Source organism: Commensalibacter intestini A911 (assembly GCF_000231445.1).
In the GTDB taxonomy this organism is placed as follows: Bacteria; Pseudomonadota; Alphaproteobacteria; order Acetobacterales; family Acetobacteraceae; genus Commensalibacter; species Commensalibacter intestini.
Genome location: NZ_AGFR01000010.1, coordinates 57,672 through 115,342 on the forward strand (window position 1 = coordinate 57,672; position 57,671 = coordinate 115,342).

51 protein-coding genes, 2 tRNA genes and 1 pseudogene (1 of these 54 only partly in view) are annotated in these 57,671 nt (G+C 36.8%); 32 read left to right on the forward strand and 22 right to left on the reverse strand.

Annotated elements, in window-relative coordinates; genetic code table 11:
- The 10 genes and pseudogenes from CIN_RS09545 to CIN_RS11750 form a co-directional block, all read left to right on the forward strand.
- Positions 1-1,021 carry the 3' portion of a deoxyguanosinetriphosphate triphosphohydrolase gene (locus tag CIN_RS09545; RefSeq protein WP_008854889.1) on the forward strand. The gene continues 158 nt to the left of window position 1, outside the view, so the window shows 1,021 of its 1,179 coding nt (coding positions 159-1,179); its start codon lies beyond the left edge, outside the window; the stop codon is at positions 1,019-1,021.
- Positions 1,022-1,123: 102 nt separating this feature from the next.
- Positions 1,124-2,926, forward strand: coding sequence for an arginine--tRNA ligase (gene argS, locus CIN_RS09550; RefSeq protein WP_040364353.1), 1,803 nt, complete (start codon positions 1,124-1,126; stop codon positions 2,924-2,926).
- Positions 2,923-3,942 carry an SPOR domain-containing protein gene (locus tag CIN_RS09555; RefSeq protein ID WP_008854891.1) on the forward strand — a complete coding sequence of 340 codons (1,020 nt, stop codon included), beginning with the start codon at positions 2,923-2,925 and terminating at the stop codon, positions 3,940-3,942. The genes argS and CIN_RS09555 overlap by 4 nt, the downstream gene beginning before the upstream one ends.
- Before the next feature lie 16 nt (positions 3,943-3,958).
- A complete protein-coding gene (locus tag CIN_RS09560; protein ID WP_008854892.1) occupies positions 3,959-4,819 on the forward strand; it encodes a segregation and condensation protein A in 861 nt (286 codons plus the stop codon).
- The gene (scpB, locus tag CIN_RS09565) at positions 4,794-5,366 is read left to right on the forward strand and encodes an SMC-Scp complex subunit ScpB (RefSeq protein WP_008854893.1); all 573 of its coding nucleotides are present in this window, start codon (positions 4,794-4,796) and stop codon (positions 5,364-5,366) included. Before CIN_RS09560 ends, scpB begins: the two co-directional genes overlap by 26 nt.
- Positions 5,367-5,468: 102 nt before the next feature.
- Complete coding sequence (gene tatB / locus CIN_RS09570) at positions 5,469-6,029, forward strand: Sec-independent protein translocase protein TatB (protein ID WP_008854894.1); 561 nt, start codon at positions 5,469-5,471, stop codon at positions 6,027-6,029.
- Positions 6,020-6,820 (forward strand): twin-arginine translocase subunit TatC, encoded by an 801-nt coding sequence (gene tatC / locus CIN_RS09575; protein WP_008854895.1) that lies wholly within the window; start codon positions 6,020-6,022, stop codon positions 6,818-6,820. The genes tatB and tatC overlap by 10 nt, the downstream gene beginning before the upstream one ends.
- Before the next feature lie 2 nt (positions 6,821-6,822).
- Entirely contained in the window at positions 6,823-8,103 is a 1,281-nt protein-coding gene (gene serS, locus CIN_RS09580; RefSeq protein WP_008854896.1) for a serine--tRNA ligase, read from the forward strand.
- Between the two features lie 34 nt (positions 8,104-8,137).
- A complete protein-coding gene (locus CIN_RS09585; protein ID WP_040364355.1) occupies positions 8,138-9,277 on the forward strand; it encodes an acyltransferase family protein in 1,140 nt (379 codons plus the stop codon).
- Between the two features lie 47 nt (positions 9,278-9,324).
- Positions 9,325-9,465 (forward strand): annotated as a pseudogene (locus CIN_RS11750) (serine--tRNA ligase); the annotation flags it as partial.
- A gap of 87 nt (positions 9,466-9,552) precedes the next feature.
- Here the strand turns inward: CIN_RS11750 and CIN_RS09590 are convergent.
- The 4 genes from CIN_RS09590 to CIN_RS09605 form a co-directional block, all read right to left on the reverse strand.
- A complete protein-coding gene (locus CIN_RS09590; RefSeq protein ID WP_008854899.1) occupies positions 9,553-10,125 on the reverse strand; it encodes a hypothetical protein in 573 nt (190 codons plus the stop codon).
- Between the two features lie 52 nt (positions 10,126-10,177).
- Complete coding sequence (locus CIN_RS09595) at positions 10,178-11,068, reverse strand: M10 family metallopeptidase domain-containing protein (protein ID WP_008854900.1); 891 nt, start codon at positions 11,066-11,068, stop codon at positions 10,178-10,180.
- Positions 11,069-11,079: 11 nt separating this feature from the next.
- A complete protein-coding gene (locus CIN_RS09600) occupies positions 11,080-11,670 on the reverse strand; it encodes a phage neck terminator protein (RefSeq protein ID WP_008854901.1) in 591 nt (196 codons plus the stop codon).
- 212 nt (positions 11,671-11,882) lie between these two features.
- Positions 11,883-12,737: an ATP-binding protein gene (locus CIN_RS09605; protein ID WP_008854902.1), complete on the reverse strand. Its 855-nt coding sequence runs from the start codon at positions 12,735-12,737 to the stop codon at positions 11,883-11,885.
- A 109-nt stretch (positions 12,738-12,846) separates the two neighbouring features.
- Between CIN_RS09605 and yajC the strand changes: the two genes are divergently transcribed.
- Entirely contained in the window at positions 12,847-13,332 is a 486-nt protein-coding gene (gene yajC / locus CIN_RS09610; protein ID WP_008854903.1) for a preprotein translocase subunit YajC, read from the forward strand.
- A 45-nt stretch (positions 13,333-13,377) separates the two neighbouring features.
- Here the strand turns inward: yajC and CIN_RS09615 are convergent, their stop codons facing one another.
- Positions 13,378-13,983 carry a superoxide dismutase gene (locus CIN_RS09615; protein WP_008854904.1) on the reverse strand — a complete coding sequence of 202 codons (606 nt, stop codon included), beginning with the start codon at positions 13,981-13,983 and terminating at the stop codon, positions 13,378-13,380.
- Between the two features lie 153 nt (positions 13,984-14,136).
- Between CIN_RS09615 and CIN_RS11570 the strand changes: the two genes are divergently transcribed.
- Entirely contained in the window at positions 14,137-14,979 is an 843-nt protein-coding gene (locus CIN_RS11570; protein WP_008854905.1) for a squalene/phytoene synthase family protein, read from the forward strand.
- A gap of 478 nt (positions 14,980-15,457) precedes the next feature.
- Entirely contained in the window at positions 15,458-18,070 is a 2,613-nt protein-coding gene (gene adhE, locus CIN_RS09625; protein WP_008854906.1) for a bifunctional acetaldehyde-CoA/alcohol dehydrogenase, read from the forward strand.
- A 112-nt stretch (positions 18,071-18,182) separates the two neighbouring features.
- Here adhE and CIN_RS09630 read toward each other — a convergent pair whose 3' ends face one another.
- The 3 genes from CIN_RS09630 to CIN_RS09640 all read right to left on the reverse strand — a co-directional run bounded on the left by CIN_RS09630 (position 18,183) and on the right by CIN_RS09640 (position 20,317).
- Positions 18,183-18,392 carry a TOBE domain-containing protein gene (locus CIN_RS09630; RefSeq protein WP_008854907.1) on the reverse strand — a complete coding sequence of 70 codons (210 nt, stop codon included), beginning with the start codon at positions 18,390-18,392 and terminating at the stop codon, positions 18,183-18,185.
- A 114-nt stretch (positions 18,393-18,506) separates the two neighbouring features.
- Positions 18,507-19,754 carry a tyrosine--tRNA ligase gene (gene tyrS, locus CIN_RS09635; protein ID WP_008854908.1) on the reverse strand — a complete coding sequence of 416 codons (1,248 nt, stop codon included), beginning with the start codon at positions 19,752-19,754 and terminating at the stop codon, positions 18,507-18,509.
- A 92-nt stretch (positions 19,755-19,846) separates the two neighbouring features.
- Positions 19,847-20,317, reverse strand: a complete 471-nt coding sequence (locus tag CIN_RS09640) for a hypothetical protein (RefSeq protein WP_008854909.1) — start codon at positions 20,315-20,317, stop codon at positions 19,847-19,849.
- 165 nt (positions 20,318-20,482) lie between these two features.
- On the opposite strand from CIN_RS09640, the gene CIN_RS09645 reads away from it, so the two are divergent.
- The 4 genes from CIN_RS09645 (at position 20,483) to CIN_RS09660 (ending at position 24,825) form a co-directional block, all read left to right on the forward strand.
- Complete coding sequence (locus CIN_RS09645) at positions 20,483-20,905, forward strand: 5-fold beta-flower protein (RefSeq protein ID WP_008854910.1); 423 nt, start codon at positions 20,483-20,485, stop codon at positions 20,903-20,905.
- Between the two features lie 140 nt (positions 20,906-21,045).
- Complete coding sequence (locus CIN_RS09650; RefSeq protein ID WP_040364356.1) at positions 21,046-21,519, forward strand: 5-fold beta-flower protein; 474 nt, start codon at positions 21,046-21,048, stop codon at positions 21,517-21,519.
- A gap of 87 nt (positions 21,520-21,606) precedes the next feature.
- A complete protein-coding gene (gene pabB / locus CIN_RS09655) occupies positions 21,607-23,322 on the forward strand; it encodes an aminodeoxychorismate synthase component I (RefSeq protein ID WP_008854912.1) in 1,716 nt (571 codons plus the stop codon).
- A gap of 186 nt (positions 23,323-23,508) precedes the next feature.
- A complete protein-coding gene (locus tag CIN_RS09660; protein WP_008854913.1) occupies positions 23,509-24,825 on the forward strand; it encodes a mechanosensitive ion channel family protein in 1,317 nt (438 codons plus the stop codon).
- Positions 24,826-24,925: 100 nt separating this feature from the next.
- On the opposite strand, the gene focA is transcribed toward CIN_RS09660, so the two are convergent.
- On the reverse strand, positions 24,926-25,801 hold the full coding sequence (gene focA / locus CIN_RS09665; RefSeq protein ID WP_008854914.1) for a formate transporter FocA: 876 nt from the start codon (positions 25,799-25,801) through the stop codon (positions 24,926-24,928).
- Between the two features lie 147 nt (positions 25,802-25,948).
- Positions 25,949-27,148, reverse strand: coding sequence for a XylR family transcriptional regulator (locus tag CIN_RS09670; protein ID WP_040364357.1), 1,200 nt, complete (start codon positions 27,146-27,148; stop codon positions 25,949-25,951).
- Between the two features lie 304 nt (positions 27,149-27,452).
- Between CIN_RS09670 and xylE the strand changes: the two genes are divergently transcribed.
- From xylE to CIN_RS11575, 3 genes are all read left to right on the forward strand, one after another.
- On the forward strand, positions 27,453-28,889 hold the full coding sequence (gene xylE, locus CIN_RS09675) for a D-xylose transporter XylE (RefSeq protein ID WP_040364358.1): 1,437 nt from the start codon (positions 27,453-27,455) through the stop codon (positions 28,887-28,889).
- A 93-nt stretch (positions 28,890-28,982) separates the two neighbouring features.
- The gene (xylA, locus tag CIN_RS09680; protein ID WP_008854917.1) at positions 28,983-30,302 is read left to right on the forward strand and encodes a xylose isomerase; all 1,320 of its coding nucleotides are present in this window, start codon (positions 28,983-28,985) and stop codon (positions 30,300-30,302) included.
- 603 nt (positions 30,303-30,905) lie between these two features.
- Positions 30,906-34,004: a Hint domain-containing protein gene (locus CIN_RS11575; RefSeq protein WP_008854918.1), complete on the forward strand. Its 3,099-nt coding sequence runs from the start codon at positions 30,906-30,908 to the stop codon at positions 34,002-34,004.
- 93 nt (positions 34,005-34,097) lie between these two features.
- Here CIN_RS11575 and CIN_RS09690 read toward each other — a convergent pair whose 3' ends face one another.
- On the reverse strand, positions 34,098-34,421 hold the full coding sequence (locus CIN_RS09690; protein WP_008854919.1) for a recombinase family protein: 324 nt from the start codon (positions 34,419-34,421) through the stop codon (positions 34,098-34,100).
- Positions 34,422-34,611: 190 nt separating this feature from the next.
- Between CIN_RS09690 and CIN_RS09695 the strand changes: the two genes are divergently transcribed.
- On the forward strand, positions 34,612-35,079 hold the full coding sequence (locus CIN_RS09695; protein WP_008854920.1) for a glycine zipper family protein: 468 nt from the start codon (positions 34,612-34,614) through the stop codon (positions 35,077-35,079).
- Between the two features lie 79 nt (positions 35,080-35,158).
- Here CIN_RS09695 and CIN_RS09700 read toward each other — a convergent pair whose 3' ends face one another.
- The 4 genes from CIN_RS09700 to CIN_RS09715 form a co-directional block, all read right to left on the reverse strand.
- Positions 35,159-36,025 carry an energy transducer TonB family protein gene (locus CIN_RS09700; protein ID WP_008854921.1) on the reverse strand — a complete coding sequence of 289 codons (867 nt, stop codon included), beginning with the start codon at positions 36,023-36,025 and terminating at the stop codon, positions 35,159-35,161.
- The gene (gene exbD, locus CIN_RS09705) at positions 36,022-36,447 is read right to left on the reverse strand and encodes a TonB system transport protein ExbD (protein WP_040364359.1); all 426 of its coding nucleotides are present in this window, start codon (positions 36,445-36,447) and stop codon (positions 36,022-36,024) included. The genes CIN_RS09700 and exbD overlap by 4 nt, the downstream gene beginning before the upstream one ends.
- A gap of 3 nt (positions 36,448-36,450) precedes the next feature.
- Positions 36,451-37,170, reverse strand: coding sequence for a tonB-system energizer ExbB (gene exbB / locus CIN_RS09710; protein WP_008854923.1), 720 nt, complete (start codon positions 37,168-37,170; stop codon positions 36,451-36,453).
- Positions 37,171-37,298: 128 nt separating this feature from the next.
- Complete coding sequence (locus tag CIN_RS09715; RefSeq protein ID WP_040364360.1) at positions 37,299-37,865, reverse strand: biliverdin-producing heme oxygenase; 567 nt, start codon at positions 37,863-37,865, stop codon at positions 37,299-37,301.
- 221 nt (positions 37,866-38,086) lie between these two features.
- Between CIN_RS09715 and CIN_RS09720 the strand changes: the two genes are divergently transcribed.
- Positions 38,087-40,414: a TonB-dependent hemoglobin/transferrin/lactoferrin family receptor gene (locus CIN_RS09720; RefSeq protein WP_050798419.1), complete on the forward strand. Its 2,328-nt coding sequence runs from the start codon at positions 38,087-38,089 to the stop codon at positions 40,412-40,414.
- 170 nt (positions 40,415-40,584) lie between these two features.
- Positions 40,585-40,660: transfer RNA gene (locus tag CIN_RS09725), tRNA-His, on the forward strand.
- Between the two features lie 26 nt (positions 40,661-40,686).
- On the opposite strand, the gene CIN_RS09730 is transcribed toward CIN_RS09725, so the two are convergent.
- A complete protein-coding gene (locus CIN_RS09730) occupies positions 40,687-41,553 on the reverse strand; it encodes an SDR family oxidoreductase (protein WP_008854926.1) in 867 nt (288 codons plus the stop codon).
- Between the two features lie 177 nt (positions 41,554-41,730).
- On the opposite strand from CIN_RS09730, the gene rplM reads away from it, so the two are divergent.
- The 3 genes from rplM (at position 41,731) to argC (ending at position 43,747) form a co-directional block, all read left to right on the forward strand.
- Positions 41,731-42,213 (forward strand): 50S ribosomal protein L13, encoded by a 483-nt coding sequence (rplM, locus tag CIN_RS09735; protein ID WP_008854927.1) that lies wholly within the window; start codon positions 41,731-41,733, stop codon positions 42,211-42,213.
- Between the two features lie 5 nt (positions 42,214-42,218).
- Positions 42,219-42,713 (forward strand): 30S ribosomal protein S9, encoded by a 495-nt coding sequence (gene rpsI / locus CIN_RS09740; protein ID WP_008854928.1) that lies wholly within the window; start codon positions 42,219-42,221, stop codon positions 42,711-42,713.
- Between the two features lie 116 nt (positions 42,714-42,829).
- Positions 42,830-43,747 (forward strand): N-acetyl-gamma-glutamyl-phosphate reductase, encoded by a 918-nt coding sequence (argC, locus tag CIN_RS09745; protein ID WP_008854929.1) that lies wholly within the window; start codon positions 42,830-42,832, stop codon positions 43,745-43,747.
- A 56-nt stretch (positions 43,748-43,803) separates the two neighbouring features.
- Here the strand turns inward: argC and CIN_RS09750 are convergent, their stop codons facing one another.
- From CIN_RS09750 to CIN_RS09760, 3 genes are all read right to left on the reverse strand, one after another.
- Positions 43,804-44,595 (reverse strand): hypothetical protein, encoded by a 792-nt coding sequence (locus tag CIN_RS09750; RefSeq protein ID WP_008854930.1) that lies wholly within the window; start codon positions 44,593-44,595, stop codon positions 43,804-43,806.
- A 103-nt stretch (positions 44,596-44,698) separates the two neighbouring features.
- Entirely contained in the window at positions 44,699-46,246 is a 1,548-nt protein-coding gene (locus CIN_RS09755; protein WP_008854931.1) for an alanine/glycine:cation symporter family protein, read from the reverse strand.
- A gap of 239 nt (positions 46,247-46,485) precedes the next feature.
- Positions 46,486-47,865, reverse strand: coding sequence for a hypothetical protein (locus tag CIN_RS09760; protein ID WP_008854932.1), 1,380 nt, complete (start codon positions 47,863-47,865; stop codon positions 46,486-46,488).
- Positions 47,866-48,310: 445 nt separating this feature from the next.
- Between CIN_RS09760 and CIN_RS09765 the strand changes: the two genes are divergently transcribed.
- On the forward strand, positions 48,311-49,066 hold the full coding sequence (locus CIN_RS09765; protein ID WP_008854933.1) for a tetratricopeptide repeat protein: 756 nt from the start codon (positions 48,311-48,313) through the stop codon (positions 49,064-49,066).
- An 87-nt stretch (positions 49,067-49,153) separates the two neighbouring features.
- Here the strand turns inward: CIN_RS09765 and CIN_RS12035 are convergent, their stop codons facing one another.
- A complete protein-coding gene (locus tag CIN_RS12035) occupies positions 49,154-49,468 on the reverse strand; it encodes an SDR family NAD(P)-dependent oxidoreductase (protein ID WP_211475722.1) in 315 nt (104 codons plus the stop codon).
- Positions 49,405-49,899 carry an SDR family NAD(P)-dependent oxidoreductase gene (locus CIN_RS09770; RefSeq protein ID WP_008854934.1) on the reverse strand — a complete coding sequence of 165 codons (495 nt, stop codon included), beginning with the start codon at positions 49,897-49,899 and terminating at the stop codon, positions 49,405-49,407. The genes CIN_RS12035 and CIN_RS09770 overlap by 64 nt, the downstream gene beginning before the upstream one ends.
- Before the next feature lie 306 nt (positions 49,900-50,205).
- Between CIN_RS09770 and CIN_RS09775 the strand changes: the two genes are divergently transcribed.
- Positions 50,206-51,834: a hypothetical protein gene (locus tag CIN_RS09775; protein ID WP_040364390.1), complete on the forward strand. Its 1,629-nt coding sequence runs from the start codon at positions 50,206-50,208 to the stop codon at positions 51,832-51,834.
- Between the two features lie 105 nt (positions 51,835-51,939).
- On the opposite strand, the gene CIN_RS09780 is transcribed toward CIN_RS09775, so the two are convergent.
- Complete coding sequence (locus CIN_RS09780; RefSeq protein WP_008854936.1) at positions 51,940-53,394, reverse strand: glycoside hydrolase family 32 protein; 1,455 nt, start codon at positions 53,392-53,394, stop codon at positions 51,940-51,942.
- 361 nt (positions 53,395-53,755) lie between these two features.
- On the opposite strand from CIN_RS09780, the gene CIN_RS09785 reads away from it, so the two are divergent.
- The 4 genes from CIN_RS09785 (at position 53,756) to CIN_RS09800 (ending at position 57,623) form a co-directional block, all read left to right on the forward strand.
- Positions 53,756-53,839: transfer RNA gene (locus tag CIN_RS09785), tRNA-Leu, on the forward strand.
- A gap of 58 nt (positions 53,840-53,897) precedes the next feature.
- A complete protein-coding gene (locus tag CIN_RS09790) occupies positions 53,898-55,064 on the forward strand; it encodes a phosphoserine transaminase (protein ID WP_008854937.1) in 1,167 nt (388 codons plus the stop codon).
- A 47-nt stretch (positions 55,065-55,111) separates the two neighbouring features.
- The gene (locus CIN_RS09795) at positions 55,112-56,263 is read left to right on the forward strand and encodes an ATP phosphoribosyltransferase regulatory subunit (RefSeq protein ID WP_008854938.1); all 1,152 of its coding nucleotides are present in this window, start codon (positions 55,112-55,114) and stop codon (positions 56,261-56,263) included.
- 73 nt (positions 56,264-56,336) lie between these two features.
- Positions 56,337-57,623 carry an adenylosuccinate synthase gene (locus CIN_RS09800; protein ID WP_040364361.1) on the forward strand — a complete coding sequence of 429 codons (1,287 nt, stop codon included), beginning with the start codon at positions 56,337-56,339 and terminating at the stop codon, positions 57,621-57,623.
- Positions 57,624-57,671 lie beyond the last annotated feature (48 nt).

Consider the following 57,671-nt stretch of genomic DNA (forward strand, 5'->3'; position numbering starts at 1 on the left):
TGTTAATCATGAAGGAGATTTCTTTCGTACGCGTTTAACGCATTCTTTGGAAGTGGCACAAATTGCACGTTCGATTGCGAGATCACTACGGTTAAACGAAGATTTGACAGAATGTTTAGCGTTGGCACATGACCTTGGACATCCTCCATTTGGACATGCCGGTGAAGATGCATTGCAAGAGGGAATGAAAGATTACAACGGCTTTTGCCATAATGATCAATCTTTACGACAAGTCACTCGGCTGGAGCAGCGTTATGTTGAGTTTGATGGATTGAATTTGACGTGGGAAAGTTTGGAAGGATTAGCCAAACATAATGGCCCTGTTGCTAATCCAGACCCTTATTTAAAAGCGTATGATCAATTTTATCCGATGGAGTTGTCCAGCTATGCGTCTACAGAAGCTCAAATTGCTTCTATATCGGATGATATTGCCTATCATAGTCATGATCTTGATGATGGATTACGGGCAGGATTATTACAATTTGATGATTTAAAAGATCTTCCGATTGTTGGTGAAGCGTTATATGAAGCACGAAAAGTGATGCAAGAGAGTTCTGTATCTGAGCATCGAAGCAATCGGTTGCGTCATGAGATGAATAGGCGAGTGATTGATGTCTTGGTAAGCGATTTAAAGAAACAAACGTTATTAAATATACAAGAATTACAGCCTAAAAATGCAGATGATATTCGGTATGCACAAACAGGTATTGTGCAGTTTAGTTCTGAGGTTGGGCATGCTAATCAAATGATTCGTCAGTTCTTATATAAAAATCTGTATCATCATTGGCGTGTGAATCGTATGAGTCGTAAAGGGCGGATGTTGGTTCAAGAGCTTTTTGAGATTTTATCAACAAATACAGATTTACTTCCTAAGGAGTGGCAAGTCCGTCTTGAAAAAGCGCAAGAAAAAAAGAAAAAATCAGGTGCAATGCGTGTCGTTGCAGATTATATTGCTGGCATGACAGACCGTTATGCGATGGAAGAATATCAACGCTTAACCGATTTAGCGATTTCTACGTAAGATTTTTATTGGATAAAGTAAAAGATAGAATGGCTTTTTTGGTAAGGGTTAGGTAAATAGGATAAGATAGATTCCTTAGCTTTTGAGAAAGATAGTTTTTATATGATTGATCATAATCTGTACGTTTTCTTCCGCGAATATGTTTTGGAAGCCCTGCGGCAGACCGTGCCTGACTTACCAGAAGTCTTGTTGGAGCGGGTTGAGCTAACGCCAACCAAAGATCCTACACATGGCGATATGGCTACGAATGCGGCGTTGATTATTGCCAAAGCAGTAAAACGTCGCCCTCAAGAGCTGGCACAAGAATTAGCAGATTATCTGAAAAAAATTGATGGTATAGAAAATGCTGAGCCGGCTGGGCCCGGCTTTGTGAATCTAAAAATTTCTGCTTCTGTTTTTCAAAGGCTTATTTCAGTAATCTTGGCAACTGGAGAGGCCTTCGGTGCCAGTAAGATTGGTCAAGGCACAGTAGTTAATGTAGAATATGTTTCTGCGAACCCAACGGGGCCAATGCATGTTGGACATTGTCGAGGTGCTGTTGTTGGTGATGTTTTAGCTAACTTAATGACCAAAGCAGGCTTTGATGTTACTAAGGAATATTATATTAATGATGCGGGCACTCAAGTTGTTGCCTTAGCATGGGCAGCGTATTGGCGTTATTTACAAGCATTAGGTCAAGATATTTCCGCAGAAGCGTTTGAAGAAAAATTTCAGCCTTATATGGCGAGCGGCTTACAATATCAAGGGGATTACCTGGTTCCTGTCGGTGAGTTGTTGGCTAAAGAGCATGGGGAAACTTTATTAGAGGGCACCGATGCACAGCCTATTCCTGCTTGGTTTGATATTGTTAGAGAATGCGTTTTAAAAGAAATGATGGCCAGTATCCGTACAGATTTGGATGCGTTAGGGGTTCATCAAGATGTATTTGTTTCTGAGCTTTCTATTTTAAATTCTGGAAAAGCAGAGAGTGCTTTAAAGCTTTTACAAGATAAAGGTTTGCTTTACACAGGTGTGTTAGAGCCCCCTAAAGGCAAGGTGATTGAAGATTGGGAACAACGCCCCCAAACTTTGTTTAAATCGACAGAATATGGCGATGATGTTGATCGCCCTTTGCGTAAGTCCGATGGTACAGCGACTTATTTTGCGAATGATATTGGGTATCATTATGACAAAGTAGAACGTGGCGCAAAAATCCTTATTGATATTTTAGGCGCAGATCACGGTGGCTATGTGTCACGTATGCGTGCCGCAATTAAAGCATTAACGGCTCAAGATCCTGTTGATTTCGAGGTTGTACTGTGTCAAATCGTACGCGTTGTGCGGAATGGCGAAGTTGTGAAAATGTCAAAGCGTGCGGGAACGTTCATTACGTTACGTGATTTGATTGATGAAGTTGGTAAAGATGCTGTGCGTTTTACGATGCTTACTCGTAAATCTGATGCACAAATGAATTTTGACCTAGAACAAGTGATTGCACAAACACGCGATAATCCTGTATTTTATGTGCAATATGCACATGCACGTTGTCGTTCTGTGTTACGTTCTGCAGTTCAAGCAATGGGTACTGATGCAATCAAACCAGTGGTGCTTGCAAAACAAGCATTAACAACATTAAAAAGTGATGCAGAACTTGCTTTGATGCGTCGTTTAGGTCAATGGCCACGTATTGTTGAGAGTGCAGCTTTGGTCAGAGAACCACATCGTATCGCATATTATTTAATGGAAGTTGCTGCAGATTTTCATGCATTGTGGAATGCAGGGCGTGATGATGCAACACTTCGTTTTATCCAAGAAGAAGATAGTTCAGGAACGATGGCAAGATTAGCGTTGGTAGAAGCCACAGCATGTGTTATTCGTTCTGCAATGAAGATTTTAGGTGTTGAACCAGTAGAGGAAATGAGATGATAGATCCAAATTCACAAGACCCTTCAAAAAGAAAGTCATTTTTTGATGAAGATTCTATGGATGATGGCGGAAACGGGCATCCACCTCATCCTGAACAACGTGTTTATAATGATCGCGAACGGATGGCATCTCGCTATCATGATGATGAAGATGAAGATTATGGGGATCAAGATTATGACCGCAGAAAACCTTCACGCTTTGGATTTATGAATTCTTTGGGTGGTGGCAATGGCGATGGTAGTTCAACGCGTAAATTAACATATGCTGCTGGTGGGATTGGTGCGTTACTCGTCGTCTTTATTGGTGGGTGGATGTTCTTCAGTTCATCAAATAGTGGAATTCCTGTTTTTGAACCTCCAACTGAAGTTGCAAAAGTAAAACCTGCAAATGCAGGAAATGTAGAAACGATTGGTATGGGTATTGGTGGAGATAATAGTCAAACACCTAATGGGCAACCAGGACTAGCTTCTGGGCCAGAGCAAGCAAATCCTCAAGGGTTAGCGGATCAGTTTAATAAACCAATTCCTCCTGTGACGCCCCCCTCTGTTACTCAAGGGAACGCTGGTGCTTCACCATCTTCCTCTACAACAATGCCGCCTTCTTCTATGGCGCCACCTGTTGCGTCAGAAACGAATAGTAATAGTGATGAAGAGCCAGTAGCACCAAAGCCAGTTGCTCATCCAAAGCATCAAGTAACATCTCATGCAGCAGAAGCGAAAAAATCTGAGGCAAAAAAAGCTGTTAAAAAACCAGCAGCTCATCAAGCGTCCTCTGGTCACTTTGGCGTGCAATTGGCATCATTGAAGTCTAATGAAGCAGCTCAAAAACAATGGCAAGTCTTAAAGAAAAAAGCACCTGATGTTTTAGGAAAATACTCCCCATCTGTTCAAAAGGCAGAAGTGAATGGAGCAGCCGTTTATCGTTTGCGTATCAAAGGATTAGCTTCAAAAGCACAAGTGAATACGCTTTGTAGCGAGTTGAAAGCAAAAGGCGTTGCTTGCACTATTGCGTATTAATAATTTTATATCGTAGATGTCAGAATCTGTTGATATAGGAATTGAACAAGGGATTCAAGAAACTGAATCCTTTGTTGTGCATCTGGAGGGATTTGAAGGTCCTTTGGATTTATTGTTACAACTGGCGCGTACGCAAAAAGTTGATCTTGCACGAATTTCTATTTTACAACTTGTAGAGCAATATTTGGAAATTATTGAATCTGCACGTAAAATTCGTTTAGAGCTTGCCGCGGATTGGTTGGTAATGGCGGCATGGCTGGCATGGTTAAAGTCTTGTCTGTTACTTCCAGAAAAACCAACGGATGGTGAAGAAGGCGAACAAGCTGCTGATATTCTACAAGAACGTTTAGAAGAGCTTGAGCGGATTAATAAAGTTGCTCGATGGATGAATGATTGTTCTTTATTAGGTAGTGAAGTGTTCACTCGAGGTTTTTACGAAAATCATACGGAAATTGATTCCTCTGGCGTTTTATTAGATATTTCTCGTTTTATGAATGCTTATGTCAGTGTTGCGCGTAGGAAGTCTAAAAAGAAATCTTGGCGTATTCGTTCTTTTAATTTTTGGACGGTTCGTGATGCTTTGTCACGCTTAAAACGTCTATTGGGACAAAGTAAAGTGCCAGGTTGGCACGTGTTGGATGCTTTTTTGCCAAGTTATGAAGCTTTACAAGAGGCAGATATGACACCAGAGACGATCTCTCGTAAATTAAAAGCCGCATGGAGTGGCACTTTGTTGGCAGGGTTAGAATTAGCAAAAGATGGACAAATACAGTTAAATCAAAAAGAGCAGTTTGGTCGTATTCAGTTAAGAAAAACCGACGGAAATATGATGTCGGAACAAGAGGGAACAGATGAGCTTAATTCCAGCACAGTATAAAGCAATTCTTGAGGCCTTTATTTTTTCTCAGGAAAATCCTGTGCCTGAAAAATTAATGATCGAGCTATTGGTTAAAAATAATGTTCCTTCAGAGAATATGACGGCATTGTCGAATGAATTGCAGTTAGTGTTAGAGCAGTTACAGCAAGATTATGTCAATAAAGGGATTCGGTTATGTCGAATTGCTGGTGGATGGCAATTTCGTACAGCTGAAGAATTCGCGCCGTATTTAGTGAAGGTGATTAATAAACCTAAACGATTATCTCGTGCAGCGATGGAGACTTTGGCGATTGTGGCATATCATCAACCTTGCACGCGTGCGGATATAGAGCGTATTCGTGGGGTCAGTTTGGGACAAAATGTGCTGGATAGCTTGTTGGAAAGTATTTTGATTAAACCTTGTGGGCATAAACAAGTTCCTGGTCGTCCGATATTATGGGGAACTACTCAAGAGTTTTTAGGCTATTTAGGATTGAATGAATTACGAGATTTACCAAAGCAAGAAGAGCTATTTGCAGATATTCCGTATCAAACTTCGCAAGAATAATTGAATTTATCTGGATTTTCTGGCTAGAACCCGTATAGAAAAAAATATAATATAAATGTTTTCTTGGTATGGCTTTGAGGAATTGGAGGGGCAAAAAAAGTAATGTTTGGTTTTTCCTGGGCAGAGCTGTTTTTAATTGGCGTTGTCGCCATGGTATTTATTGGCCCCAAAGACTTTCCCAAAGTATTAAAATGGTTGTCTGGCATTGTTAAAAAATGTCGTCAGATGGCCAGTGAATTTCACAGCCAAGTGGATGAAGTGATGAAAGATCCTGATTTAAAAGAGGCAAAGGATCAGTTGTTAAAATTGCGTAGTATGAATGTCAAAGGGGCAATTTTAAACGCAATTGATCGTGATGGATCTTTGCAAAATACGTTACGAGATTCTCCTTTGTCGGATACGGCGATCAGTTCTCCATCCTCTCATTATTCCGAAATTGCTGAAGGGGATATTAAACCTGTTCCAGGAATGATTGATGTGGCCGAGGGGGACTGGCATAAAGAAGACGAAGTCGATTATGATGCTTTGGAAGCAAAAGATCCGGCACCGATTTTCTTTCCGCCTCATATTGCCCAAAGAGTGCAAGTCAGGCGAGCTGCCCCGCCATCGCCTGCGATGATCCCACCGCATATTTCCAAATATAAAGAACAGAGATGGTCATGAGCGAGCAAGCCGAGACAGAAGCAGAAGATTTAAACGATAAAGCCATGCCATTGATGGATCACTTTGTTGAATTGCGTCGTCGTTTAATATGGTGTGTAGTCACTTTGGTAGTGACTTTTGGTATATGCTATCATTTCTCGCAGCAAATTTATTTGTTTTTGGCACACCCTTTAGAAACCGCAATGAAAGCCGATGGTCAGCAGCCTCAAATGATTTATACGGCGTTGTATGAGGCGTTTTTTACAAATATTAAAGTTTCATTTTTTGGGGCAACTTTTTTGTCATTTCCAATGATTGCAACACAGGCTTGGATTTATATTGCGCCAGGTCTTTATAAAAATGAAAAGAAAATTTTTGCACCGTTTTTAATTGCTACACCTTTTTTGTTTTTGCTAGGGGCTTCTTTGGCATATTTCTTTGTTTTTCCAATGGCTTGGAAGTTTTTCTTATCTTTCCAAGTCGGTGGGCCAGGGAATAATATGCATATCGAGTTACAAGCCAAAGTCTCTGAATATCTTAGTTTAGTTACGCGTTTGATTTTAGCATTTGGCATTGCATTCGAATTACCTGTATTATTAACGTTGATGGCAAAAATTGGTTTTGTCACTGCAAAAAAATTAAAGAGATTTAGACGATATGCGTATGTAATTGCATTTATTATTGCGGCGATTTTAACACCGCCAGATGTGATTACTCAAACATCATTGGCTATTCCGTTGATACTTTTATATGAGATTTCTATTTTTTCCGCTCGTTTAGTAGAGCCAAAATTATCTGAGGAGGATGAATAATAATGCATGATTTTCGTGCGCTGCGCGCTGACCCACAAGCTTTTGACAATGACTTAGCACGTCGAGGGTTACCTCCTGTCAGTGAGACTTTGGTTAAATATGACGAAGAACGTCGTACTTTGTTAAACGAGCTTCATACCAAACAAGCCGATCGTAATAATTTATCTAAGCAAATTGGACAATTAAAACGCGATAAACAAGATAGTGCGGAATTAGAAGCTCAAGCAATTGCGTTGCGTACAGAGTTAGAAACGATTCAATCTAAAGCAGATGCATTAGACGCAAAAATTTTTGAAATCTTAGCAAGCTTGCCTAATCGTTTGGCAGAGGAAGTTCCTGTTGGTGCAGATGAAAATGATAATATTGTCATTCATCAATGGGGAGAACCTAAGGATTTAGGATTTACGCCTTTACAGCATTTTGACCTTGGCGAAAAACTAGGGATGATGGATTTTACCCTTGCGTCTAAATTAGCAGGGGCTCGGTTTAGTATTTTAAAAGGGCCATTGGCACGCCTAGATCGTGCGTTAAGTCAGTTTATGTTGGATTTACACACGGGTGAGCATGGCTATGAAGAGCATATTGTTCCTTTGTTAGTCAATGAACAAACGATGTATAATACCGACAAGTTGCCTAAATTTGGAGATCAGTCTTTTTGTACGAAGGATGAGCGTTGGTTAATTCCAACGGCGGAAGTTCCTTTGACAGGGATGCAAGCGGATGAGTTGATTTCTGTGGAAGAGCTTCCCATTCGTAGAACAGCTGTTTCTGCGTGTTTCAGAAGTGAGGCAGGGGCTGCGGGTAAAGATACTCGTGGGTTAATTCGTCAGCATCAGTTTTACAAAGTGGAAATGGTGAGTATTACAGCACCAGAGGAAAGTGAAGCTGAACATGAACGCATGACAAGATGTGCGGAAACTGTGTTGGAAAGATTGGGCTTGCCTTATCGTCGTATTTTGTTGTGTTCTGGGGATACAGGATTTGGTGCAGCAAAAACTTGGGATTTAGAAGTCTGGTTGCCAGGTCAACAAGCATGGCGTGAGATTTCTTCTTGTTCGAATACCAAAGCATTTCAAGCGCGTCGTATGAATGCGCGTTTCCGTCCAAAAGCCGAGGAAGGTAAAAAGGTCTCCCCTGAATTTGTGCATACGTTAAATGGTTCTGGCGTTGCAGTGGGGCGTGCGTTGGTTGCAGTGATGGAAAATTACCAAAACGCAGATGGCAGCATTACCGTGCCAGAAGTTTTGCGTCCATATATGGGTGGCATTGAGAAAATCGGTTAATTATGATTGATGTTGTGAATATGGAGAGATTAAAGTGTTATTTGGTCAAATACCAATGGTTTTTGAGATTGCGATATTCACAACAATTATTGTTAGTATTTTTAGTACAAAATATTTTTCTTTTTTGGATAAGGCTGAGCAAGGAAGGGAGTTAACAATTGATGGGTTGCGTGCTTTTTTAGCATTGGCTGTTATTTATCATCATATGGTTTTTAGTTATAATTTATTTTATGGAAAAGGTTGGATAATCGATTATCCTGTTAATGCAAGATTGGGTAAAGTAGCGCTTTCGTTTTTCTTTATGATTTCTGCTTATATTCTTACACAGAAAAATATACAAACAACCTGTGGTTTTATTAAATTTTATATTAATCGTTTTTTTAGAATAGCGCCAATGTTTTGGCTTTCAACATCAATATGTTTGGGGACTGCAATAATTTTTGGATCTCATATTGATTATTATTCTTTATTAGATAAACTATGTGTGTGGTACGATGCAGGTTTGTTTTTAACAGATCGTAAACCTGATATTAATAATTTTGATAAAACTTATTTTATAAATGCAGGCGTGATGTGGTCATTATCATGGGAGTGGTTGTTATATTTCTCTTTACCGATTTTGATAGTTTTGCGTCATAAAATAAATAGCTTTATTATATCTCAGTTTTTAAATTTTATCGCTGTTTATTGTATCAGTTATTTGTCTTATACATGGGCAGTTTTTATTTTATGTTTTTCTTTAGGAATGACAGCAAGAGATATAAAGCCTTTTATTAAAATTCCAAAGACAGCGAATAACATAATTATTTTATTATGTTTATGTATTATATTCTTACGAAAAACAGGGCCTTTCGATATTTCAACTATAGTAATAGAATTTATACTGTTTGTTTGTATATGCCAAGGTGGTGATTTTTTTGGAATTTTACGTAGTAAAGGTGCTGTTAGGTTAGGTGAGGTCAGCTATAGTATTTACTTATTACATGGTATTGTATTGTTTTATATGAATAAAATACTAGTTCACTGGAATCTTTCTAAAATTGAATATGGATTAACTGCATTATTATGCATTATTTTAGTTTGTTTATCTTCGTGCTTTACTTTTGTTTTGATTGAAAGCAAAGGGATAATGTTAGGCAGGCATATTTATAAAAAATGTGTTATAGAGTTATGAACAACTAGTATTTTTTAGTAGAGGAAGGTAAAAAATTCCTTTAATTGGTGCATACGTTAAAAGGTTTAGACGTTGTGATGGGGCATGCGTTGGTTGGGGTGATGGAAAATTACCAAAACGCAGATGGCAGCATTACCGTGCCAGAAGTCTTGCGTCCATATATGGGTGGCATAGAGAAAATCGGCTAGAATTTAAAAAAAGCTCCCGTTACCTGTTGTGTGATGACAGAAGTAAGGGGAGTTTTTTACTATCAATTGACAAATATGATAATTGAATTATTTTTTTGTAATTACTTTTTTAGCTTTTAATACAAAGGATTTTGGTTCAAATTTACCATTTTTATAAGAACCAATGGGTTCTTGTGATCCTTGTAGGTGAATAGGTGTTGATAGTGCGACGTGAAAGATGACCTGTTTACTAGAAGATTTTTTAAATATTTCTTTCATGACTGTTTTAGAAAATTCTCTTTTGATCGTCTGTGTTCCATGAGCAGGAAGTAATGTTAATTTTTTAAGTAAATAAGGGTTCATCAAACCAGCAAGTGAGTAACTTCCTGAAATACCTTCATTAGTTTTTATATCTTTAAAATAAGAAGACATTGAAATAGCATCTATTGCTATTAAAGAAATTTCTAAGTTTTGGTTGGTATTGTTGGTGATGATGAGGTTTGAGGAAAAGTTTTTCCCAGAATAAATACATTGGGGATTATTGGGACATTTAATCGATAAGCTGAGTATATTCTTGTCTTTTTCGGTGATACTTTGTGCGTTGCTTGTGTAGAATGAAAAGAGAGAGATAGCAAATAATAATTTGATAATTACTTGATTTTTTTTTAATAATAATTTCATAACTCTTATTTTCCTTTGAATATGATATCACATTGATAACGTTTATTATTAATTATTTTTTTGCAGCTATTCCTATATTCCATCCTTGTTGTTTGATAATTTTATAACTGTTAAAAGCATTCATTATATCTGCGTCTGGGGCATCTTTATCTCTACCTTGACTATTTTTAAGAGCCACAAATCTCGTGTCATCAAGTTTACCATTAGGTTGATAATACTGTACAATAGAATTTGTTTTTTCATCATAACCATAATGGTCAGGTATTCCAAGAGCATGGGCAAATTCATGAGCATATGTATAAAGCACATTAAACCCTCTATCTTTATCAGTTTCTAGAATGAAAGTTTTTCCTGCTTCCAAATGTGGTCTCTTAACTGCCCCACTTTGAGGAACTATTTTATAAAGTTTTATTTTATGGGGATTTTTTTCTCCATTTGCAATTTTCTCTCCTTTATAGGCAAATTGAATATCAAATTCGATAGGTAATATAATAGGATTACAACATGTGATGCTCGTATCTGTTACTTTTAAAGCAAAATTGCCATTCCATATATTTTTAATTTGCAAAATTAATTGTTTTATACCTTCTATTTCTTGATTTGTAATACCTTTTTCTACTGTGGATAATTCAAAAGTCATTTTTATTATGACATTTCTTTTACTTTTTAATGGAATGAGCATTCTATAATGAGCAGTCCATGCATTATTGTCAGCTTCTGCGTAGCTGAATTTGCCATTTTCTAAATATTTTTTATAAATATCATGTGTGCTCAAACGGACTTCTTTATCATAATCTTTTAAATCTGGATCATTTATTGACCAGCAACATTCTGCAGAAAATTTACTACGCTCTTGTTGCCATTGTTGTAGTGCATTGGGGTCTTTATTGTTCTCTGTTCTACAAAATTTGCTGAGATCTTTGCATTGTTGCCACTTCTCCATAATTAAACGTTTTAACCTTCATCTGCTATATTCATATCCATGATAATCTCTTTACCGCTATCTGTACAAACACCAAACTCTGGGTGATATTCAAAATAACTGGTTACAGAGCATGAATCGTCATATTGGTCTTCGGCATTGATAGAGAATTTTTCTACTTTCACATCATCACTATAAAGTGGAAAGAAAATATCGCTATATTGTTCAAACTGCTCACTGGCCCAACTATCGTTAAATCGAACCGCAAAAGACTTAGCCATTTGTAAGGCTGCGATATTGCCAGTGCCGACAAATGACATATGCATCGTAATTTCTGAACGAGCCCATAGGATTTTATGCTTGTCTGTATAACGGGTTTCTGTCGTTGAGATTTGATTTTCATCAATAATTTGTAATACAACATAAGGGGGCTTTGGTGTTGCCACTCGATTATTAAAGCCTTTAACAATCTTTAATTTTGCTCCTTTAATTGGAATGGCTTTTTGGATAAATTTTCCGACGATGTTATACATCTCTTTATAGCTTAAATTTTTAAGCTCTGGGAATTCTCCCTCTTCAGGAGCTGTGGCTGTTACTTGGGCAGGAGTTTTCTTTTGGCGCATTTGTGGCCTCTTTCATTTTAAAATAAAATTAGAATTTGAAATATAAACGCAGCTATGGCGTGAAGTTTTGGCTATTCTTTTGTGTGATGGATGCCAAAATAAAAAAAGCACAGTCAATGCTGTGCTTTGGAGGGATTAGTGTCTAAAATACTAACCTATTTATTATTATCTCAAATATGATCAATAAGTTCAATAGATAAAGTCATGTAATGCTATTTAGCCAACTTTGCGGTTAAATCTTCAATAAACTGCCAAGCAACACGCCCATTACGAGACCCTCTTGTAATAGACCATTCATTCCCTTGCGCAATAAGCTCTTCATCAGAAAGGGGTAATTGACGTTCTTTGGCATAAGCACGAATGATTTTGTCGTAAAGTTCTTTGTCACAATTATGGAACCCAATCCATAGGCCAAAACGATCAGATAAAGAGACTTTTTCTTCGATGGCTTCTGATGGATTAATTGCAGAAGAACTTTCATTTTCAATCATATCACGAGGCATTAAATGGCGGCGATTACTGGTGGCATAGAATAAAACATTTTTTGGACGCCCAGCGATACCTCCGTCTAAGACGGATTTTAATGCTTTATAATCACGGTCTTCTTTTTCAAAAGATAAATCATCAGAGAAAATGACAAAGCGATGCGGTAATGGTTTTAAAAGCTGTAATAAAATAGGGAGCGAGTGAATATCATCGCGTGGAATTTCAATGATTTTAATCGGATTATGCTGATTTTCGATGGTTTTATTGACTTCTTGCAACACAGATTTCACCAAAGAAGACTTACCCATTCCTCTGGCGCCCCATAACATGACATTATTGGCAGGTAATCCTTTGGCAAAATATAAAGTATTTTCTAATAAAAGTTCTTTTTGATATTCTAATCCTTGCAGCAAGCTAAAATCAACATAAGCAATTTCATCGATTGGCGTTAATGTATTTTTCTGAGTTGTCCAAATAAATGCATTAGCCTGCTCAACATTATCAATATAAGGTTTGGGAGGGGATAATTGTTCTAAAGCCGTCGCAATACGTTCAAGAAGAGGGATAATATCCGTTGTCATTATTTTTCCAATAAATTTTAGTAGGCGTTTGACGCTATATGTAATATGAAATAAAGATCTTTGATATTGGATAATTATACATCGTGTGGATAGAATAGGAAATCAACTTATGATGAATTTAATGGATATGCTCATTCCTGCGGCACATGCTCAGGCTGCTGGTGGTGCTGGTGGTGGAAATTTCTTGGTGAGTTTAGCACCGTTTATTGGTATCTTTTTTATTTTTTACTTTATGATTATTCGCCCACAGCAAAAAAAAGCAAAGCTACAACGTGAAAGTATGAAATCATTGCGTAGAGGTGATAAGATTTTAACAGCGGGTGGAATTATTGCGACTGTTGTTAAAAATCAAGAAGATTCTGATGAAATGGAAGTCGATCTTTCTAATGATGTTCGCGTAAAAATTCTACGTAGTACAGTGACAACTGTGTTGGAAAGCAAAGCAATGCAAGCGAATGAAGCGAATAAAAATAATAAAAAAGTAAAGCCTGCTGCGAAGAAAGAAAAAGAAGTTAAAGAAGAAAAAGTAGCTGAACCAATTAAAGAAATTGAGTTAGAGAAATCAGAAGTTACCGATAAAACTGAAGAGAAATAGGCCAAAGAAAAACCCGACTTAATGTCGGGTTTTTTATTGTATCAATTATGCGTTGATTTGTTGTTCTGCAAAGTCATAGTTTGCAAGTTTGTTAAGGAAGTTATCAACAAAATCTGGACGACGATTACGGAAATCAATGTAATAAGCATGTTCCCATACATCAACAACCAATAACGCTTTACCTTGACCTTCAGAAAGAGGGCTTTTTGCATTAGGGGTTTTGGTAATGACAAGTTTGTCGTTTTTATCAAGAACTAACCAAGCCCATCCTGAACCGAACTGAGTGGTTGCAGCTTTTTTGAATTCTGCTTTGAAATTATCAACAGAACCGAAATCTTTTACAATACGAGCTTCGAATGTTTCAGACATTTTTCCGCCTGTTGGGCTTAAAGAGTTCCAAAACATGGTATGGTTGTAATGCTGACCAGCGTTATTTAATACTGGGGTTAATGCTTCGTCTTTAGCAGCTAATAGGATTAACTCTTCCAAAGTTTTACCTTGTAGAGCAGGGTTTGCTGCAACTAAGTCATTCAATGTGTTGACATATGTTTGGTGATGTTTGCCATGATGGAATTGCAATGTTTCTTCGCTCATTCCAGCGCGAGATAAAGCGTTACCAGCAAAAGGGAGTTGTCCAAGTTCAAAAGTCATTTTATTTTGTTCCTTAGTCTTGTTTCTTCATTATATAAGACCATTTTGGTGCTTATTATTTTCTATATATAAAATTTATCGGATTATTTATAAAGGGTAAATCTATAAATTGTTTAAATTTTATTTTTGATTAAATTATTATATAAGTATTTCATGACAAACAAAGACACATCTTCTTTACCTTCTGTATGTGCGACTTATGTACAGAAGTATGATCCAGACCATTTTTACTGTGCGTTATTTGCCCCTATATATCGTAGAGAGCTTATTTTCCGTTTATTGGCGTTTAATATTGAAATTACACGTTCAGTTTCTTTGTCGTCTTCTTGGTTAGTCGCAGGGCCAATGGCAGGGTTTATTCGTTTACAGTGGTGGCGTGAGTTAATTGAAGGGAAAGATAGAACTCATGAGATCGCTCCTTTTATAAAAGAATCGATTGCACATGGATTATTTGCTCCCAAAATTTTATTGGGAATGATTGAGGCTAAGGAAGAAGAGCTAGATGGTATTAAAGATTGGCAACATTGGGAAAGTATCTTGATGCGTTCTTCGGGACAATTATATAAAACGATTGCCCAGATGTTGTGTGTTGAAGATAAAGAAGTATTACAACAGATTGTTTTTATTGGAATGGCATGTGAAGTTGTAAGGATAGCGCGGTATCTGCCAAAAGTTTTGAGTTCAGGTCGATGTCCATTGCCACAAATGATTATCGATCAATATCATTTGCAACGTACAGATGATGGGATTTCTTATACTGCTGGGGTTATTTCTGATATTAGATCTTTATTAATCATCAAAGCCACGGAATATTTAAATGAAGGTAAAGATGCCCGTTCGTTAGGACGTAAAAAAATAGTTTCGATTTTACCTGCAGTATTTGCCAAAAGAGACTTAAAAAAAGCGCAACAATGGGATTATTTACCAGAGAAAAGAGGAGCAGGTGATCAGCTTTCTGTTTTATGGAGTAATTTCAGAGGAAGAGTTTCTCTGTAATTAATAAAATTATATTAAAAATTTATTTTGATTCGCATATCTAACTAAAACGTCATATCGATTAGATATGCGATTCAAAGAATGTGTTATATTATTTAATATCGAAATGAAAACGATTTATTTTGTGATAGTTTATTAACAAATCTTATTTATTTTTATTGTTTCATTAGTGATTTTATCATGAAATAGCAAAGAGTTAAGTGTGTTTTTTTATCTATTTTATAAAAGAAAATAGGTTCTTTTATATGTAAAAAAAATAGTTAAAATTCATCAAAAAAAGAAAACTACTTTATAGGAAAAATGGCGATTTATCAACGCAATATTAATTGATTTATTCTATTGATAAATAGCAATAATCGATTACTATCGTATTACATAGATTTTCAAATTAGGTGTTTTAGACATAGTTATGCACCGTCATTATTTGAAAAGATTTGAGAAAAAATATTTTTTATATACTTCAGGTAGGAGGTTTTCTGTGTCAGTAACCAATTTGTCTGAGCTAAATGATTTTATTCAAACCGTAAAAAAAGCCCAAGCGGTTTTTGCAACTTATACCCAAGAACAAGTTGATAAAATTTTTATTGCCGCAGCCAGAGCCGCAGCGGCAGAACGTATTCCATTAGCCCAACAAGCTGTTGAAGAAACGGGAATGGGCATTGTTGAAGATAAAGTTATTAAAAATTTATATTCATCTGAATATGTTTTAAACAAATATCGTCATGAAAAGACCTGTGGAGTTGTTGCAGAAAACAAATCTTTTGGTACTATTACAATGGCAGAGCCGATGGGGATTGTGTGTGGGATTGTTCCAACAACGAATCCAACATCAACGGCTATTTTTAAAGCCTTAATTTGTCTTAAAACACGAAATGCTATTATTTTTTCTGCACATCCAAGAGCAAAAAAAGCAACGATTGAAGCTGCAAGAATTATTCGTGATGCAGCAGTTGCTGCGGGTGCGCCCAAAGATATTGTTGGCTGGATTGATGAGCCTTCTATTGAACTATCAAATGCGTTAATGAAGCATAAAGATATTGCGATCATCCTTGCTACGGGTGGTCCGGGCATGGTTAGCGCAGCTTACAGTTCTGGTAACCCTGCAATTGGTGTTGGACCTGGAAATACACCAGTAGTGGTCGATGAAACTGCAGATTTAAAATGTACAGTTGCTTCTATTTTAGCGTCTAAGACTTTTGATAACGGCATGATTTGTGCGTCCGAACAAGCCGTCATTATTGACAGATCTATTTATGATCAAGCTTGCCAGCTTTTTAAAGATTATGGTGCACATATTTTAAATAGCAAAGAAATTAAAGCCGTTCGTAAAATTATCTTAAATGATAAAGGCGGCGTTAGTGCTGAGATTGTTGGTCAGCCTGCTTATAAAATTGCAGCAATGGCGAATGTTACCGTTCCTGTCAAAACAAAAGTTTTAATTGGGGAGGTAGATGTTGTAGATCCATCAGAACCTTTTGCACACGAAAAGCTTTCTCCTGTTTTAGCGTTGTATAAATCAGAGAATTTTGAAGATGGCGTTGATATTGCCAGAAGATTAGTCGAAATGGGTGGTATGGGACATACATCTGTTCTTTATACCAATGAAGCACAAAATCCAGATCGTATCCTTCATTTCAGTCGCATCTTACAAACATGCCGTATTTTGATTAATCAGCCTTCTGCACATGGTGGTATTGGAGATATTTATAACTTTGATTTAGCACCATCTTTGACCCTTGGATGTGGTTCTTGGGGTAAAAACTCTGTGTCAGAGAATGTTGGTCCTAAACATTTGCTTAATAAAAAAGTTATAGCTAAAAGAGCAGAAAATATGTTGTGTCAGAATATCCCAAGCTCAATTATCTTCCGTCGTGGCTCTCTTCCTGTTGCATTAGATAATATTGTCGATCAAGGTGCAAAACGTGTTTTCATCGTTACTGATAAGTTCCTGTATAATAATGGGTATGCAAAACAGATTATTAATCGTTTAGAAGCAAATGGTGTGGTTTGTGAACCATTTTATAACATCGAATCAGAACCTATGTTAAGTGTTGTTAAAAAGGGTGGGGAGACAATGCAGATCTTCCAACCCGATACAATCATTGCATTAGGTGGTGGATCCTCAATGGATGCAGCCAAGTTGATGTGGGTTGTTTATGAATATCCAGAGACCAAATTTGATGATTTGGCATTGCGTTTTATGGATATTACCAAACGTGTTTGTCATTTCCCAGAATTAGGCAAAAAAGCAAAATTAATTTGTGTTAGCACCACATCAGGTACAGGTTCAGAAGTTACACCGTTCGCGATTGTAACAGATGATAAAACTGGTCAAAAATATCCACTAGCAGATTATGCATTAACACCACATATGGCGATTGTTGATGCAGACCTTGTGATGGATCTTCCTCAACCACTTTGTGCGTCTGGTGGTTTCCATGCGATTACGCATGCATTAGAAGCATATGCCTCAGTTCTTTCTAGTGAATTTTCAGATGGGCAAGCATTGCATGCATTATCTCTCTTGAAAACATATCTGCCAGGCAGCTATCATGAAGGAGCAAAAAATCCTGTAGCACGTGAAAAAGTACATATGGCAGCAACGATGTCTGGTATTGCTTTTTCTCAAGCATTCTTGGGGATTTGCCAATCATTAACCAATAAAGTTGGTGCCGCCTTTAAGCTTTCTCATGGTCTTGTGAATGCGGTGTTAATTAATAATGTTATTCGTTATAACGCCACAAACAAACCTACTAAAATGGCAACCTTTAGCCAATATAAATATCCTCAAGCGCTTTCTCGTTATGCACATGTTGCAGATCATCTTGGATTAACGGCTTCATCTGATAAAGAAGAAGCTAAAGTTGAGAAATTATTAAGATGGTTGGATAACTTAAAAGCTGAATTAAATATTCCAGCTTCTCTTAAAGATCTTGGTGTTGATGAAAAAGATTTCTTAAGTAAAGTTGATAAACTTGCTTTGGATGCTTTTGATGATCAATGCACGGGTGCTAACCCACGCTATCCACTAATTCCTGAATTAAAAGAAGTCTTGTTATGTTCTTATTATGGAAAAGCATATACAGAATAATGATATGAGTTTCTGAATAATACTAATAAAAAAGCCTCAAGTAATTGGGGCTTTTTTATTAGGTTATAAGATGTGATTCATTTTATAAAAAGGAATAACATCTCCAGAATTCTCAGTCATCAATCGCAATAATAACATCAGATGCTTTGACAACAGCAGCAGCTTTCATGCCAACAGTTAATTTTAATTCATCTACAGCTTCGTTGGTAATGGAAGCCATTACATTGGTGCCATTAACATCAAGGCTAACATGAGCAGTTGTAGCACCTTTTTTAATAGCTGTGATTGTACCTTCAAGAACATTGCGTGCGCTAATTTTCATTTGAGAGAACCTTTTTTTATGATGAGTTTTGTATATTAGAAAGAGAAGTTTTGAACATGCTATTATTTGTTTTAATATAGCATGTTCATTCATAACTGACTTTTGGAAGAGACGTTATTGGAATTTAACTAAAATATGATTTTTACGACCAGAAGATAATTTGATAACACCTTCTTGTAAATCATTTGCTGTGATGATTAACGCTTCATCTTCAACTTTTTGGTCATTTACTTTTGCGCCACCACCACGGATTAAACGACGAGCCTCAGCGTTACTGGCAACTAAACCACTGGATGCAAAGATTTTAAATACAGGAATACCTTCATTTAACTCTTGGGTTGATAATGTTACTTCTGGTAAACCAACTTGCACAAGTTTACCTTGTTCGAAAGTTTCTTGAGCGGCTTTTTGTGCTTGTTCTGCTGCTTCTCTGCTATGGCAAATGGTTGTGACTTCGGTTGCTAAAATCTTTTTAGCTTCATTAATTTCTGCACCAGGTAATGCTGCTAAACGTTCGCATTCTGCGACGGGTAAATCAGTAAAGAGTTTTAAGAATTTACCGACATCAGCATCTTCGGTATTACGCCAGAATTGCCAGAAATCAAATACAGGGCATTTATCACCATTTAACCAAACAGCTCCTTTGGCTGTTTTACCCATTTTAGCACCAGAGCTGGTGGTTAATAGGGGGGCAGTTAATCCAAAAACTTGTTTACCTTCCATACGGCGAACAAGCTCAACGCCAGAAACAATATTTCCCCATTGGTCAGATCCGCCCATTTGGAGGACAGTGCCGTGGCGTTTATTGAGTTCACGGAAATCATAAGATTGTAAAATGGAGTAATTAAATTCAAGGAAAGATAATCCTTGTTCACGATCTAAACGACTTTTTACTGAATCAAAAGAGAGCATTCTATTGACTGAAAAATGAATCCCAACATCGCGTAATAACTCAATATAAGAGAGTTTTTTTAACCATTCAGCATTATCCACCATGATGGCGCCTTGGCCACCTTCTTTGATATTGACAACTTGGCGAATATTTTGAGCAATACCTTCAAGGTTACGATCAATGGTTTCTTGGGTCATCAGACTGCGAGCTTCTTCGCGGAAAGAAGGGTCACCAATTTGAGCTGTACCACCACCGATCAAAGCCACGACTTGATGTCCATGCTTTTGCAATAAACGTAACAGCATTAATTGAACTAATGATCCAACATGTAAACTGTCTGCGGTTGGATCAAAGCCAATATAAGCAGAAATAGGCCCTTTTAACAAAACTTCATCCAACCCTTCCAGGTCGGTTGCTTGAAAAATAAAACCGCGATCTTGGGCTTCTTGTAAAAATGGACTTTTATGCATGTTCATCAAATCTCAATTAATATAGTGTGTTTTTATTGTGCTTAAAGGCGATTGTAAAATTGGTTCTTTTGAAAGATTTTACGGATTATCTCTTAGTTTTTTTCTGGAGGTAGTGGAATAGGAGCTACATTTCCAGGTAAAGGATCTTGTATCTTAACGGCTTGTTGTGAAGAACCATTACGATAAGGACTTAACACGGTTGATGGGGGGCTCATATAATTGTTTGAGGTGCTACTGCTATATTGGTGTAAAGTGCTACCATGCTGTGTCAGTGCAGGGTGAGTTTTGTTGGTATATACACCGCCTTCTTCAATATAAGGATCGGGATGTGTATGCCATCCTTGACGACGTAAAGTGTTGCGTTCGTTCTTTTTTGCAGGTTTTAATGAGGGTGTTTTATAATAGGCAGGTGTGTTTCTTTGAGACACTTGGCTATTTTGCGCACCGTGTAAATTCCATTGTTCGGAAGGCGCTGATTGTTGACTTTGTGCAAATGCAGAGCCAGTTAGCATTATACCAACAGCACAACCAAGGGTAAATAAAGAGTGAAAAGATAATTTCATAAAAATCTCTTAGTTTCAGTAAAATATAGGAAAAACATTATATCATTTTTTGTTCAATAACGAGAACAGATTTTTGCCATCATATAATGAAAGATTATTTGATCAGGTAAATAAGCAATTATTTGTTAAGATAACAACATCATAAGAGCAATGAAGGAGAATAAAATGGCAAATAAAATATGGTTAATGTCTGTGAGTGTCATCATGGAATTTGTTGCTATGTCTTGTTCTGGTTATGCACAAAATAATGGTGCTATTTATAATAATAATGGCAGTTACCAAGGGCGTATGGACTCCAATGGAAATGCATATAATAGTTCGGGGGCTTATAAAGGGCGTCTAGATCCCAACGGTAATGCGTATAATAGTTCTGGTAGCTATCGTGGTAGAATAGATTCTAGCGGGCAGATGTATAATAGTTCTGGAGCTTATCAAGGTCGTTTAGATTCAAGTGGAAATGTTTATAATAATTCTGGCACTTATCGTGGCAGAATAGATTCAAGTGGAAATGTTTATAATAGTTCTGGTAGCTATAAAGGGCATGTTGATCCACAACATAAAGAAACAGGGTTATCTTTATTAAAATAGTTTGTTGTTTGAAATCATAAGAATAAGCAGCAATATTAACCTTATAGTGATGAGAGTAGGTTAATATTGCTTTTTTTTATAAGAACGGCTTATGCTGTTTAAAATTTTATTTATAAAACGTGTATAATAAAGGATATAAAATGAAATTATCTTATTTACTTGTGTGTTTATCTGTTGGTACCGCATTGATTGGTAGTGGTGTTAGTACAGCTGCTTTTGCTCAAAATAATTATGTTGGAGCTCCTAAAGCTGCGGCAGGAAATCAATTTGAAACAGTTATCACTAAAATTGATGCACAAGGATATGTTTATGATAGTAAAGGCGTTTGTATAGCTAGAATAGATCATAATGGAAATGTGATTGATGGGAATAACCGAATTATCGCAAAGATTTATTCTAATGGATATGTTTATAATGGAAAAAATGATAATTTTGGCAGAGTAGATAAGCACGGTAATATTTATACGCCATATAGTGTGTGTATCGGTAAAGTTGATAAAACTGGCATCGTGTATAACAGCAATAATGTGAAAGTAGGGGAAGTTGCTAAAGATTATAAAACAGCCGCTTTATTATTGCTGTTGGAAAATAATGCGCTTTTCACTCAATATTAAAATTGTTGAGGAACCTATATCCATCATAAATAATGGGTATAGGTTTTTATAAATTGGTTTGTTTAGTTCGTTTTTATTGGCATTTTTATGAAACTTCGCTTTGATTTTGCAGATAGCCCTTATTTTTTTAGCCATCCTAAACAAATTATCCAAACGAGTACTATAGCAGATATATTACCTTGTTTGGCACGAATAGAACAAGAAGTTCAAAAAGGGCATTACGCAGCTGGATTTATCAGCTACGAAGCAGCTGCTGCATTTAGACCTTATCTACAAACCCATTCTGTGGGTTCTTTACCCTTAATTTGGTTTGGTATTTTCGATCAGCCTGTTGATGCGTCTATTTTTGTTGATACAGAGCCTTCGAAACAGTCAATGATTTATCCTCAATGGCAACCGAATATTTCATGGGAAGAATATCAGTCGGCAATACAAGCAATTAAAGATCATATTGCCAAAGGGGATACGTATCAGGTGAATTATACGTTGCAAATGAAGGCAGCGTTTCAACAAGATCCTTACGCATTTTATTTGCATTTATTACAAGCTCAGCAATCGCGTTATAGTGCTTATATAGAAAGTGATCATTTCCAAATTCTTTCTGCATCTCCTGAGTTATTCTTTGAGGTCAATCATGGAACGATTTTAACGAAACCCATGAAAGGAACGGCTTCTAGAGGCATGAATAATGCACAGGATTTGTTGCAGCAACAAATCTTGCATAATGAAAAAAATCATGCAGAAAATTTAATGATTACAGATTTGCTGAGAAATGATCTGGGGCAAATTGCGCAACAGGGAACTGTTAAAGTAACCTCTTTGTTTGATGCTGAAAAATATCCTACCGTATGGCAATTAACGTCTACGATTACGGCGCAGTTAAAAGATTACACCACATTAACGGATATTTTTACGGCTTTATTTCCATGTGGATCGATTACGGGAGCCCCAAAAGCGAACACGATGAAAATTATTCAAGCGTTAGAAAAAAGCCCAAGAGATGTTTATTGTGGTGCGATAGGCGTGATTACTCCAAATGATCAGGCTATTTTTTCTGATCCAATTAGAACAATGGTTATTCAAGATCAACAAGCAACTTATGGGGTAGGGGGTGGCATTACTTGGGATTCAACGCCACAAGATGAATATCAAGAGGTTTTTCATAAGATGCAGGTTTTATATCAGTCTAAAGTGCCAGAACATTTATTAGAATCTTTGTTACTCGAGGATGGGAAGTATTTTTTATATGATGAGCATTTTCAACGTTTAAAATCGTCTGCTATTTATTTTGATTTTGCATTCCATCAGGATGAGATCGAACGTGCTTTACAGCAATTAAAAGACAAATATTCTGCAGGACGATGGAAAGTAAGATTGTTGTTAGATAAAAAAGGAGCGATTGAGTGCGAAGCTCAATCAATCACGTTGTTAACTTCTCCTTTATATGCGTCATGGGCTGAGAACTCTGTACAATCAGACAATGTTTTTTTATATCATAAAACGACGAAGAGGGACTTTTATCCCAAAGTAACATTAGATTATGAAATTTTATTATTTAACGAAAAAAACGAGGTGACAGAGTTTGTTAATGGTAATTTTGTTTGGTTTAATCAAGGAGAATGGTTTACCCCCCCTTTACAGAGTGCTTTATTAAATGGCACAATGAGGCAACATTTGTTAGCACAAGGTAAAATAAAAGAGCGTATTATTTATAAAAAAGATCTGCAAGAAACTTGTAAGATTGCTTTTATTAATAGTGTGCGTGGATGGCGTGATGTTGTTTGGAAACAAGAAAAAAATTAAAGTGACCAAAATCTCACCATATTTATTGTGCTAATTATAGAGAAAATCAAATATTGATTGGAATATTTTCTTAGGGAAAGGCCATGTAATGTGGTCTTTGTTGCTTCTATAAATCTATATAAAAGGGCCAATAATTACTCGTTTTACTAGAGAGTGCTTTTATATAAAACGATACAAGGATTTTTAATGCAAGAGATGCTAAAACATTTTTCACAGTGGCTAGATAAAATGGGAGTGCCGTTTCAAACTCTTATGACTTTTGGTGAGGCTGTGGGGATTATTATAATCACTGCGGTCATTTTGCACTTTATTTTACATCGATTAGTGCTAACCAGACTGGATCGTTTTTCGAAAAAAAGCTCTTGGGTTTGGGTGCAAGTCTTAACTGAGGATCAGCTTTTTAATCGCTTAGCGTTTGTCGTTCAAGGTGTCGTATTATTAGGGCAAGCAACATTTTGGTCTCAACATGGTGTGTCTATCCTTTATCTCGTTGTGATTTGTACGAAATTATGGATTACATTATATGTGTTGCTTTCACTCTTTTCTTTCTTGAATATTGTTATTCACCTTTCCAATCGATTAGGGATATCCAGTAATTTACCTTTGGGAGGAATATTTCAAGGGGTTAAGTTATTAGCGTCGTTATTCTTTGGAATTGTGATGATTTCTACGGTTATCGACCAATCCCCATGGAAACTAATTACAGGCTTGGGTGCGATGGCTGCGGTGATCATGTTGGTGTTTAAAGATTCTATTTTAGGGTTAGCTGCAGGCATTCAATTATCTGCTAATAAAATGCTAAGAATTGGTGACTGGTTAACCATGGAAAAATATGGTGCTGATGGTACTGTGATTGATATTGGGTTAACAACGGTTAAAGTTCAGAATTTTGATAATACCATGACCATGATTCCAACATATGCATTGGTTTCAGATTCATTTATTAACTGGCGCGCAATGCAAGAGTCTGGTGGACGTCGTATTAAGCGTTCTATTTTAATCGATGCAAATTCTATTCGTTTTTTGACTAAAGAAGAAATCGAAAAGCTTGAAAAAAGTGTTTTATTAAAATCTTATATTCTTAAGAGAGCGGAAGAAATCGATCAATTTAATAAAGAAAAGAAATATGATTTAGAAGCTTCTGTATTAAACGGTCGTCGTTTGACTAACTTAGGTTTATATCGTGCTTATTTAGAAGAATATCTTCAACAGCATCCTTCTGTGCATCACAATATGACCTGTATGGTTCGTCAAATGGCACCAGATTTTTCAGCGATGCCATTAGAGATTTACTGTTTCAGTAATACGGTTGTTTGGAAGAAATACGAAGAAATTCAGTCTGATATTTTTGATCATGCGTATTCTGTATTAACAGAGTTCTTCCTAAGTGCAGGGCAAAGCGGTACTGGAAATAGTTCTACAGTTATGTTAGCACAAGCGCCTGATACAAAGATGTTTGATAGTGTTGCACCTGTGGCATTACAAAAAGAAAATCAAGCTTAGTTTGTTTTTATAAACTATTGAGCAGGATCAATAAAAAAAAGCAGTATGAAAATACTGCTTTTTTTATTATGAGAAGATAAGATTTTTAAAGCGTCACTGATTATCGTTTTGTTGTATGTTGACGTAAAAATAATAACCAGTTTCCCCAACCGATTAATAGTGCGCCTCCGATAATGTTGCCAATTGTGACGGGAATTAAGTTATGCAAAAAGAAACGTCCCCATGTGAGGTCTGCATATTTAGCAATATCAATCCCATGAGCTACCCAAAATTCAGGAGCCGTGGTGTCTTTAATTAAAAGTCCCATTGGGATTTCATACATATTGGCGACACAATGTTCAAATCCACAAGCAACAAACATGGCAATTGGTAAAAGAAGAACGAGAACTTTGTCTGCACTGGTTCGACAGCTGAAACATAACCAGACCCCTAAACTGACCATCACGTTACATAAGATTCCTAAGGTAACCGCCTCTATAAAAGAATGGTGTAGTTTATGTTCGATAATGTTCATATAATTTAAAGCAATTTGTCCATTCGCATCCCAGGGATGTCCGCTCATATAAACGAGGAAAACTAGAAATAAGGCTCCTGTAAAATTGCCAAAATAAACAAATCCCCAGTTTTTAAAAAGTTGACGCCAAGTAATTTTGTTACTTTCTTTGGCAATAAAAGTCAGGGTTGTAGAGGTAAATAGATCAGCACCACAAACGACAACAAGGATTAACCCCATACTAAAGCATAGTCCTCCGACCAGCTTTGCCATACCATAAGGCATAGTGGACGATCCTGTTGTGACTAATGTAAAAAAGATAAAAGCCAGTCCAATAAAAAAACCACCGTAAGTTGAGGCAATGAAGACTTTTGAGAATGGTTTTTTAACTTTAGTTATCATCATTCTTTCGGCTCTATCAGCCATTTCATATGGGTCAAGAGCTTCTAATGATACCGTTTGCAAATCAGGTGTTTTTTCCATGATTTTGCTCCTAAATTTTCATGATGAAAATAGTAATTACAAACAAATAATTATTTAAAATCATGAAATATTATAAATATTTCGTATGCATTTCAATCATAAAACATTTTAAACATACTTTAACGAATGAGGTGTGTTTAAAATGTTTTAATAGCTAATGTCTGACCATGAATAAGAGTGATCTGCACGATATTGCTTTGGTGTTTTATTAAATTCTTTTTGAAATAAGAAGTAAAAATATTGTAAAGAAGGATAACCACATTGTTCTGAAATCTTTGATAAAGCAATGGTAGTGTGACTTAATAAATATTGTGCGCGTCTAAGTTTTTCTTCATAAATAACATTATGCATTGTTTTATTTAGTTCTTGTTTAAAACGCATCTCTAAATTAGAACGTGAAATCTTTACTGTTTGAATGACTTGTTCGACTTTGATGTTTTTACAAGCATGATGACGAATATAGTGCATGGCTTGAATGACATAAGGATCTTGGATTGAACGATAGTCGGTTGATTGACGTTCAATGATTTGTTTGGGCGGGATAAGGATTTGTGAGATAGGAATAGATTGATTATCCAGCATTTTTTGTAATAAAGAGGCGGCTTGATAGCCAATATCTTCTGTACCTTGGGTCACTGTAGAAATAAAATTGCTGGATAGATAGTTAATGACTTCCTCGTTATCAATGCCAATAATACAATATTCGTCAGGAACTTGTTTCTTTAACTGTTTACAAGCTTGTAAAACATGTCTAGCTCTGGCGTCATTAACGGCGATAATCCCTGTATTTTTTGGAAGTTTTTGAACCCACTTAGAAAGTTCTTCTAGACTTTCTTGCCAATTATTTAAAGTGATATCAAATCCTTGATATAAATATCCTGAATATCCTTTTTCTTGTAAAATTTGTTGAAAAGCGACTTCTCGTTCGTAGGCAAATCTGGCTTGACGACTAGGAGGGTAACTATAAAGTGCAAATTGTTTAATCCCTTTACTACGTAAATGTTCAAAAGCGGCTTGGATTAATGCGTGATTATCAGATGCAACATAGGGAATGGATGGATAGTCTTCTTTATTATGAAAAGAAGCACCAACGCCGATAATGGGACATGAACTATTTCGTGCAATCGTTTCTATATGATGGTCATCATAGTTGGCGATAATTCCATCACAATTTAAAAGGCGATGTTCTTGATGATCCCATCTTAATTTATCAGAAATATAAATATTCCAATTTACAGGATGGCTTTGTAAAAAATCACCGATTCCTTTAAGAATTTGCCGATCATAAACTTGATTAGCGTTAAATAGTAAAAGAATACGCGCTTCTGATTCTAAGATAGGGGGCATGATCATGAACCTTTTAAATTCGATTAATACATACTCTGTTTCAGTATAGTCTGATGATCATTTTTATAGTTATCACGTTTTATTGATGAATATTTTGGCAGAAAAACAAAAAACGTAAAATACTTATAAAATTTCATAATTGAGAAACATATTTTTTGTTTTATATACTCGTATTAGTTCAAAAATAACTGATATTTATTGTTTTATTACAATAAGTTAATGCTATATTTTTGGATTTTAGAAAAGGCTTTATGTCTTATTTAATGATTTATTCATGGCTAATAATAAAGACTAAGGATTAACGATGAATAAGCAGTATAATACACTTTATGTGTTTCGAATTACCCTTGTGGCGACACTGGGTGGTTTATTATTTGGTTATGATACGGCGGTGGTTTCTGGAACCGTTGATTCTATTTCCAGAGTATTTATTGAACCTCAACATCTCAGTGAAACAGCAGCGAATTCTTTGTTAGGATTTTGTATCGCCAGTGCATTGATTGGATGTATTATTGGGGGATATATTGGCGGATATCTCAGTGATAAATTTGGTCGCAGAAATGCATTATTACTTGCAGCCTTTTTATTCTTTATTGCAGCGATAGGATCAGCCTATCCAGAGGCAGGGTTTCATCAGATTGTTACCGACCAATTGCCTTTATATTTATCTAATTACATTCCTGAATTTGTGATTTATCGCATTATTGGTGGGATTGGTGTGGGATTGGCTTCTATGTTATCCCCAATGTATATTGCTGAAGTTGCACCAACAGAAATACGTGGACGATTGGTTTCATTTAACCAGTTTGCAATTATTTTTGGTCAATTATTGGTCTATTGTGTGAACTATTTCATTGCGAGCTCTGGCGATCAATCATGGTTACATACAGTAGGCTGGCGTTATATGTTCTTATCTCTTGCTATTCCAGCAACTTTGTTTTTCATTCTGTTATTTACCGTACCAGAAAGCCCTCGATGGTTGGTTGAAAAACATCGTAAAGACCATGCATTCTCTGTATTAAGTAATATTTTAACACCAGAACGTGCAAAGGTTGCTTTGTCTGAAATTATGGCATCCCTTGCAAACACATCTGAATCTGGGGCTAAATTATTTAAATACGGCATGGGCGTAGTTGTTATTGGGATTTTATTATCCGCGTTTCAACAATTAATGGGGATTAATGTCGTATTATATTATGCGCCAGAAGTTTTCAAAAACTTGGGTGCAAGTACTGATACAGCTTTGTTACAAACCATTATTGTTGGGATTATTAATTTATCCTTTACAACGCTTGCTATTTTCACAGTTGATAAATTTGGTCGCAAACCTTTGCAAATTATCGGTGCGTTCGGCATGGCTTTAGGAATGCTTGTCCTTGGATGTGCATTTTTCTTAAAAATGTCTCCAGTTTTCGCTCTTTTATCCATGTTGGTTTATATCGCATCTTTCGCCATTTCATGGGGACCAGTTTGTTGGGTTCTATTGGCAGAAATCTTTCCAAACTCTATTCGCGGTAAAGCACTTTCCATTGCTGTTGCTGTGCAATGGGTGGCTAATTACCTTGTTTCATGGACATTTCCGATTATGGATAAAAACTCCTATCTCATAGAAACATTTAATCATGGTTTTTCTTACTGGATTTACGGAGTGATTAGCATTCTCGCTGCGATCTTTATGATTAAGTTTGTTCCAGAAACCAAAGGGAAATCTTTGGAAGAACTAGAAGCAATTTGGAAATAAAGTTTCTGTTTATTCTCTTATGACGACTTTTATTATTCATCATGAATAATCCATTACAAAAATAAGTACACAGATCATTTAAGGAGATCTCAAATGCAAAACTATTTTGATAAAGTTCAAAAAATTCAATATGAAGGCCCACATTCAAAAAATCCTTTGGCTTTCCGTCATTACAACCCTGATGAAGTTGTTTTTGGTAAAAAAATGTCAGAGCACCTTCGTTTTGCGATTTGTTATTGGCATACATTCTGTTGGAATGGAACCGATATGTTTGGAACAGGATCTTTCCAATATCCTTGGCAAGCAAGTTCTGATCCGCTAACCAATGCCAAAGCAAAAGCAGAGGTTGCATTTGAATTTTTCCATAAAATGAATGTTCCTTTTTATGCATTCCATGATATCGACGTGGCTCCAGAAGGGAATAATATTAAAGAATATTTACATAACTCCGCAGTGATTGCCGATATTATGTTGGAAAAACAAACACAAGCAGGGATCAGACCATTATGGGGAACAGCAAACTGTTTTACTAATCCTCGTTATATGGGCGGTGCTGCAACCAATCCAGATCCAGAAATTTTTGCTTATGCTGCTGCACAAGTGGTCAATGCAATGAATGTTACCCATAAACTAGACGGTGAAAATTACGTGCTTTGGGGTGGTCGTGAAGGATATGAAAGCCTTTTAAATACCGATCTTAGAAAAGAACGGGAACAACTGGGTCGCTTTATGCAAATGGTTGTTGAAAATAAACATAAAATTGGTTTTAAAGGAACTTTGTTAATTGAGCCAAAACCACAAGAACCTACAAAACATCAATATGATTATGATGTTTCTACGATTTATGGATTCTTAAAACAATTTGGTCTTGAAAAAGAAATTAAAGTAAATATTGAAGCGAACCATGCAACCCTTGCTGGACATTCTTTCCAACACGAAGTGGCAACTGCATTTGCTTTGGATCTCTTTGGGTCTTTGGATGCAAACCGTGGTGACCCACAACTAGGATGGGATACCGATCAATTCCCGAATAGTGTCGAAGAAAATACATTAATCATGTATGAAATCTTGAAACATGGTGGTTTCAAAACGGGTGGTTTAAACTTTGACTCTAAAGTAAGACGTCAGTCTACGGATAAATACTCTATTTTCTATGGACACATTGGTGGGATTGATACGATGGCATTATCCCTTAAATGTGCTGCAAAAATGATGGAAGATGACCAATTAAAAGCTAATACAGATAAACGTTATGCTGGATGGAATACGGCGTTTGGTAAAGATATGCTTGCTGGTAAAATGACACTTGCTGACATTGCAAAACATGTTGAAAGCAATAATCTGTCTCCTAAAGCAGTGAGTGGTGATCAAGAGCGTTTAGAAAACTTGGTTAATCATTATATCTTTGATTAAGTTTCATTGACTGCCTTGTCAAATGAAGGAAGCGGCGCTTATATAGCGCCGTTTTTATTAGATATAGACCTAATAAATGATGATATATTAAAAAAATTACAATTATATAATAAAAATGGATATTACATAGAGGTAACACTTCGGATATATTTGTTTATAAACTTGTAAAAATAGTTTACAGAATTTTATATCAAAAATATATTTCAGTAGTAAAAATTATATAAATTAAAAGAAATATTATATTGGCAAGTTAATGATCTTATAAGTTACGATTAGAGTTTCGTTATTTGTCATTGTTAAGTTGTATAAATATAAAGGAGTTATTCTTAGAACGTGGTTTGAAAGTTGATTGTAGCATGTTAAATCGTTTTTATTAACGATTGCTATCTTTATTAAGAGAATTCTCACAAGATATAAGAATATGAAATCATACTCTAAGCTTGAAAAAGATTTTAAATAGAAATCTGTATTGGTAATTAACTCTTACTTAAAAGCTTTTAAATCAAATAATCTAGTGCTTGCGAACTCATCAAAATTATCAAAAACCGACAAATAACTCTCAATTTATAACGAGGCTATTTATTCTTATCAAGGATATTCAATATGACAAATTCAACTGTTTCTATGGGGCAAACTGTTGATTATCAGACTGTTTCTTCTGGGGATGAACTGACCATTGATATTGGGGGAAGTGCTTATGCGACCTCGATCAACTCTGGCGGACAGATGACTATTTTAATAGGGGGGTCTGCTTCTGATACACTTATTTCTTCAGGAGGGCAGTTAAATGTTTCACGCGGAACGGCTTCTAATACCACGATATCTTCAGAAGGTTTGTTGACTGTTTATTGGGGAGGAAATGTTACGGATACACTCGTTTCTTCTGGTGGACAATTAGTTATGTCTTGGTTTGGAACAGCTGCAAATACATCCATTGCTTCAGGGGGAGTATTGACGGTTTCTTCAGGGGGCTCTGCTGTCAATACGTCCATTACGCCTGGGGGAGAGTTTATTATTTCTACAGGTGGAACGGCTGTCAGTACATCTATTACTTCTGGTATAGATTGGGCAATTTCTTCTGGTGCAGAAGCTGATAATACTCAGATTTTGTCAGGAGGTCAGTTTACCGTTTCAGCAAATGCAAGTGCTGTTAAGACAATGGTTTCTTCCGGAGGTCAGTTAATTATTTCTGCTGGTGGAAAAGCGTCTACGACGACGATTGTTTCAGGTGGAGAAGTGGGTGTTTCCACTGTTGGAAGTGCGATGAGCACGACGATTTCTTCAGGCGGTTTACTGACTGTTTATTCAGGGGGTAGTGCATTTAGTACGACGATTACTTCAGGGGCAGAGTTTGCTATATATTCTGGTGCTATTGTTGATAGTGTCTATATTGCTTCGGGAGCAGATTGGACAGTTTCTTCAGGGGTGAACATTTCTAATATATCAATTTTTTCAGGAGGAAACTTAAACGTTAATGTCGATGCGAACGTGAAAGGTATTGATCTGTATTATGGCGGACAACTGAATACTGAGGCAGGAGTACCTCTTGTGAATTTAGGTATTCATTCAGGAGTGCAGTTTGATGTTTCTCCAGCGTTGAGCGTTAATGGTGCGTATATTTTCTCTGGAGGAGAATTGAATATTTCTCCAAATGGAAATATTTCTAATGTTTATATTCATTCTGGTGGTCAGGTGATTGCGTCTTCAGGAGTTAGCATATCTCGGATGACACTTAGTGCTGGAGCAAATTTTGATATTAACTCTGGTGTTAATGTGATTAATGCTATGGTTTATTCTGGTGGTCAGTTGACGCTTAATTCTGGAGCAACTGTTGTAGATCCATATCTGAATTCTGGGGCAAAGCTAATTGCAAATTCAGACAATATCATTAGCCATGCATATATTGATAGCGGCGTTCAATTGGTGGCAGCATCAGGAACAATCCTGTCGAATACTTCTATGGCAACGAATTTCACGACCTCTTCTGGGGTTACTTTTGTGAATACAAGCGTTTATACAAGTACAACATTTACAGTGACTTCTGGGACGATTATTTCCACCGTGAATATTTTTGCAAGTGGTAATATGATCGTGGATTCTGGAGCAATTGTGCATAATGTCTCTGCGGGTGGACCATTAATTATTTCTTCTGGTGGAAGTGCTGTTGATACTTATGTTTATTTGAACGGCAGTGTGATTGTTTCTTCTGGTGGAGACATCACTAATATGAGTTTGGGGGGATTGCTTAATGTTTCCTCTGGTGGAAGAATTAATGGTGAAGTAAGCGTTTATACTGGTGGACATGCGACAATATATTCAGATGCAGGTGGAACTATTAATCTTCTTGGATATAATGCTGGTGGATTAACGATCTCAGGCTTGGAAGACGGTGGCACAGTCACAACGGTTATTAAGAATTTTGATGGAATGAATTCTGACCGTTCAGATAAAATTACATTGGCAGGCGTTCACACCTCTAATGTTAATAATGTCATTTATGAAGATGCAAATGGAAATGCAAATGGTGACTATGTCACGTTAGCGCTCAATAACGGTAATAAAATCGTTATGAATATTCCTGGGGCTGAAAATGAAGGATATACGCTTGCTTCTGATGCAAATGGTAATTTAGTTTATGAAGTTTGTTTCCTTGCTGGATCGATGATTAAAACACCGACAGGAGATGTCGCTGTTGAAGATATTCGTATTGGTGATGAAGTTTTAATTTTTAATTGGCAACAAAATAAAGAAGAAGTTAAAATTATTCGTTGGGTCGGTAGTAAGACAATCAGTGTTAATCCAATGCTTCATGATGATGAGGCTGGATATCCAGTCAGAGTATTAAAAGATGCGATTGCTGAAGGGGTTCCTTATAAAGACTTATTAATCACCGCAGAACATTGTTTGTTCTTTGATGGTAATTTTGTACCTGCGCGGATGTTAGTGAATGGATCGAGTATTTATTATGATTATTCCATTACTAATTATACTTATTATCATATCGAGACTGAAGAGCATTCTGTGATTTGGGCGGATGGTATGTTAACAGAAACATATTTGAATACAGGCAACCAAACTCAATTTAAACAACATGGTGATTTCGCTGTTTTAACGCGTCCAAGCAAACCAAAAACTTGGGAAGAAGATGCTGGTGCGCCTTTAATGGTTGAGCGTAACTATGTTGAGCCTCTTTATCGTAAGTTAGTGCAACGTGCTGTAGAGATGGAAGTTCCGATGGCGCAAGGGCCTATAAAAGTTAGCTATAACCCTCATTTCCATTTGATGACTGAAAATGGTATGGTTATTGAACCAGTATCTAATTTTAAAGGTCAATATACCTTTATTTTACCAAAAGAAGATGTTGGTCATGTTTATCTTATGTCTAAAGTAAGTAGACTGAGTGATGTGATTGGCCCTTTTGAAAATAACCGTCATGAGTTGGGTATTTTAGTTGCAGATATACAGATCTTGTCTGTGAATTCAGCTAAGCATATAAAATTTTCTAATATTATGGATCATCTTACTCAACCAGATTTATCCGGTTGGCATACATTAGAACATATATCATGTCGTTGGACTAAGGGGAAAGCTTTATTAAATATTCCTAAAAATGATGATAAAGAACAAAGATTAATTGTTCATGTTTCTTCTGATCGACTATATCTGGTTGATGAAAAACCAAAAGAGCTTATTGCTGTTTAAAGAGTAAATATAACTTGCCTGTAGATTGTATTATGAAGTTTGCAGGAAAGTCACTCAGTATTATCGATCATATCAAAAAATAAAACGGATCATTTACTCATACGATTTTTTGATATTTAAGGCTTTATACAAAGTGGTTTTACTCACTTTTATTCTTGCAGCAGCTTCTCTGACATTTAACCCATTCTTTAGGTGTTCTTTTGCTTTTTTTAGTTTTTCGTCAGTCATAGAAATAGGTCTTCCACCAATTCTACCTTGATCTCTCGCTGCTTTTAGTCCAGCGTTTGTTCTTTCTTTGATTAAGTCTCGTTCAAACTGAGCTAATGCACCAAAAAGATGAAAGACTAACTTTCCACCAGGTGTTGTGGTATCGATATTCTCTGTAAGTGAATATTGTGGAAAATGTCCTATAAGCAATGATTAGTCAATATTTATGGACAAAATAGTAATAAATATCAAAAGGGTGGTTCATATTATTAAACAATACGATTTAGTAAAATTTTTTCATTTTACTTTAGTAATCAAGTATAAAAATATTTTGCAAATAATTTAATTGATATTATATATTTTATACTTTGATTTTTTTAGTAGATATAGGTTTACAATAATGAAGATTTATAACCTTCGCACAGTTGTTTTGATGGGATCGATTTTTACACTGGTTTCTTGTGCTGAAACACCAATGGGCCCACGCGTTCAGATGTTGCCTCCTCCAGGCAAAACATTTGAGCAATTTGCACAAGAAAAACAAGATTGTCAGAAATATGCAGCGGATGATGTAAAGGGGCAAGCATCCCATCAAAATAAAAAAGGTATTCTTGGAGGGGTCTTGGCAACTGCGGCAGGTGCAGGACTTGGAGGAGCGCTAGGTGGGGCGTCTGGTGCTGGTATTGGTGCTGCTGGTGGTGCATTAGGTGGTGGTCTGACTGCAACTAGCTATTCTAGTGGTCAACAAGCAGGCATTCAAACCCAATATGATCAAACCTATACAGCCTGTATGGTTTCTCGTGGGAATAAGATGAAAGCAGATACATCGATTGTTCAACCAAGTGGTAATTCAGTTTATGCACAATAATATAAAGCGTTTGACGTAAAGGATTGATATTGGTTCAAAGAGGAGCAGAAAAATTAGCTCCTTTTTTGTTTTGATTGTTTTATTTTAAATAAAATTCAATAGGAACATTTAACGTAATGCTGTTGCCTTTGATAGTGTCTGGCACTGCTGGTAAAGGGTCGGCACGATAGGCAAGGGCAACAGCTTCTTTATCTAATAAAGAATATCCAGAGCTTTTGGAGAGTTTAGATGCGAGGACATGTCCTTGGCGATTAATTGTGATTTTAATCGTGGCAATCCCTTCTTGTTTGTCACTTTGTGCTTCAGAAGGGTAGCGTTTTAAACGTTCTAATTTTTGCAAAACACTGCTTTGCCAAGTAGCTGGACTCATTGATGATTGTGTTTGAGAAGAAGCGTTTGAAGAGCTAGCGCTAGAAGATGCACTGTTCGACGATGATGAAGTCATCGTATTGGATGAGGAGGGGGCTGTATTCGTTGCTTGTTGAGCGGGTGGCGTTGCCTTTTGTGCATGTAGCACTTTAGGCTGTTTTGGTATTATTTTTTTATGCTCAACAGGCTTAATTTTTTCAACAGCTTGTGTTTTTGGTAATGTAATATCTGGATTAAGTGCTGTTGGTGCATCAATAGGTAGAGACTGATCTTCTAAAGGCTGTGCTTCGGGTTGTGCTGCCATGGGCGGAGGTGGTGGAGGTGCTAAATCTGCGGAGAGATCTAACATAATGGCAGGGGAAGCATCTGTTGTCAGAGGTAGCGGTTTTTGATGAGGTAAGTGGAATGCAACCCATGCAATGCCCATTAAGAAAATGGAGCTGCCAATTAAAGCGCTGCTCCATAATAGTCGATCTTGTTTTTGTTGATATTTCTGATGGCTTTTTTGCCATTGATGAAAAGACAAATTTGGCACCTTGTTCATAAAAGGTGAAAATTGACGCAAAGAAGAGCTCATGGCGCATTGCCTTCTTTTTGTAAATTTACTAATGCAACTTTTAAATATCCAGCAGAGCGTAATTGATCCATGACGGTGATCAGGCTTTCATAGTCTACTTTTTTATCAGCTCTCAGGAAAATAGGTTCGTTTTTATTGCCTTTTGTTGCAGTTGCTAATGCAGCAGCAAGTTGATCTTTATTGATTTTATCTTCACCTAAAGATAAGGTTTGATCGGTTTTTAACGTTAAAAATACAGGGTTTGTTGGTGCTTGAGTAGTCTTCTCGGTTGATGCAGGTAAATTAACAGGGATATTTACGGTGCTTAACGGTGCAGCCACCATAAAAATAATTAATAAAACCAGCACCACGTCAATAAATGGGGTGACGTTAATGTCATTGACTTCATTAGGGGTTTCATCATTGTGACGCATCCTAATCATTATTTATTCTCCTGCAGCACGTAAACCAAATTGAATGACTTGGCCTTTTTCTTGTTGTGAAGTCATTTGACTGACATCGCGAGAAACAATGCGCATGATTAAAGAGCTTAAGTCAGCAATATGGGCTCTGCAATGCATGATATGGCGAGAAAAAATATTATATAAAATAACAGCAGGAATAGCGGTTACTAGGCCTAATGCGGTGGCGAGTAATGCTTCGGCAATTCCAGGGGCGACGACGGTTAGGCTGGTGGCTTTGGCGGCAACGATCCCTGTGAAAGAGTTCATGATGCCCCATACCGTCCCAAATAGCCCAATGAAAGGTGCAGTTGCTCCAATCGTAGCAAGCAACCCAGTGCCTTTTAATAAACGGCGACCTTCACTGGCTTCGACACGCTCCAATGTCATGGCGATACGCTCTTTTAAGCCTGTCATGTCATGGGTCATGCCTTTTGAAGAATTATATTCATCCAAAACAGCCATAATCATCGCCCCTGCAATACATCTTTTTTTACTGATCTGACCTTGTTCTATTTTGCCAGATTTTTGTAATTCAGCTTGTTCAGTTAAAAGGTTTTTATGCACGATAAAAAGCTCAATTGATTTCGCAATACAAATTGTCCAGCTTAGTAAACATCCAATAAATAAAATAATCATGACAGATTGAACAACGATATTTGCTTCTAAAAACATTGCCCATGGTGAAAAGGAAATTGGGGTCATGAAATGTCTCCATTTAGCATTAAGGATCGGGTGAGTAAGATGAAAGTTAGTAAAAAAAACCGCATCAGGAGAGTGTTTGTTAAAGAGGCATAGATCCTGATGCGGGTGGTTAAAATATAAAGCTAAAATTATCCTGTAACATGACGCACATGATCGAAAACACGACTAAACGTTTGTTCTGCGGCCTGTACAGCAACTGGAATATCAATATCAGCAGTATCAATAGCAGATTGAAAAGAACGCCATGATGCACCACGACCTTCGTCATCAGCCCCTAAATGTTTGGCGCCATATTGATCAGACAAACCAATCATACTGACATAATGAAGTAAATATTTAGCACCCAGTTTGGAGCCTTCAACCACGTATAGCGCACCAACAGCAGCAGAGATATTTGTGATGAGGGGCGCTTTAACAGCTTGAGGTAAAGGAACTTCTAAATCTTGCATGTCCTCTTTGACTTTATCAAAGCGATTACGGAGTTGCAGATTTGGAATAAAGCGCGCGAGTTGAGGGTGCGCATACAGCTGATGTGCATCCTGATGAATATGATATTGCAAGGTAAGAAAAATCTTATATTTTTCTTTGTCGGAAAATAATCCAAGCCCCATTAGATGTTCATCCAATTTACCATGAGTGCTTTTGGTTCTGTTGCGTAAAGAGGAGGTTAATAGGGGTTCTTTGACTTCTGACATAGCGTAGTTCCGAAAATAAAAGGGTCTATGATGAAATAGAATTGCATGTTATGAGAATGATTCTCAATTACATACAGTGTTTATAACATATGCGAATGATTTGCAATAGCTTATGAATATAATAATTATTCTCAATTAAATTGACATTTCAATTTTCCTTGTATAAGTGGTGATATTAATAATCATTCTCATTAACAATTTATACAATTTTGTGGATAAAAATGAAAACGCATTGCTTAGCTAAAACACGGACATCATGGTTACTGGCATCCAGCTTTTTATGTTTGACCTCTATGACTGCGTTGGGTCAAACCGCCCAACAAACAACGCAAACGATGACGGATTCTAAACAAGATAAGACCGATCAAACGGATACGACAGATACAACAACGGGAGAGGATACCTCCACGAATGTTAATCTGAGTCCCGTTAGAGTTAAAGGGAAAACAGATCCTATTTTAGATTCGATGAAAGTAGATCCAGATAAAGATTATACCAATGTTGGGAAGTCTCGTGTTTTAACCACAACAGTGACGAGAGAGACGTTAATCAATCAACAAATTGATAGTTTAGAAGATTTTTCCAGACGTGTTGACGCATCGGTTAATTTTAATGAAGATAGTTCTAGTTTAAATATGCGTGGTTTGGATCGTAGCCGTGTTTTGGTTACCGTAGATGGTATTCGCCAACCGTTCGTTAATGATGGTGCTTATGCAAGCGGAACGCCTAGCCAACAAGGGGGCGTTGGATATTTTGACTTTAATACGATGGGTGGAATTGATGTTATAAAAAGCTCTGATTCCAGTTTCTTTGGAACAGGGGCTTTGGGGGGAGTTCTTGCGTTTCGCACGTTAAATCCTGAAGATATTTTAAAACCTGGTGAAACTTATGGTAGCTCAACTAAAGCAACTTATGCAGGCGCGAGTAGCAGTGCATTATTAAACCAAGCGTTTGCAGCACGTTATAAAAATACATTATTTTTATTAGCAGGTGGTTATCAAAATGGTAGCGAAGTTGGTAATAGAGGCGAAACAGGGGGACAAGGGACAACCAGAACTAAAGCTAATCCTGCGCATTATGTTCAAGGCAGTTTTCTTGGAAAAATAAGTCATTATTTCTCTGGTGGTCATCGTTTAAATATTACAGGGGAATGGTATGATTTGAATAATCATGAGCATACGTTAACCTCTCAAACGGTTGCAGGTCAAGATTATCATACGAATACAGAAAATCAGCGGTCTCGGTTTAGTGCGACTTATGATTATATGGCTGAAGATCCAAAAGATTTATTTGGGGAAGGGCATTTTACTTCTTATTGGCAAGATCAGAATACTATTACAGATATCACCAATAATAACTCTTTAAAGCCTGCGAATAATGTTTGGCAGAATTTGAAACTTAATACGCAAACTTATGGCGCGTTGGGTTCTGCGACTGTGAATGCGTATACAGGTTCTGTGCATCACGCTATTACATTTGGCGGAGAAGCCTATTTATCAGATACAAGTCAAAAGCAACGCGGTCAACGTGCGACACCAAGTGCTTATGTGCATAATAATTTTGCGGATATGCCGGATGTTCATGGCACGGATTTAAGTGCGATGTTGCAAGATAGGATTGCTTTGGGGCGCAATGATTGGTTGCATTTAACGCCAGGGGTTCGGTTCGATTATTATAAAAGAGATCCTCATAATTCTGCAGATTATCAAAATAATCCAGGTTATACAGGATTGTCTTCTAGTTCTAGCGGTTCTCGTTATTCTCCTAAATTTTTGGCAGAGGCAAGGATTGCTAAGAAGTTAACTGCCTATGCGTTATATTCTCAATCTTATCGTGCGCCGTCTGCTACCGAAGAATATTTAACTTATAGTACGGCTCCAATCTATACAGTGGTTGGAAATCCAAACTTAAAAGCAGAAACAGGTCGCGGATGGGAGGTCGGTTTAAAATATGGAGATTCAAAACGCGGCGCGAATGTTGCCTTTTATGATAATTACTACAAAAACTTTATTGATATGATGGGTATTTCTTCTTGTTCTGGCTATTATTATTGTTATGGATATACAAATCTGAAAAACGTTCATATTTATGGTGTAGAGGCTAACGCGAATTGGGAATTAGATAATCATTGGCGTGGTTGGGCTTCCTTGGCCTATACGGATGGCAGAAATACAGATATGCATTATAACCTGGCTTCTGTGGCGCCTTTCCGTGGAATTGTTGGATTTGGATATAAGCAAGAAAATTGGGGAAGTGATTTATCCAGCACGTTTGCTGCAGCACGTAATAATGCTAAATATATGACAAATACTGGTACATTAAGTAAGCAATGGAATACTGCTGGTTATGTGATCTTTGATTGGACAGGATGGTATCGCCCTTCATTCTACAAACCATTAAAAATTCAGGCTGGAATGTATAATATGTTTGATAAAAAATATTATAATGCGACTTCTTTACCTATCGGACAATCAGCGAGTGGTTTAAGGCAAGAATTTTACACACAACCAGGCCGTTATTTCAAAGTTACTGCTCGGATTGATTTTTAAAAGGTTTATTGAACCATTAACAGTGATAAAAGCTTTTAATATAAACCGCAGAAGGGATGTCCTCTTCTGCGGTTTAGCTTATTTATAGCTATTATTTTCATTTAAAATATTTTTTATAAAAACAATTGACGGCTTAATGGGAATATAGTAAAGACAGTTTACAGATTGTGGCGGACGTAGCTCAGTTGGTAGAGCGCTGGTTTGTGGTTCCAGTGGTCGCGGGTTCGATCCCCGTCGTTCGCCCCATCTGTTATATATTCCCCTTAAAAAAATTATAGCTTCGTTTGAGCAATGCCAGTTTTAAAGTCAATTGGGCTAAAACCAAGTTTGTTTTCCATTTCCGTAATATCAAAGTTTTTATTCTCTACTAACCTTTGGATTTCTGTTGTTTCAATGGTAGGAATAAAAGGCACAAATTTTGTAAAAAATGCTGCTGTTTTGAGTAATGAAACAGGAAGGGGGATAAAAGTTTTTGGTTTAATGCCTGCTCGCTCCAAAATAATCTGAATAAACTCTTTATAAGAAATAACTGACCCTCCAGCAATGACCAGGCTACTAGCTTTTTCCCAGTTTTGAGAAAGGGCAGCTAAAATAGCTTTCGTAACATCGGATTGGTGAATCGGTTGTACGAGTGCTTTTCCTCCATTGGGTAAAGGAATAATCGGCAATTTTTTGAGTAATTGTGCCAAGCGTTGTACATTATTTTCCCCTTGGCTGCCATAAATCATCGTAGGATGTAAGATTACGCCTTTACGGCCACTTTTTAAGAATACATTTTCTCCGGCAAGGACGCCGTTTCCATGGGAATCTGGCCATTGCGTAAATTTTCGTGTGCTTCCTAAAAAGACATAAGTTGCTGTTTTAGGGCTCATCTTTAAAATTGTAAGTGCATGGCGGGCATGGGCGGTATTAACGATATGTGTCGCGTCTTGTAAGGCGTTAAGTAACGTTGGTGAACTTTCAAGGTCGATGATTCGATATTCGCAAGATAGATTCGTTTCTTGCCACTTTTCAGGCGTTCTAATCAAAGCAATGACTGTACAGCCATTTTTTTGTAATTCTTTGACCAAAGCTGAACCAGAACGTCCAGAAGCACCAATAACATGAATTTTTTTAGGAAGAGAAAAGGGCTGTTGCATAAGGGTTTCACATTGATTTATAAAGGTAAAATAAAATTGCGGTAATAGGATACCACCACAAAAAACACTGAAAAACAATAAAAAATAATTATTTTGTAAAAATTGCTTGACGAAATCCTTTCTGATGTTAAAAACGAACTAAATTTATAGCTGAATAATTAACGGAATTTAGAGTTAATGAAAACGACCATTTCGATTAAACCAGCGGAAGTAACAAAAAACTGGATCCTAATTGATGCAAAAGACATCGTATTAGGTCGTCTAGCTGTTATTATCGCTAATCGCTTGCGTGGCAAGCACAAAGCACAATATACACCACATGTTGATTGTGGTGATAATGTTATTGTTATCAATGCAGAAAAAATTGCATTGACAGGCAAAAAAGTAGAACAAAAGAAATTCTACTATCATACAAATTTCCCAGGCGGAATCAAAGAACGCACCATTACTCAACGTTTAACAGGTAAAAATCCTGATCACGTTGTTGTAAAAGCTGTTGAACGTATGATTAGCCGTGGGCCATTACAACGTAAACAAATGAAACATTTGTATGTTTATGCTGGTGAAGAACATCCTCATACAGCACAACAACCTGTTCAATTAGATGTTGCTGCTTTAAATCGCAAAAACAGTATTAACAACAAAAAAGTTGGAGCCTAAAGAATATGTCAGAGACACAAGAACGTACTGGTGGCTTGGCTGATCTTAAAGGAGCTGTTGCAAATACTCCTTTGGCACAAGAAACTGTTATTCGTGAACCAAAACGTGACCAATTTGGTCGTGCATATGCAACAGGTCGCCGTAAAGACGCAGTTGCTCGTGTATGGGTTAAACCTGGTAAAGGTGAAATTACTGTAAACGGTCGTGCTGTTGATGTATATTTTGCTCGTCCAGTATTACGTATGTTGATTAACCAACCTTTCGAAGTTGCAAATCGTCAAGGACAATTTGACATTTATTGCACCGTTAGCGGTGGTGGTCTTTCTGGTCAAGCTGGTGCAGTTCGTCATGGTCTTAGCCGTGCGCTTTGTAACTATGAACCAGAATTACGCGGTGCATTAAAAGCTGCTGGGTTCCTTACCCGTGATGCTCGTGTTGTTGAACGTAAGAAATACGGTAAAGCAAAAGCTCGCCGTTCTTTCCAATTCAGCAAACGTTAAGATTTACTGTTTTGTATTTCGAAGAGGCGGGGAAAGGGTCAAACTTTTCTCCGCCTTTTTTATTGGTATAATTAAGATTAGAGTTTTTAAAGTTATTTTAAAGTCAAAGGTGTATAATGTCACAAATGCCAAAGATTTTCATTGATGGTGAATATGGAACAACAGGTCTTGGGATTCGTCAACGGTTGGATACATTGCCTGTGCAGGTCTGTTCTATTCCTGTTGAGCAGCGCCATGATATGAAAGTGCGTTTGGACATGATGGGGCAGGTGGATTTGGTGGTTTTATGCTTGCCAGATGATGCATCACGGGAATCTGTGGCTGCGATTCAATCTTTGTCAGGGCATCAACCAAAGATCTTAGATGCCAGCACTGCGTTCAGAACTAATCCAGCTTGGGTCTATGGATTTGCCGAGCTTGATCCTGGACAGGCAGAGAAAATTAAAAAAGCACCTTTGGTTGCTAATCCTGGTTGTTATTCCAGTGGTGCGATTGCGTTGTTGCATCCGTTGGTGCAAGCGGGGATTATGGATCAGAACTATCCTGTGACGATTAATGCCATCAGTGGCTATAGTGGTGGAGGCAAGCAAATGATTGCCTCTTATGAAGTTGAGAAAAATGCACCGCCTTTTATGCTGTATGGGTTAAGTTTAGAGCATAAACATCTACCAGAGATCGTGCATTATGTAGGGCTTAGCCGTGAGCCTATTTTTGTGCCGTCTGTTGGCAATTTTGCGCAAGGGATGATTGTCTCTGTTCCATTGCATTTGGATACGTTGTCAAAGCAAGCCAGTGTTAATGATATTAAACAGTGTTTAAAACAACATTATGCGAATGCTGAGAAGGTTGCTTTTGTTGATGAGGAGGCTGCAAAATTATCTGGAGATAAACTGGCACTGACCGATCAAATGGAATTACGTGTGCATACAAATGCTCGTCAAGATATGGTGGTGTTAACAGCGACGTTTGATAATCTTGGTAAGGGTGCATCTGGTGCAGCGATACAGAATATTCGATTGATGTTGGGTGTGTAGATTGAATATAGGCTCACTTTTAATATAGTTTTGAGTGAGCTTTGTATTTGTTCCCATTAATAAATTGTATCTATAATTCTTTTCGTGTCACTTAGAAGATTATCGATTTGAGTTTGAGTAGGTTCTATTCCTTTGTTGTGATCGCACAAGTTGCGAATATCTGCACAGGACATAATGAATCGTTCTTGAGGTATATCAATAACATCGTTATTCCTTAGAATTACACATAAATCATTTATTCCAGGATTTTTCTTAGTAATGGTAATATTGTGCCTTTCACATAGCGCACGTAAATGTTTTTCAATAATAACACCGCAAATGGCACCAGCACCTCTTAAGAAACCTTTTTTAGCAAGCTCTCCGGCAACTTCTATTTCAGAATCAAATAAATCTGCTTGTACAAGGGTTTTTAAATCAAGCAGTTTAGAGGAGAATATTTTCTTGGCAGCTTTTAGGATATTGAGTTGTTGTTGATAAATATTCACCACTACGTAACGATATTCTTCTTTAGATAACTGTATTCCTAAAATAAAGTTATGAATATCGTAATTCGTAAAAGTTATATCTTTTTGTTTAGATGGATGTTTGTAAGCAGAGTTAAAATCAATTAATCGGTCAGGTAAAATGAATTTTATTACTTTTTTGCTTTTAGAATACCAAATTTCATATTTGTTTATAAAGCTAGGTAATGATTTTATAAGATTATTATATTTCTCTTGATTATTTTTATAGTAAGTATTTTTGAAACTATCAGGATCGATCATGTGATTTATTGCTATGAGTAAATTATCTCCTTCTTTAATTAAATTATCCAGTTCTTCGCGGAATGTTTTTTCTCTTGCTGACATTTAAACTTACCTTGATATCATTTCGATTTACATATGGATAATAAAAGGTTTAATTAAGAAATACTATTACTTTGAATAAGAGATGAGGTTAGTATTTCTCAAGTTATTTCACGTCTTCTTCACCATTCCAACATTCTGTCGTGAACCCATATTGTTTAGAGTCAAAGGATAAACCTTTGTTTTGACGGTAGTCGGCTAATGCTCTGAGGACAAATGGTAATCCTATGAGTAAAATAGGAATATTGAGATAAACCATAATAATATTCATGAGGTCAGAGATATACCATAAATTCCCTAACTCTAGCCCTGCTAGGATGGTTAAAATTCCAAAAGGAACAAATACTAAAGAACCAAGGATACGAATAACTAAAATAAAGCTGTATTTTTTAGAGATGAAATTGGCTGAAATCTCGGCAAATGAAATCATGCCGAGTAATGTGGTAAACGCAAACAATCCATAACAAGCACACATAATAATTTCAACAATTTTGGCGATAAATGTGGGGACGAGTGCTTGGACGGAGGTAAGGTATAAGGTGATTTTTGAGGCTCTCACTGACTCCCACGCCACACCGTCAACAGAGCCAGTCCATACATGCGCCATAATGACGATAAAACCTGTCATTGTGCAAATAACCATCGTATCAAAAAAGACACCAAAGCTTTGCACTAATCCTTGTTCGCAAGGATGGCGGTTATTGGCAATTGCCGCTGCCATGGTAATTGTTCCTTGGCCAGCTTCATTCGACATTAAGCCTCTTTTAACGCCTTGCGCAAGGGCAGTTCCAATGGCTCCTCCAAAGATCGCATGAGGGGCAAACGCACCCACAACGACTTCACGGAAAAAGTAAGGGATTAATGGGAAATTAATGAGAATAATAACGATCGAAATGCCGACAAAAATCACTGCTTTAATGGGAACTAAGACGTCAGAATAAGCAACAACACGGCGAATACCGCCAAAGATAATAAAGGTGCAACCGACAACAAGAATAACAGCAATTGTATAATATAATGTGGATTGATGGCTATAATGTTGTCCTGTCGCAGCTTGGGCGATGGCACCAATGGCGGAGAAAACGTTAAAAGTTTGTGCTGGAATATTAAAGAGTGCATAGGTGATGAATACTAAAGATAAAAATAAGCCAACAAAGCGTTTATTTCCTAGAAGGCGTTTGCCGTAAAAAGGTAACCCGCCAACAAATTCATTGTCTTTTTTTTCTTTGAAAAGCTGTGCAAGGACTGACTCTGTAAATGCGGAGGCCATGCCAAAAAAGGCTGCTACCCACATCCAAAATAATGCGCCTGGCCCGCCAATTGAGATGGCTCCTGTAATGCCGACAATATTCCCTGGCCCAGCACGCATTGCCAATCCTAACATGAATGATCCTATGGCGCTGACCCCTTGTTTAGAAGGTTGCCTGGCCAGCATGATTTTGATTGCTGGAGCAAAGCTGTATCGCTGAATAAAACGTGTGCGGATTGTAAAATAAATCCCCACGCCAATGAGTAAAAGCACTGGAAAAGAAAACTGTCCTAGAATAGGTATTGTTTTATACCAATTAATATTGGTTGGAAAATCCCAGACTGCATCGGTAATAGGGGCTAAAAAAGCAAAAAAATCATTAATTAAATCGAAAATATTATTCACAACAATTACTCACATTACGTATGGCGGTAATATAAATCGAATTGTTCTGAATTCATAGAGATTGCAGTGTAATATTTGGGTTGATATATTCATAAAGTGAAGTAAAGAAGTGTTGAGTCGGAATAAGGTAACGAGCGATATTTTTTATCGCTCGTTACTTAGAATATGTTATTTTTTGTTATTATACTTTCTTTATCTTACAAAGATAAAGTGCGATTGAATTAAATAATTATCTTAAGTTAGGGGTAATATCCTGCGAATTGCCACCAAGTATTATCTGTCTCTGTTTCTGGGAAATACCAATAGTCACCAGTGTTTTTAAGTATAAAATACATTTTTGTTTTAGGGTAGTAATATAGCTCTCCTTTTTTGCCAGAGCGGTTCGTAGCGTTCCATGTATGGACTGGAATATTATAAGTAAGCGCTTCATCATTTTTTGAGTAACGACCTACATATTCCCAACCATTTCCGTTGCTTTTATCTGTAGGAAAATAACCAGGATCTGTTTTGGTTAATTTAAAATACTCTGTATCTTTGTTATATTTATTGTGATAAATAAAGAAATCGCCAATTTTGACGTAGTTATTTTTTCTTTCTTCCCATTCATAAACTCTTTGATTACGGAAATATAAATCATTAATAATTGGGTATCCTATGCCAATAGATTTCCAATCTGTATTATCTTTACCTTGATCGGGGAATGCGCCGTAAACGCCGTCGTGTAACGCTTCATATATATATGGTTCTGCACTATTAGGGTCTAATGCAAACATCATGCCAGCTTTAGCTTGCTGTTGATAGTTGCCCCATTTATGGATCCCACGATATTTGTTGCCAGTTAGCGTCAAAGTTCCTTTGTTATATGTGGAGGTGGATCCATAATCTGATGCGGTCATATCTGGTAATGTATATTGTGCATCGCAAACGTCGGCTGTGCCATACGTATAAGCAGAAGAGGAAGTTAGTTGGTCGTTTAAACCGTAATTTCCTTTAATTTGTCCCATTGTTGTTTTAGAATGACGTAATGTATTGCATTGATAAGGCCACCAGAAATACTCTAAGAAAACACGGTTTGCATTGTTTAACCCTTTCCATTTAGGGGTTTTAATTTCTCCTAGAATATCAACAGTACCTATTGTGGTATCTGCCAGTGATATTTGCCACCAATCTCCTTCAGTATCGGAAGGGCTTCTTGGGCTTTCTTCTACGCGGAAACGATATTGGTGCCCAACTTTCCAGTTGTATTCACCTTTAATGCTGGTGCATTTTTCGTATTCATAGCAATCTGCGACAGGTAGAGCGTCTGATTTTGCTTCAAGACCATCCCAAATTGATACAATAGCCAGTTTTTTACCACCGGCACGTTGAAGTCCTAAATATCCACCATTTGCATCATTAAATGTAACATATTCTGCCCAATATACAGATGATGGTGCATAGCCACTGTCATTGTAAGATTCACCTGGATCGACATCAATACGCATTGAATAGTCTTTAGCCCAAGGGGATTGATCTTTGAGTTTCCATTCTCCTGAGGGGGTTAAGGCTTGTGAGGGGGTAATGGATGCGCATGGTAAAATCATACTTCCGATTAAAAATAGATATAAATATTTATTCATAAAATGTCTATATATAAAATAATGTTTTTAAAAATTAAAATAATTATAAAGTAATATTTTATTTTAATACTATAATTATTGTTATAATATAACATTTTTAAATAAATAAAGTCAATTTGTATTGTTTAAATATATTTTGTTATTTATATATAATGGATATATTTTTAATTAATATTTGGTATGGAATGACGATAATTATCTTCGTGATTATTAAGGAATGCGATGAGGTCGAGGAAAAAGTAATTATGGTCTAATGTTTTTTTAGTGATTTTCTATTGTTTGTTGATGTAAAAGGTAATTGAATATAATTTTGTAATATTTAAATTAATAAAACCACTTCTAAACTATATTTTGAATTGTAAAATTGTTTATATTCAACTGTATTTTTTAATCACGGTATAGTAATGCTGGTTATAGAAATCATATACCCAAACTGTTTAATCAAATGAAAAAATCATCTTACTATTTATTATTAAGTATAATCCCTTTATTTTTTCCTATAGAGGCATTTTGTAATACTGTTGATGCATTACCAAAAACTGAGAAAAGCCAAAATAATCCTAAGAATTATTCAGAATCGGAAGCGATAGATTTTTTTACTAAGAATACTGATAAATGGAAATCGACTAATAACTTTTCTTTAGGATTGCAATATTTTTACGGAGATAAGGTTTCTAAAAACTATTCTAGAGCGGTAGAGTTATTCACCCAGGCGGCTAATCAAGGAAATGCAAGAGCTCAAGGAATGCTTGGGGCGATGTATTTACAAGGGCAAGGTGTTCCTCAAGATTATTCTAAAGCTGTAGAATGGTTTACTAAATCTGCTAATCAAGGAAATGATTCTGCTCAGTATTTACTGGGGACTATGTATGGAAGTGGCAAAGGTGTTCCTCAAAATTATTCTAAAGCTGCAGCATTATTTACTAAATCTGCCAAACAAGGCAATGTAAAATCTCAGCAAACACTTGGGTTAATGTATTTAAAAGGTGATGGTGTCATTCAAAATTCATCAAAAGCCATTAAATGGCTTACCAGTGCGGCCAATCAAGAAGATGCAAAAGCTCAAGCAATACTTGGACTGATGTATTATCAAGGGCAGGGGGTTGTGAAAGATATACAAAAATCTAAAACATACTTAAAGCAATCTTGCTTAAATAAATATCAAGATGCTTGTAATGTTTATAAAGAGTTAAAATATTAATTGCAGTGTTATTGTTTATCGAAATGCTTCCTTATATTTATATTCGACCGATAAAAATACCAGCCGAATATAAATAGTTACCATTCTTTATTGAGCAACATACCCACCATCAACAAGAATAGCAGCTCCATTCACAAAGGTAGCTTCGTCACTGGCAAGGAACGCAACAACATTGGCGACTTCTTCTGGTTTACCTAGACGGCCAATTGGATGTAATTTAACAAGTGATTTTTTAAAGTCTGGTGGAAAAGCATCGAGTAAAGGTGTATCGATATATGCGGGACAAACTGCATTAACGCGAACATTTTTGGCAGCATAATCAATGGCTAAAGTCTCGGTTAATAATTTACCCCCCCCTTTTTGGAGGCAGAATATGCTGTCAGACCACTTTTTCCAACCCAAGAGTGAATAGATCCACAATTTACAATGACTCCAGCTTTATTTTCTTTTAACCAATACTCAATGGCGTATTTATCTAATAAATAAACAGCACTAAGGTTAATATCGATTAGTCTTTTCCAATGAGCAAAGTCTAGTTGATCAATAGAGCCGTCTTGTGCAATGCCAGCATTTGCAAAAATAATATCTAAACCACCAAAATGTTGCAGTGTTTTTTCAATGAGTGCTTTGTTTTCATCTTCGCTAGCAACATTAATTTTAAAAAAGAGTGTTTTATGTCCTGCGGTATTAAGACTGTCGGAAAGTTGTTGTCCGTGATCGCTGAGGTCAGCAATAACAACATTTGCACCAAGGTGACAGAATTTTTCTACGGTTGCTTTGCCAATACCACTAGCGCCACCTGTAATAATAATTGTTTTATTTTTAAAACTCATTTTATTCTCCTGTTTATATTGAGTGTCATATATCAAAGGGGCAATAGTTCATTGGTTATGTAAAACGAATACTTAATGGAAATGCTATCATGGAATTTTAGTATTAATACTTTGTTTTTATTCAATATTTTGTGATATTTAAACTGTGTATTGAGTGTTTTAGAGATAAAAACTGTGATGTTTATGTCTATAATATGAATATAAGCCGCCTCTATATTGACTTGTTTTGCAAAACCACAGAGCATATTTGCAGTCTATGTTTTTTATTCATTCAATTGGCAGTCAAGGAGAATGATGGTGGTATTGATGAAGGCTATTTTTTCTTATAAAAATGTAGGAATATTATTGGCATGTTCTGGTTTGGTGAGTGTAAGCTCTTATGCTGTTGCCAGCCCAAGCCAACCTGTGCAAAGTCCTGTTTATTTACAGTATGTCCAGCAATTAAAAAAAGCACCTGAGCATAAAGTTTTGATGTTTGCTGGTAAAGAAGATATTCAACCTTACTCTTTGTTTGTGCATTCTCCTAGGATTTTGCCTCTTTTGAAAAATCAATATGATACGTCTTCTTTGGATGCTGTCATTAAAGCTACGCAAGAAACTCGCCATATTGCGGTTACCAAACATCCTTGGGGCACATTTGTTCAAGCGGCTAGTTTTGGATCTCAAGACATGGCATCTGAAACCAATTATGATGCCATTTGGGTACGCGATAGTGTTTGGGGATATTTGGCATTAGATAGTCAGCCTGATACGCAACCTGTGGCGCATCAAGTCCTGTTAACACTATGGGATTATATGGCAACACCGCATCAAATTGACAGAATGAAAGCCATTATTGCCAATCCTGCGTTGGTGGATGCTAAAGATGGTCAAATGAATGTTCCGCATATTCGTTTTAATAGTTCTTCTGCACAATTTGATGATGTTCAGGAAAATGGAAAACCTCAACCTTGGACGCATAAGCAAAATGATGCATTAGGATTATTTATGGATGCAACTTTGCAAGAAGTGCAAGATCAAAAAATTAAAGCGGATGAGTGGAGTAAGGATCAACGTTTAGATGCGTTAATTTACTTGGTGGGGTATTTAGATAAAGCACGTTTCTATCAAATGGAAGATTCTGGAGCATGGGAAGAAAATGCGCGGTTAAATACATCTTCTGTCGCGTTGGTTACGTCTGCTTTGGAAAATTTGCAAGGGATGATTGCAAAACCGCAGGGTGCAGAAAAACCATTTGTAGAAGCTTTGCGTGCGCGTGCGCAAGAACTTAAATTAGAGCATTTTATTACGTCTGAAAATCTTTCTCGTTTAGTCAGTTTAGGATATCAACGTATTGATAAGCAATTGGTAATTGGTGGAGAATCTCCAGATTATCCCAAAACAGATTCCAGATATCGTCAAGCAGATGCTGCATTGTTAAATTTGATTTATCCAGCCCGTTTACATCGCTTAACGATCAAACAAAAAGAACATGTTTTAGAGATTGTTGCCCCATTAATGGGAGATATTGGTATTCGTCGTTATTTTAATGATGATTATCAGTCCGCGAATTTTTGGTTCCATAATATTAAAACCGATACCGATAGTGCCAGTCATGCAGAGCGTAAGAAACAATTTATTCCAGGAACTGAGGCTCAGTGGTTTTTTGACTCTTGGTATGCCAAAGCTGCTTTGATTGTGTATAAAGAAAGCCATAATCCACATTATAGAGCATTGGCAGTTCGTTCGATGAACCACGCATTGGCGCAAATTACGGGTGAGAATATGGTGGGAGCTAATGCAAAGCCAGTAGCAGCAATGGCTTTACCTGAAAGTTATAACTTTATTGCAGATCAGGGCGAGTTATGGGAAGCAGCAAGCCCAATTACACCGCTGAATTGGTCGAAAGCATCGATGACATTAATGTTGGAAGAAATGAAAGCTGATTTGAAGTAATAGATATCACAAAAGATCAATGCTTTTTATATAAAGCATTGATCTTGTAGTTATTAATAATGTGTTACTTAATCTTTTTTATTATTTATAAAAAAGAATAGAATTTTACTCTGAACAGTTAGAAAAAATATTAGAAAGTTTCCAGAATTCAGATGTGGAGATTACTGCTTCGCCATTCTCTGCATAGAAAGAGATTTTAGCATTTCCATTTGTTGGATAGAAGTTACTGGTCAAAGAATACTCGCCATCATTAACAAAAACTTCAATAGAAGAAGCATCGACAAAAATATGTAAATTGATTTTTGAACATGCAACTAATGGAATGCTGCGTGCTGTATTAAGAGTTGAATCTTTACTTTCTCGTTTTAATACTAGACGTTGAGATTGTGCATCGATGAATAACTTTGCACCATCTCCAATAGCAATGCCATATTGTTCAGCGGTACTATTTGCTAGGTCAAAAGAGATTTTATATTCCTGATATTGTTCTGCTAAAGTAGAGCTAATATTAGTAAGAGAAAATGGTTTCAGCGTAGTGTAATCAGATCTAAGTTGTTCAAGTTCAACGATAGGTGTGCATAATAAACGACCATGTTCAGTATACTTAACTTCACGAGGAAGCGTAAATGCACCAGCCCATCCTTGTTTTTGAGTAGGCATGGGTGAATTCCACATATTCATCCAGCCAACCATAATGCGACGACCATCTGCAGCTGTAAAAGATTGTGGTGCATAAAAATCATGTCCATGATCAATTTCTTTAAATTCCTCTTGAACAGTATAAAAAGTATCATTTTCCCATACACCACAACGATAACCACTTTGGTATAAATTACGATAATCATACCCTTGAGCAGGAATACCTTGAGGGGAAGTGATTAAGATAACTTTATTATTTACATTAAAAAAGTCAGGACATTCCCACATAAATCCTTCGTCAGATGTTTCTGCTTGGTCTAAAACTCTCACAAAGGTCCAATCTGTTAAATTAGAGGATTGATATAATCTGACTTCGCCAAGGTTATTTTCTGGCCGTGCACCTACAACCATCCACCATGAATTTCTGGCTCGCCATACCTTTGGATCACGGAAATGCATAATGCCTTCTGGTGGATAGAGTACGGGGCCGTGCTTAATAAAGTTAATACCATCCGTGCTGGTTGCTAAACATTGAACTTGACGAATATGGGTATCATCACCTTCTTTGCCTAGCCATACGTTACCTGTATAAATTAATGTTAATACACCATTATTATTGACAGCAGAACCAGAATAACATCCACCACGATCATAATCTTCATCAGGATAAAGTGCGATTGGAAGATGTTCCCAATGTACTAAGTCTTTACTGATGACATGTCCCCAATGCATTGGGCCCCATTTGGGTGCATAAGGATAGTGTTGAAAGAAAAAATGATAATAACCGTTAATGTAAATCAGTCCATTTGGATCATTGATCCATCCAGATTCTGCGGCAATATGAAATTTTGGATAATATAAATTATCAACTGTTTTTGCTGTATTCTTAACGAAGATATCAGCATTTGATAGTGTTTCCATTGTAAATACCTTTTTATTTAAAGTAATAAACTTAAATGTAGTTCAAATTTTATAAAATTATACATATGTATAGTTTGTAGTTAATATCATGATATCTTTAATTATTATACTATACTTTTTAAATTTGTTACAATTAAAAAATGATTTTTTATTTTTTTAAATAAAACAGTTAATTGATGAGGTTTTATTGTGGATGATATACTATCAATCAATGATGTTTTTTTGATGTGTATTCGCCTAAGGAACTAATTGTATAAAAAATATTTTATACCCATAAAATAAAGTGCTTGCATTATTTCTAATTTTTTTTTAAAAGAACATTGTCTTTTGACATGATTATCTGCTAAGAGAAATTATATAAGCGAGAGTGACGGAACGGTAGACGTAGTCGACTCAAAATCGACCGCCGCAAGGCGTGGGGGTTCAAATCCCCCCTTTCGCACCAATTGCACGTTGAGATAAAAATAATAACGTGCTTGATGTGATTGTGAGCTCTTATATCAATGTCAAATATTCAAAATAAACCCCTTAAAAAACCAAATAATCCTAGTTTTTCTTCTGGTCCTTGTGCAAAGCGTCCCGGTTGGACTCTCAATGTATTACAAGACGCGTTAGTCGGACGTTCTCATCGTTCAGGTGAGGGGCGGGCAAAGTTAAATGAAGTTATTACGCTTTCTTCTGAAATTTTAGGGATTCCCGAAGACTGGAAAGTTGGAATTATTCCTGCATCAGATACGGGTGCGGTTGAGTTGGCATTATGGGCAATTCTTGGATCTCGCCCTGTTGATATGCTTTCTTTTGACAGTTTTTCAGCGGAATGGGTAACGGATGTTGTTAAACAATTAAAATTACCAGACGCAAATATTTTACATGCTGATTATGGTGAATTGCCTGATTTGCAAAAAATCAATTGGGCTCATGATGTTGTAATGGTTTGGAATGGAACGACTTCTGGTGTAAAAATTCCAAACGGTGATTTTATTCCACAAGATCATGATGGGTTGGTTATTTGTGATGCAACGTCTGCGGCATTTGCAATGGATTTGCATTGGTCAAAACTAGACGTTGTGACATGGTCTTGGCAGAAAGCTTTGGGTGGGGAAGCAGCTCATGGTATGATGGCGTTGTCTCCTAAAGCGGTAAAACGGTTAGAAGAAACAGAGCAATTACGTCCATTACCAAAGATTTTCCGAGTCCTTAAACAAGGGAAATTAAACGATAAGATTTTTGAAGGCGATACCATTAATACCCCGTCTATGTTGTGTGTAGAAGATGCTCTGGATGGATTGCGTTGGGCGCAATCAATGGGTGGATTGTCAGGGTTAAAGAAGCGTTGCGATCAAAATTTAGCGGTTATTTCTACATGGGTTGCAAAAACACCTTGGGTCGAGTTTTTGGCAACTAAAGAAGAATTTCGTTCAAATACCTCTATCTGTTTAAAAATTGTTGATCCCTGGTTTGTTGGATTGGATGCCAAAGAACAAAAAGTTGCTTTTTCTAAAATTACAAAATTAATTGCAGAAGAAAAAGCAGGCTATGATTTGGCGAGCTATCGTGATGCACCTTTGGGATTACGGATCTGGGGTGGGGCAACGGTAGAAACCTCTGATATTGAATTATTATTGCCGTGGCTCGATTGGGCATTTGCTTTTGTTAAGTCTACATATTAATATCAACGCCGTTATTTATTATTATATTTGAGGTAAAGCGCTATCCTATGATTGAAGATTCAGAAATGAGCAATGCTCTATTACCAATAGGGTTTTGTGATCTTTTGCCCTCTGATGCAGAGGCAGAAGCCTGTGTGGTGAAATGGATGATGGATGCGTTTGCTGATTATGGATATGAACGGGTCAGCCCTCCTTTGTTAGAGTTCGAACAAAGTTTGTTGTCACATGCAGGTTCTGGGATTGCGGATCAAACATTCCGTGTGATGGACCCTGAAACCCATTATATGATGGGATTGCGCCCTGATATTACCCCACAAATTGCACGGATTGCAGCAACTCGCTTGATTAATTCTCCACGTCCATTACGTCTTTCTTATGCGGGTGCGTGTGTATTAGTGAGTGGTGCAAAACATAATGCTTCCAGACAAATCTTACAGGCTGGGATAGAGTTGATTGGGATTGATAGCCCTCAGGCAGATGCTGAAATTATCACAATTACGGCTGAGGCTTTGGCGTCTGCTGGTGTTTCATCAATGTCTTTTGACTTAATGATGCCTCAACTTGCAAATAGCATTATTCAAACAGAAGAGTTTAGTGAGCACCAACGCAAAGGATTATTACGTGCGTTGGATCGTAAAGACGTGGCTGCAGTTCAACATTACGCAGGAAATCTTGCAGATACGTTAACAACGATGTTACAAGCTGCTGGGCCTGCTGACCGTGCGATTGAGATTTTACAAGGCTTGGATTTACCCCTAGAAGCACAACAGATTTTAGAACGTTTATTAACATCGGTTAAAGCAGTTCAAGCGCATAATCCAGAGTTACAATTAACGATTGATCCTGTTGAGTTTCGTGGATGGAATTATCATACAGGATTATGTTTTGCTGTTTACGTTCCAGGGATTAGCGGTGAAGTTGGAAAAGGTGGTCGTTATTTGTCAAATAATGGCGAGCCAGCATGTGGATTGACCTTGCGTCCAGATCTTTTATTGCCATTGATTGATTTTGATCAATATAGTCGTCAACGTGTTTTTGTTCCTTTTGGTCATACGATTGAGGAATTAAGAGGATTGCGGAAAGATGGGTATATTTTAATCATGGGCTTGAAAGCTGATGAAAATATAACCGAGGAAGCACATCGTTTAAAATGTTCGTTTATTTATAAAAATAAAGAATTACAGCCTGTTTCAGTGTAAGTTTATTTTGTGTTGTTGGCTGTTTTTATTTAACGTGATTTAACTTTTTAATATATTTAGTAGGAAAAATTTGATGTCCAGTGTTACCATCGTGGGTTCTCAATGGGGTGATGAAGGAAAAGGTAAGATTGTCGATTGGTTAGCCAGTCGTGCAGATGTTGTGGTGCGTTTCCAAGGTGGACACAATGCTGGACATACCTTAGTCATTGATGGGGAAAGTTATAAACTTTCATTATTGCCTTCTGGTGTCGTGCGTAAGAAAACAAGTGTAATTGGGAATGGTGTTGTGGTTGATCCGCAGGCACTATTAAAAGAAATTGCACGCTTCAAAGATCAAAATATTGAAATTACGCCTGACTTTTTAAAAGTTGCTGAAAATTGCCCGTTGATTTTACCTTCTCATGTTGCATTAGATCAAGCTCGTGAAAGAGCAAGAGGCGATAAGAAAATTGGAACAACAGGACGTGGTATTGGCCCTGCTTATGAAGATAAAGTGGCTCGTCGTGCTATTCGTTTGTGTGACTTAACAGAACCAGAAACACTAGACTGGCGTTTAGATGAGTTGTTAGCACATCATAATGCGCTCTTGGCTTCTTTGGGTGAAAAAACATTTACCAAAGAAGAAACATTGGCTTATTTAGCAGAGATTGCTCCAAAAGTATTACCTTTTATGGCGCATGTTCCTGAATTGTTAGCGAATGCTTTGGAACAAGATAAATTCGTTTTGTTCGAAGGTGCACAAGCCATTATGTTGGATGTGGATCATGGAACTTATCCTTTTGTAACCAGCTCTAATACCGTTGCTGCACAAACAGGTGTTGGTAGTGGCACAGGCCCTCGTGCTGGTGGATATATTCTAGGGATTGCCAAGGCATATACTACTCGTGTCGGCGCAGGGCCTTTCCCAACAGAATTATTTGATGATGTTGGTAAATTCTTAGGCGAAAAAGGTCATGAATTTGGAACCGTTACAGGCCGTCCACGTCGTTGTGGTTGGTTTGATGCGGTTTTGGTAAAACGTGCCGTGCAAGTCGGTGGATTAGACGGCCTTGCCATTATGAAGTTAGATGTGTTGGATGGTTTAAAAGAAATTAAAATCTGTATTGGGTATGAATTAGACGGTAAGCAAATTAATCGTTTCCCTTATACGTTAGAAGCTCAAAAACGTCTTAAACCGATTTATGAAACCATGCCTGGTTGGGATCAAAGCACATACGGGGTTAGAACTCGTGAAGGTTTACCTGATGCGGCTAATAATTATATTAAACGCATCGAAGAGTTAACAGGCGTGAAAGTCAGTGTGATCTCTACCAGCCCAGAACGTGAAGATACCATTATGTCTGATGATTTTGTGGTTTAACAAGTTTAATCTAAAATTATTTCTATTTTAAAAGGATAGTTTAAACGC

Bases quoted from the DNA above. Each gene is read 5' to 3' on its own strand.
- argS (WP_040364353.1), top strand. From the start codon at position 1,124: ATGATTGATCATAATCTGTACGTTTTCTTCCGCGAATATGTTTTGGAA.
- CIN_RS09555 (WP_008854891.1), top strand. From the start codon at position 2,923: ATGATAGATCCAAATTCACAAGACCCTTCAAAAAGAAAGTCATTTTTT.
- CIN_RS09560 (WP_008854892.1), top strand. From the start codon at position 3,959: ATGTCAGAATCTGTTGATATAGGAATTGAACAAGGGATTCAAGAAACT.
- scpB (WP_008854893.1), top strand. From the start codon at position 4,794: ATGAGCTTAATTCCAGCACAGTATAAAGCAATTCTTGAGGCCTTTATT.
- tatB (WP_008854894.1), top strand. From the start codon at position 5,469: ATGTTTGGTTTTTCCTGGGCAGAGCTGTTTTTAATTGGCGTTGTCGCC.
- tatC (WP_008854895.1), top strand. From the start codon at position 6,020: ATGGTCATGAGCGAGCAAGCCGAGACAGAAGCAGAAGATTTAAACGAT.
- serS (WP_008854896.1), top strand. From the start codon at position 6,823: ATGCATGATTTTCGTGCGCTGCGCGCTGACCCACAAGCTTTTGACAAT.
- CIN_RS09590 (WP_008854899.1), bottom strand. From the start codon at position 10,125: ATGAAATTATTATTAAAAAAAAATCAAGTAATTATCAAATTATTATTT.
- CIN_RS09595 (WP_008854900.1), bottom strand. From the start codon at position 11,068: ATGGAGAAGTGGCAACAATGCAAAGATCTCAGCAAATTTTGTAGAACA.
- CIN_RS09600 (WP_008854901.1), bottom strand. From the start codon at position 11,670: ATGCGCCAAAAGAAAACTCCTGCCCAAGTAACAGCCACAGCTCCTGAA.
- CIN_RS09605 (WP_008854902.1), bottom strand. From the start codon at position 12,737: ATGACAACGGATATTATCCCTCTTCTTGAACGTATTGCGACGGCTTTA.
- yajC (WP_008854903.1), top strand. From the start codon at position 12,847: ATGATGAATTTAATGGATATGCTCATTCCTGCGGCACATGCTCAGGCT.
- CIN_RS09615 (WP_008854904.1), bottom strand. From the start codon at position 13,983: ATGACTTTTGAACTTGGACAACTCCCTTTTGCTGGTAACGCTTTATCT.
- CIN_RS11570 (WP_008854905.1), top strand. From the start codon at position 14,137: ATGACAAACAAAGACACATCTTCTTTACCTTCTGTATGTGCGACTTAT.
- CIN_RS09630 (WP_008854907.1), bottom strand. From the start codon at position 18,392: ATGAAAATTAGCGCACGCAATGTTCTTGAAGGTACAATCACAGCTATT.
- tyrS (WP_008854908.1), bottom strand. From the start codon at position 19,754: ATGCATAAAAGTCCATTTTTACAAGAAGCCCAAGATCGCGGTTTTATT.
- CIN_RS09640 (WP_008854909.1), bottom strand. From the start codon at position 20,317: ATGAAATTATCTTTTCACTCTTTATTTACCCTTGGTTGTGCTGTTGGT.
- CIN_RS09645 (WP_008854910.1), top strand. From the start codon at position 20,483: ATGGCAAATAAAATATGGTTAATGTCTGTGAGTGTCATCATGGAATTT.
- CIN_RS09650 (WP_040364356.1), top strand. From the start codon at position 21,046: ATGAAATTATCTTATTTACTTGTGTGTTTATCTGTTGGTACCGCATTG.
- pabB (WP_008854912.1), top strand. From the start codon at position 21,607: ATGAAACTTCGCTTTGATTTTGCAGATAGCCCTTATTTTTTTAGCCAT.
- CIN_RS09660 (WP_008854913.1), top strand. From the start codon at position 23,509: ATGCAAGAGATGCTAAAACATTTTTCACAGTGGCTAGATAAAATGGGA.
- focA (WP_008854914.1), bottom strand. From the start codon at position 25,801: ATGGAAAAAACACCTGATTTGCAAACGGTATCATTAGAAGCTCTTGAC.
- CIN_RS09670 (WP_040364357.1), bottom strand. From the start codon at position 27,148: ATGCCCCCTATCTTAGAATCAGAAGCGCGTATTCTTTTACTATTTAAC.
- xylE (WP_040364358.1), top strand. From the start codon at position 27,453: ATGAATAAGCAGTATAATACACTTTATGTGTTTCGAATTACCCTTGTG.
- xylA (WP_008854917.1), top strand. From the start codon at position 28,983: ATGCAAAACTATTTTGATAAAGTTCAAAAAATTCAATATGAAGGCCCA.
- CIN_RS11575 (WP_008854918.1), top strand. From the start codon at position 30,906: ATGACAAATTCAACTGTTTCTATGGGGCAAACTGTTGATTATCAGACT.
- CIN_RS09695 (WP_008854920.1), top strand. From the start codon at position 34,612: ATGAAGATTTATAACCTTCGCACAGTTGTTTTGATGGGATCGATTTTT.
- CIN_RS09700 (WP_008854921.1), bottom strand. From the start codon at position 36,025: ATGAGCTCTTCTTTGCGTCAATTTTCACCTTTTATGAACAAGGTGCCA.
- exbD (WP_040364359.1), bottom strand. From the start codon at position 36,447: ATGATTAGGATGCGTCACAATGATGAAACCCCTAATGAAGTCAATGAC.
- exbB (WP_008854923.1), bottom strand. From the start codon at position 37,170: ATGACCCCAATTTCCTTTTCACCATGGGCAATGTTTTTAGAAGCAAAT.
- CIN_RS09715 (WP_040364360.1), bottom strand. From the start codon at position 37,865: ATGTCAGAAGTCAAAGAACCCCTATTAACCTCCTCTTTACGCAACAGA.
- CIN_RS09720 (WP_050798419.1), top strand. From the start codon at position 38,087: ATGAAAACGCATTGCTTAGCTAAAACACGGACATCATGGTTACTGGCA.
- CIN_RS09730 (WP_008854926.1), bottom strand. From the start codon at position 41,553: ATGCAACAGCCCTTTTCTCTTCCTAAAAAAATTCATGTTATTGGTGCT.
- rplM (WP_008854927.1), top strand. From the start codon at position 41,731: ATGAAAACGACCATTTCGATTAAACCAGCGGAAGTAACAAAAAACTGG.
- rpsI (WP_008854928.1), top strand. From the start codon at position 42,219: ATGTCAGAGACACAAGAACGTACTGGTGGCTTGGCTGATCTTAAAGGA.
- argC (WP_008854929.1), top strand. From the start codon at position 42,830: ATGTCACAAATGCCAAAGATTTTCATTGATGGTGAATATGGAACAACA.
- CIN_RS09750 (WP_008854930.1), bottom strand. From the start codon at position 44,595: ATGTCAGCAAGAGAAAAAACATTCCGCGAAGAACTGGATAATTTAATT.
- CIN_RS09760 (WP_008854932.1), bottom strand. From the start codon at position 47,865: ATGAATAAATATTTATATCTATTTTTAATCGGAAGTATGATTTTACCA.
- CIN_RS09765 (WP_008854933.1), top strand. From the start codon at position 48,311: ATGAAAAAATCATCTTACTATTTATTATTAAGTATAATCCCTTTATTT.
- CIN_RS09770 (WP_008854934.1), bottom strand. From the start codon at position 49,899: ATGAGTTTTAAAAATAAAACAATTATTATTACAGGTGGCGCTAGTGGT.
- CIN_RS09775 (WP_040364390.1), top strand. From the start codon at position 50,206: ATGAAGGCTATTTTTTCTTATAAAAATGTAGGAATATTATTGGCATGT.
- CIN_RS09780 (WP_008854936.1), bottom strand. From the start codon at position 53,394: ATGGAAACACTATCAAATGCTGATATCTTCGTTAAGAATACAGCAAAA.
- CIN_RS09790 (WP_008854937.1), top strand. From the start codon at position 53,898: ATGTCAAATATTCAAAATAAACCCCTTAAAAAACCAAATAATCCTAGT.
- CIN_RS09795 (WP_008854938.1), top strand. From the start codon at position 55,112: ATGATTGAAGATTCAGAAATGAGCAATGCTCTATTACCAATAGGGTTT.
- CIN_RS09800 (WP_040364361.1), top strand. From the start codon at position 56,337: ATGTCCAGTGTTACCATCGTGGGTTCTCAATGGGGTGATGAAGGAAAA.